Origin of the sequence: Eubacterium album (genome assembly GCF_025336545.1) — a bacterium.
Classification (GTDB): Bacteria; Bacillota; Clostridia; order Lachnospirales; family Lachnospiraceae; genus Eubacterium_U; species Eubacterium_U album.
Genome location: NZ_JAODBU010000008.1, coordinates 115,343 through 173,013 on the forward strand (window position 1 = coordinate 115,343; position 57,671 = coordinate 173,013).

58 protein-coding genes (1 of these 58 cut by a window edge) are annotated in these 57,671 nt (G+C 31.4%); 57 read left to right on the forward strand and 1 reads right to left on the reverse strand.

Going from position 1 to position 57,671, the window contains the following annotated elements; translation table 11 throughout:
• Nucleotides 1–28: 28 nt before the first annotated feature.
• The 12 genes from N5B56_RS09355 (at nt 29) to N5B56_RS09410 (ending at nt 12,112) form a co-directional block, all read left to right on the forward strand.
• Complete coding sequence (locus N5B56_RS09355; protein WP_022088370.1) at nt 29–1,174, forward strand: sodium ion-translocating decarboxylase subunit beta; 1,146 nt, start codon at nt 29–31, stop codon at nt 1,172–1,174.
• Nucleotides 1,175–1,194: 20 nt separating this feature from the next.
• Nucleotides 1,195–2,601 carry an oxaloacetate decarboxylase subunit alpha gene (locus tag N5B56_RS09360; RefSeq protein WP_260978796.1) on the forward strand — a complete coding sequence of 469 codons (1,407 nt, stop codon included), beginning with the start codon at nt 1,195–1,197 and terminating at the stop codon, nt 2,599–2,601.
• A gap of 60 nt (nt 2,602–2,661) precedes the next feature.
• Nucleotides 2,662–3,894 carry a BaiN/RdsA family NAD(P)/FAD-dependent oxidoreductase gene (locus tag N5B56_RS09365; protein ID WP_117909486.1) on the forward strand — a complete coding sequence of 411 codons (1,233 nt, stop codon included), beginning with the start codon at nt 2,662–2,664 and terminating at the stop codon, nt 3,892–3,894.
• A 71-nt stretch (nt 3,895–3,965) separates the two neighbouring features.
• A complete protein-coding gene (gene cmk, locus N5B56_RS09370; RefSeq protein ID WP_117909484.1) occupies nt 3,966–4,625 on the forward strand; it encodes a (d)CMP kinase in 660 nt (219 codons plus the stop codon).
• Between the two features lie 2 nt (nt 4,626–4,627).
• Nucleotides 4,628–5,473: a 4-hydroxy-3-methylbut-2-enyl diphosphate reductase gene (gene ispH / locus N5B56_RS09375; protein WP_260978797.1), complete on the forward strand. Its 846-nt coding sequence runs from the start codon at nt 4,628–4,630 to the stop codon at nt 5,471–5,473.
• Complete coding sequence (gene rpsA / locus N5B56_RS09380) at nt 5,461–6,558, forward strand: 30S ribosomal protein S1 (protein WP_117909480.1); 1,098 nt, start codon at nt 5,461–5,463, stop codon at nt 6,556–6,558. The genes ispH and rpsA overlap by 13 nt, the downstream gene beginning before the upstream one ends.
• Before the next feature lie 186 nt (nt 6,559–6,744).
• A complete protein-coding gene (rsmD, locus tag N5B56_RS09385) occupies nt 6,745–7,305 on the forward strand; it encodes a 16S rRNA (guanine(966)-N(2))-methyltransferase RsmD (RefSeq protein ID WP_117909478.1) in 561 nt (186 codons plus the stop codon).
• A 1-nt stretch (nt 7,306) separates the two neighbouring features.
• Nucleotides 7,307–7,801, forward strand: a complete 495-nt coding sequence (coaD, locus tag N5B56_RS09390; RefSeq protein WP_117909476.1) for a pantetheine-phosphate adenylyltransferase — start codon at nt 7,307–7,309, stop codon at nt 7,799–7,801.
• 1 nt (nt 7,802) lies between these two features.
• A complete protein-coding gene (locus tag N5B56_RS09395) occupies nt 7,803–8,405 on the forward strand; it encodes a hypothetical protein (protein ID WP_022088378.1) in 603 nt (200 codons plus the stop codon).
• A gap of 1,246 nt (nt 8,406–9,651) precedes the next feature.
• Nucleotides 9,652–10,449: an MBL fold metallo-hydrolase gene (locus N5B56_RS09400; RefSeq protein WP_118565120.1), complete on the forward strand. Its 798-nt coding sequence runs from the start codon at nt 9,652–9,654 to the stop codon at nt 10,447–10,449.
• Nucleotides 10,450–10,464: 15 nt separating this feature from the next.
• A complete protein-coding gene (locus tag N5B56_RS09405) occupies nt 10,465–10,737 on the forward strand; it encodes an ACT domain-containing protein (protein WP_022088381.1) in 273 nt (90 codons plus the stop codon).
• Between the two features lie 10 nt (nt 10,738–10,747).
• A complete protein-coding gene (locus N5B56_RS09410; protein WP_022088382.1) occupies nt 10,748–12,112 on the forward strand; it encodes a PFL family protein in 1,365 nt (454 codons plus the stop codon).
• 158 nt (nt 12,113–12,270) lie between these two features.
• Here N5B56_RS09410 and N5B56_RS09415 read toward each other — a convergent pair whose 3' ends face one another.
• The gene (locus tag N5B56_RS09415) at nt 12,271–13,509 is read right to left on the reverse strand and encodes a nucleotidyltransferase (protein WP_260978798.1); all 1,239 of its coding nucleotides are present in this window, start codon (nt 13,507–13,509) and stop codon (nt 12,271–12,273) included.
• A gap of 157 nt (nt 13,510–13,666) precedes the next feature.
• Between N5B56_RS09415 and pta the strand changes: the two genes are divergently transcribed.
• From pta to mutS, 45 genes are all read left to right on the forward strand, one after another.
• Entirely contained in the window at nt 13,667–14,662 is a 996-nt protein-coding gene (gene pta, locus N5B56_RS09420) for a phosphate acetyltransferase (protein WP_117909470.1), read from the forward strand.
• Between the two features lie 8 nt (nt 14,663–14,670).
• Nucleotides 14,671–15,864: an acetate/propionate family kinase gene (locus N5B56_RS09425; protein WP_260978799.1), complete on the forward strand. Its 1,194-nt coding sequence runs from the start codon at nt 14,671–14,673 to the stop codon at nt 15,862–15,864.
• 158 nt (nt 15,865–16,022) lie between these two features.
• Nucleotides 16,023–16,547, forward strand: a complete 525-nt coding sequence (locus tag N5B56_RS09430) for a YceD family protein (RefSeq protein WP_167553896.1) — start codon at nt 16,023–16,025, stop codon at nt 16,545–16,547.
• A 3-nt stretch (nt 16,548–16,550) separates the two neighbouring features.
• Nucleotides 16,551–16,730, forward strand: a complete 180-nt coding sequence (rpmF, locus tag N5B56_RS09435) for a 50S ribosomal protein L32 (protein ID WP_022088386.1) — start codon at nt 16,551–16,553, stop codon at nt 16,728–16,730.
• Nucleotides 16,731–16,890: 160 nt separating this feature from the next.
• On the forward strand, nt 16,891–17,904 hold the full coding sequence (plsX, locus tag N5B56_RS09440) for a phosphate acyltransferase PlsX (protein ID WP_260978800.1): 1,014 nt from the start codon (nt 16,891–16,893) through the stop codon (nt 17,902–17,904).
• A 2-nt stretch (nt 17,905–17,906) separates the two neighbouring features.
• Complete coding sequence (acpP, locus tag N5B56_RS09445; RefSeq protein WP_022088388.1) at nt 17,907–18,140, forward strand: acyl carrier protein; 234 nt, start codon at nt 17,907–17,909, stop codon at nt 18,138–18,140.
• A gap of 97 nt (nt 18,141–18,237) precedes the next feature.
• Nucleotides 18,238–18,924, forward strand: a complete 687-nt coding sequence (gene rnc / locus N5B56_RS09450) for a ribonuclease III (protein ID WP_022088389.1) — start codon at nt 18,238–18,240, stop codon at nt 18,922–18,924.
• Nucleotide 18,925: 1 nt separating this feature from the next.
• Complete coding sequence (smc, locus tag N5B56_RS09455; RefSeq protein ID WP_260978801.1) at nt 18,926–22,486, forward strand: chromosome segregation protein SMC; 3,561 nt, start codon at nt 18,926–18,928, stop codon at nt 22,484–22,486.
• Nucleotides 22,487–22,498: 12 nt separating this feature from the next.
• Nucleotides 22,499–23,422 carry a signal recognition particle-docking protein FtsY gene (ftsY, locus tag N5B56_RS09460; protein ID WP_260978802.1) on the forward strand — a complete coding sequence of 308 codons (924 nt, stop codon included), beginning with the start codon at nt 22,499–22,501 and terminating at the stop codon, nt 23,420–23,422.
• A gap of 104 nt (nt 23,423–23,526) precedes the next feature.
• Nucleotides 23,527–24,747 carry a threonine ammonia-lyase gene (ilvA, locus tag N5B56_RS09465; protein WP_117909460.1) on the forward strand — a complete coding sequence of 407 codons (1,221 nt, stop codon included), beginning with the start codon at nt 23,527–23,529 and terminating at the stop codon, nt 24,745–24,747.
• Between the two features lie 228 nt (nt 24,748–24,975).
• Nucleotides 24,976–25,299 (forward strand): YlxM family DNA-binding protein, encoded by a 324-nt coding sequence (gene ylxM, locus N5B56_RS09470; RefSeq protein ID WP_022088393.1) that lies wholly within the window; start codon nt 24,976–24,978, stop codon nt 25,297–25,299.
• Between the two features lie 16 nt (nt 25,300–25,315).
• The gene (gene ffh / locus N5B56_RS09475) at nt 25,316–26,668 is read left to right on the forward strand and encodes a signal recognition particle protein (RefSeq protein ID WP_118565113.1); all 1,353 of its coding nucleotides are present in this window, start codon (nt 25,316–25,318) and stop codon (nt 26,666–26,668) included.
• A gap of 96 nt (nt 26,669–26,764) precedes the next feature.
• Nucleotides 26,765–27,010, forward strand: a complete 246-nt coding sequence (rpsP, locus tag N5B56_RS09480) for a 30S ribosomal protein S16 (protein WP_022088395.1) — start codon at nt 26,765–26,767, stop codon at nt 27,008–27,010.
• An 18-nt stretch (nt 27,011–27,028) separates the two neighbouring features.
• On the forward strand, nt 27,029–27,256 hold the full coding sequence (locus N5B56_RS09485) for a KH domain-containing protein (protein WP_022088396.1): 228 nt from the start codon (nt 27,029–27,031) through the stop codon (nt 27,254–27,256).
• Nucleotides 27,257–27,394: 138 nt separating this feature from the next.
• Nucleotides 27,395–27,904: a ribosome maturation factor RimM gene (gene rimM, locus N5B56_RS09490; RefSeq protein ID WP_022088397.1), complete on the forward strand. Its 510-nt coding sequence runs from the start codon at nt 27,395–27,397 to the stop codon at nt 27,902–27,904.
• Nucleotides 27,904–28,650: a tRNA (guanosine(37)-N1)-methyltransferase TrmD gene (trmD, locus tag N5B56_RS09495; protein WP_117909454.1), complete on the forward strand. Its 747-nt coding sequence runs from the start codon at nt 27,904–27,906 to the stop codon at nt 28,648–28,650. Before rimM ends, trmD begins: the two co-directional genes overlap by 1 nt.
• Before the next feature lie 97 nt (nt 28,651–28,747).
• Entirely contained in the window at nt 28,748–29,095 is a 348-nt protein-coding gene (gene rplS / locus N5B56_RS09500) for a 50S ribosomal protein L19 (protein WP_022088399.1), read from the forward strand.
• 163 nt (nt 29,096–29,258) lie between these two features.
• The gene (gene ylqF, locus N5B56_RS09505) at nt 29,259–30,098 is read left to right on the forward strand and encodes a ribosome biogenesis GTPase YlqF (RefSeq protein ID WP_022088400.1); all 840 of its coding nucleotides are present in this window, start codon (nt 29,259–29,261) and stop codon (nt 30,096–30,098) included.
• A 10-nt stretch (nt 30,099–30,108) separates the two neighbouring features.
• Entirely contained in the window at nt 30,109–30,873 is a 765-nt protein-coding gene (gene rnhB / locus N5B56_RS09510) for a ribonuclease HII (RefSeq protein WP_260978803.1), read from the forward strand.
• A gap of 25 nt (nt 30,874–30,898) precedes the next feature.
• Nucleotides 30,899–31,249 (forward strand): YraN family protein, encoded by a 351-nt coding sequence (locus N5B56_RS09515; RefSeq protein WP_260978804.1) that lies wholly within the window; start codon nt 30,899–30,901, stop codon nt 31,247–31,249.
• A complete protein-coding gene (gene pgeF, locus N5B56_RS09520) occupies nt 31,249–32,088 on the forward strand; it encodes a peptidoglycan editing factor PgeF (RefSeq protein ID WP_022088403.1) in 840 nt (279 codons plus the stop codon). The genes N5B56_RS09515 and pgeF overlap by 1 nt, the downstream gene beginning before the upstream one ends.
• 59 nt (nt 32,089–32,147) lie before the next feature.
• Nucleotides 32,148–33,506 carry a DUF512 domain-containing protein gene (locus N5B56_RS09525; RefSeq protein ID WP_022088404.1) on the forward strand — a complete coding sequence of 453 codons (1,359 nt, stop codon included), beginning with the start codon at nt 32,148–32,150 and terminating at the stop codon, nt 33,504–33,506.
• A 39-nt stretch (nt 33,507–33,545) separates the two neighbouring features.
• Nucleotides 33,546–34,868, forward strand: coding sequence for a ribosome biogenesis GTPase Der (der, locus tag N5B56_RS09530; RefSeq protein ID WP_022088405.1), 1,323 nt, complete (start codon nt 33,546–33,548; stop codon nt 34,866–34,868).
• On the forward strand, nt 34,869–35,528 hold the full coding sequence (plsY, locus tag N5B56_RS09535) for a glycerol-3-phosphate 1-O-acyltransferase PlsY (protein ID WP_260978805.1): 660 nt from the start codon (nt 34,869–34,871) through the stop codon (nt 35,526–35,528). It begins immediately after the preceding gene.
• Between the two features lies 1 nt (nt 35,529).
• A complete protein-coding gene (locus N5B56_RS09540) occupies nt 35,530–36,540 on the forward strand; it encodes an NAD(P)H-dependent glycerol-3-phosphate dehydrogenase (RefSeq protein WP_260978806.1) in 1,011 nt (336 codons plus the stop codon).
• A gap of 6 nt (nt 36,541–36,546) precedes the next feature.
• Complete coding sequence (locus N5B56_RS09545) at nt 36,547–37,212, forward strand: GTP pyrophosphokinase (RefSeq protein ID WP_118565106.1); 666 nt, start codon at nt 36,547–36,549, stop codon at nt 37,210–37,212.
• 4 nt (nt 37,213–37,216) lie between these two features.
• Nucleotides 37,217–38,800 (forward strand): cardiolipin synthase, encoded by a 1,584-nt coding sequence (gene cls, locus N5B56_RS09550; protein WP_260978807.1) that lies wholly within the window; start codon nt 37,217–37,219, stop codon nt 38,798–38,800.
• Between the two features lie 24 nt (nt 38,801–38,824).
• Nucleotides 38,825–39,340, forward strand: a complete 516-nt coding sequence (locus N5B56_RS09555) for a cob(I)yrinic acid a,c-diamide adenosyltransferase (RefSeq protein WP_260978808.1) — start codon at nt 38,825–38,827, stop codon at nt 39,338–39,340.
• Nucleotides 39,341–39,395: 55 nt separating this feature from the next.
• Nucleotides 39,396–40,868, forward strand: a complete 1,473-nt coding sequence (gene spoIVA / locus N5B56_RS09560) for a stage IV sporulation protein A (protein ID WP_260978809.1) — start codon at nt 39,396–39,398, stop codon at nt 40,866–40,868.
• Between the two features lie 254 nt (nt 40,869–41,122).
• Nucleotides 41,123–43,762 (forward strand): alanine--tRNA ligase, encoded by a 2,640-nt coding sequence (gene alaS, locus N5B56_RS09565; RefSeq protein WP_260978810.1) that lies wholly within the window; start codon nt 41,123–41,125, stop codon nt 43,760–43,762.
• A gap of 135 nt (nt 43,763–43,897) precedes the next feature.
• On the forward strand, nt 43,898–44,074 hold the full coding sequence (rpsU, locus tag N5B56_RS09570; RefSeq protein ID WP_005362674.1) for a 30S ribosomal protein S21: 177 nt from the start codon (nt 43,898–43,900) through the stop codon (nt 44,072–44,074).
• 337 nt (nt 44,075–44,411) lie between these two features.
• A complete protein-coding gene (locus N5B56_RS09575; protein ID WP_260978811.1) occupies nt 44,412–45,593 on the forward strand; it encodes a sporulation protein YqfD in 1,182 nt (393 codons plus the stop codon).
• Nucleotides 45,580–46,569 (forward strand): PhoH family protein, encoded by a 990-nt coding sequence (locus N5B56_RS09580; RefSeq protein ID WP_118565101.1) that lies wholly within the window; start codon nt 45,580–45,582, stop codon nt 46,567–46,569. The genes N5B56_RS09575 and N5B56_RS09580 overlap by 14 nt, the downstream gene beginning before the upstream one ends.
• A complete protein-coding gene (ybeY, locus tag N5B56_RS09585) occupies nt 46,569–47,072 on the forward strand; it encodes an rRNA maturation RNase YbeY (RefSeq protein ID WP_117909431.1) in 504 nt (167 codons plus the stop codon). The genes N5B56_RS09580 and ybeY overlap by 1 nt, the downstream gene beginning before the upstream one ends.
• A gap of 2 nt (nt 47,073–47,074) precedes the next feature.
• Entirely contained in the window at nt 47,075–48,148 is a 1,074-nt protein-coding gene (locus N5B56_RS09590) for a DUF3048 domain-containing protein (RefSeq protein WP_260978812.1), read from the forward strand.
• An 11-nt stretch (nt 48,149–48,159) separates the two neighbouring features.
• Nucleotides 48,160–48,537, forward strand: a complete 378-nt coding sequence (locus tag N5B56_RS09595) for a cytidine deaminase (protein WP_022088418.1) — start codon at nt 48,160–48,162, stop codon at nt 48,535–48,537.
• Between the two features lie 13 nt (nt 48,538–48,550).
• Nucleotides 48,551–50,215, forward strand: coding sequence for a putative polysaccharide biosynthesis protein (locus N5B56_RS09600; RefSeq protein WP_118565098.1), 1,665 nt, complete (start codon nt 48,551–48,553; stop codon nt 50,213–50,215).
• A gap of 48 nt (nt 50,216–50,263) precedes the next feature.
• Nucleotides 50,264–50,587 (forward strand): hypothetical protein, encoded by a 324-nt coding sequence (locus tag N5B56_RS09605; RefSeq protein ID WP_022088420.1) that lies wholly within the window; start codon nt 50,264–50,266, stop codon nt 50,585–50,587.
• 12 nt (nt 50,588–50,599) lie between these two features.
• Nucleotides 50,600–51,799 carry a BaiN/RdsA family NAD(P)/FAD-dependent oxidoreductase gene (locus N5B56_RS09610; protein ID WP_260978813.1) on the forward strand — a complete coding sequence of 400 codons (1,200 nt, stop codon included), beginning with the start codon at nt 50,600–50,602 and terminating at the stop codon, nt 51,797–51,799.
• Nucleotides 51,786–53,363 (forward strand): NAD(P)/FAD-dependent oxidoreductase, encoded by a 1,578-nt coding sequence (locus N5B56_RS09615; RefSeq protein WP_260978814.1) that lies wholly within the window; start codon nt 51,786–51,788, stop codon nt 53,361–53,363. Before N5B56_RS09610 ends, N5B56_RS09615 begins: the two co-directional genes overlap by 14 nt.
• Nucleotides 53,364–53,510: 147 nt before the next feature.
• Nucleotides 53,511–54,698, forward strand: coding sequence for a hypothetical protein (locus N5B56_RS09620; RefSeq protein ID WP_117909420.1), 1,188 nt, complete (start codon nt 53,511–53,513; stop codon nt 54,696–54,698).
• Nucleotides 54,699–54,717: 19 nt separating this feature from the next.
• A complete protein-coding gene (locus tag N5B56_RS09625) occupies nt 54,718–54,924 on the forward strand; it encodes a DUF896 domain-containing protein (RefSeq protein WP_022089618.1) in 207 nt (68 codons plus the stop codon).
• Between the two features lies 1 nt (nt 54,925).
• Nucleotides 54,926–55,459 carry a 5-formyltetrahydrofolate cyclo-ligase gene (locus tag N5B56_RS09630; protein WP_117909418.1) on the forward strand — a complete coding sequence of 178 codons (534 nt, stop codon included), beginning with the start codon at nt 54,926–54,928 and terminating at the stop codon, nt 55,457–55,459.
• 10 nt (nt 55,460–55,469) lie between these two features.
• Nucleotides 55,470–56,876: a tRNA (N6-isopentenyl adenosine(37)-C2)-methylthiotransferase MiaB gene (gene miaB, locus N5B56_RS09635; protein ID WP_118565093.1), complete on the forward strand. Its 1,407-nt coding sequence runs from the start codon at nt 55,470–55,472 to the stop codon at nt 56,874–56,876.
• Nucleotide 56,877: 1 nt separating this feature from the next.
• On the forward strand, nt 56,878–57,671 hold the 5' portion of the coding sequence (mutS, locus tag N5B56_RS09640; protein ID WP_022089615.1) for a DNA mismatch repair protein MutS. It continues 1,849 nt past the right edge of the window; the window shows 794 of its 2,643 coding nt (coding positions 1–794); its start codon is at nt 56,878–56,880; the stop codon falls past the right edge of the window.

The window sequence follows — 57,671 nt, forward strand, 5'->3', positions numbered from 1 at the left end:
GCCTTTTAGTCAGACTTGGAGGTAACATATGAATGTTTTAGATACATTGGAAAATTTGCTTAACCAGACAGCATTTATGAGTTTGACACCAGGAAACTACATAATGATTTTGGTAGCTTGTGTTTTCCTTTATTTAGCAATTAAAAAAGGATATGAACCATTATTATTGGTTCCTATTGCTTTTGGTATGCTTTTAGTAAATATGTACCCTGATATCATGCTTCATCCTGAGGATTCAGCAAACGGAACCGGTGGATTACTTTATTACTTCTATATTTTGGATGAATGGAGTATTTTGCCATCGCTTATTTTCCTTGGAGTAGGTGCGATGACAGACTTTGGTCCGTTAATTGCAAATCCAAAGAGTTTCCTTTTAGGAGCGGCAGCACAGTTTGGTATTTATTCAGCATATTTCTTAGCAATATTTATGGGATTTGGTGGAAAGGCAGCCGCAGCTATTTCTATTATCGGTGGAGCTGACGGACCTACATCAATTTTCCTAGCAGGTAAACTTGGGCAGACAGCACTTATGGGACCAATCGCTGTAGCGGCTTATTCCTATATGGCGTTAGTTCCAATTATTCAGCCACCTATTATGAAGGCTTTAACAACTGAAAAGGAACGTAAAGTCAAAATGGAACAGTTACGTCCTGTTTCTAAACTTGAAAAAATATTATTCCCAATCGTTGTTACTATAGTAGTAGTAATGATTTTACCAACAACAGCACCTTTAGTAGGTATGTTAATGTTAGGAAACTTATTTAGAGAATCAGGTGTAGTAAAACAGTTACAGGAAACAGCATCAAATGCGTTAATGTATATTGTAGTTATTTTACTTGGTACTAGTGTTGGTGCCACAACAAGTGCAGAAGCATTCTTAAATATGAGTACAATTAAGATTGTAATATTAGGATTAGTTGCGTTTGCTGTTGGTACAGCTGCAGGTGTATTATTTGGTAAATTAATGTGCGTTGCAACACATGGAAAAGTTAATCCGTTAATTGGTTCAGCCGGAGTTTCAGCCGTTCCTATGGCAGCCAGAGTTTCTCAGAAAGTCGGCGCTGATGCGGATCCTACAAACTTCCTGTTAATGCATGCTATGGGACCTAATGTTGCAGGCGTTATTGGTACTGCAGTAGCTGCAGGTACATTTATGGCAATATTTGGTATTTAATATTTATGGAGGATAAAATAATGGCAGAAAAAAGACCGGTAAAAATTACGGAAACAATATTACGTGATGCTCATCAGTCATTAATCGCAACAAGAATGCCAACAGAAGAGATGCTTCCTATCATTGATACAATGGATAAGGTTGGATATTATTCAGTTGAGTGTTGGGGCGGTGCTACATTTGACGCATCACTTAGATTCTTAAAAGAAGATCCATGGGAAAGACTTAGAAAGTTAAGAGATGGATTTAAAAACACTAAATTACAGATGTTATTCAGAGGACAGAATATTTTAGGATACAGTCATTACTCAGATGATGTAGTTGAATATTTTGTTCAGAAATCTATTGCAAACGGTATTGATATAATTAGAATATTCGATTGCTTAAATGATCTTAGAAACCTTGAAACTGCAGTTAAAGCTGCAAATAAAGAAAAAGGTCATGCACAGATAGCTCTTTCTTATACATTAGGAGATGCGTATACTCTTGACTACTGGAAAGAAACAGCTAAAAGAATTGAAGATATGGGTGCAAACTCATTATGTATTAAGGATATGGCCGGACTTCTTACACCTTATAAGGCAACAGAATTAGTTCAGGCATTAAGAGAAGGAACAGATATTCCTATCGACCTTCATACACATTACACATCAGGTGTAGCTTCAATGACATACTTAAAGGCTGTAGAAGCAGGATGTGATATCATCGATACAGCTATTTCACCATTCTCAATGGGAACAGCTCAGCCTGCTACAGAAGTTATGGTTGAAACATTTAAGGGTACAGAATATGACACAGGATTAGATCAGAAATTATTAAAAGAAGTTGCTGATTACTTTAAGCCATATAGAGAAGAGTGCCTTGCAAACGGATTATTAAATCCAAAGGTAATGGGTGTTAATATTAACACATTAATTTATCAGGTACCTGGTGGTATGTTATCTAACTTAGTTTCACAGTTGGATGAAATGGGTGCTTCAGATAAATTTGATCAGGTGCTTGAAGAAGTTCCTAGAGTACGTAAAGACTTTGGTGAACCACCTCTTGTTACACCATCTAGCCAGATTGTAGGTACACAGGCTGTTCTTAATGTCGTTATGGGAGAAAGATACAAGATGATTAACCAGCAGGCAAAAGATCTTCTTGCAGGTAAATATGGTCAGACTGTAAAACCATTTGATAAAGAAGTACAGAAAAAGGCAATTGGTGATGAAGAACCAATTACATGCAGACCGGCTGATTTACTTGAGCCTTCACTTGATAAGTTCGAAAAAGAATGTGCTCAGTGGAAACAGCAGGATGAAGACGTATTAACATACGCTTTATTCCCACAGGTTGCAAAAGAATTCTTTGAATACAGAGAAGCTCAGCAGACAAAGGTTGATCTATCTGTAGCAGACAAAGAAAACGGAGCATATCCGGTATAAATATAATTTGTGCAGAAGAGAGGCAGTTATTCTGCCTCTCTTTATAAGTTAAGGAGACTTATGAGTAAAGTAATGATAATTGGTGGTGGCGCTGCCGGAATGATGGCTGCTATTGCTGCTGCATATAACGGAAATGATGTAACGTTATTTGAAAAAAATGAAAAATTAGGCAAAAAAATCTTTATAACCGGAAAAGGAAGATGTAATGTAACAAATGCATCAGACATAGAGAATCATTTTAAAAATATTATAAATAATTCGAAATTTTTATATAGTGCATACAGTACTTTTGATAGTGAAGCAGTAATGAATTTGATTGAAAGTGCCGGAATAAAACTTAAAATAGAAAGAGGAAACAGGGTTTTTCCTGAAAGCGATAAATCGTCAGATATTATATACGCATTGAACAAGTTAATGAAAGATGCAGGTGTAAAGATAAGATTAAACACTGAAGTTAAATCTGTCGAAAAAAATGACAATAAAATTAAAATTGAATTAAATAATAAAAAATATGAAATTGCAGACAAATGTATAATTGCTACCGGAGGCTTATCATATAAGACAACAGGAAGTACCGGAGATGGATATAAATTTGCAAAAAAATTTGGACATACTATTATAGAAACGCATCCGTCATTAGTTCCGTTTAATATAACTGAGGGTTATTGTAGGGAATTGCAGGGATTAGCTTTGAAAAATGTTAAAGTTTCAGTATATAATAATGATAAAATGTATTTCTCGGATCAGGGAGAAATGTTATTTACTCATTTTGGAGTAAGTGGACCACTTATTTTAAGTGCGAGTTGCTACATAGCAGATAAAATAAATCCTCAAAATTGTGAAATCGTAATTGATTTGAAACCGGCGCTAGATAACGACACATTAGACAAAAGAATATTAAAAGATTTTAAAGAGAACATTAATAGAAATTTGAATAATTCATTAGATAAACTGTTGCCTAAAAAATTGATTCCGATTATTATTGATAATGCAAATATCGATCCGTACAAAAAAGTACATGAAATTACAAAGGAAGAAAGAGAAAGACTGGTTAATGCAATAAAAGAGATGACTCTTCATGTAAATGGTCTTAGAGATTATAATGAGGCTATAATTACAAAAGGCGGTATATCCGTTAATGAAATTAATCCAAAAACAATGGAGTCAAAAAAAGAACCGGGAATATATTTTGTTGGTGAAGTTTTAGACTTAGATGCAATGACAGGCGGATACAATTTGCAAATTGCGTGGTCTACAGGATATTTAGCCGGAAATAGCATATGTGATTGGTAACGTGAATATAATATGGTATTTGCCATTTGAAATAAAGAAAAGAAAGGCGGCTTAAAGCCGGGTGAAGAAAGATGTACAATATAGCAATTGATGGACCAGCAGGAGCTGGAAAAAGCACAATAGCAAAAATAGTTGCTAAGGAATTAGGTTTTATTTATGTTGATACAGGGGCAATGTATAGAACAATAGCTTTGGCATGTTTTAGAGCAGGAATTAAAGCAGATGAATCTGAAAAAGTAATTGCAAAACTTGATGATATTGAAGTTACATTAGGATATGATAACGGAACACAGAAAGTATATTTGAATGGAGAAGATGTTAGTTTAGAAATAAGACGCGAAGAGATTGGCAATATGACATCTGCTATAGCAGTATATGAAAAAGTAAGAGAAAACATGGTTGAAATGCAGAGAGAGCTTGCTGCAAAAAATGATGTTGTTATGGATGGAAGAGATATTGGAACGGCAGTTTTACCGAATGCAGATTTAAAAATTTATCTTACTGCAAGTTCAAGAACAAGAGCAGAAAGACGATGCAAAGAACTTGTTGAAAAAGGTGTAAATTGTGATATTGATACAGTAGAAAAAGATATAATTGATAGAGACTATAGAGATATGCATAGAGAAATTTCCCCACTTACTCAGGCTGAGGATGCTGTTTTGGTAGACTCTTCAAACATGTCAATTGATGAAGTAGTGAAAGAAATTATTAAATTAAAAAATGAGAGGTAGCAATGAAAGTAACTGTTGCTAAAAATGCAGGATTTTGCTTTGGAGTAGAAAGAGCTGTAAACAGAGCATATGAAGAAGCAAGTAAGAGTGATAAACCTATATATACTTATGGCCCGATTATCCATAATGAACAGGTTGTTGAGGACTTGGAACAAAAAGGTATAAAAGTTGTGAATTCATTAGAAGAACTGTCAAAAAAAGAAATTGGGACAGTAATTATACGTTCACATGGAGTATCTAAAAATGTATATACGAAAATAGAAGAAATGGGAATGAATATTGTAGATGTTACATGTCCATTTGTTAAAAAAATTCATAAAATTGTTGAGGAAGAAAGCTCAAACGGCAAAATTATAGTTATTGTTGGAAATGATATACATCCTGAGGTAGAAGGCATAAAAGGATGGGTTAATGGAAAAAGTTATGTAGTTAATTCTGAAGAAGACATAAATAAATTAAATATTCCACTAGATAAAGAAATATGTATAGTTAGTCAGACGACATTTAATTACAATAAATTTCAATATTTAGTTGAAATTATAGAAAAAAAAGGTTATTATATAAATGTTGTGAATACAATATGTAATGCGACTCACTTAAGACAAGTTGAGGCCAGAAAGGTCTCTTCAAGTGTTGATGCCATGATTGTTATTGGCGGAAAGCACAGCTCGAACACACAGAAACTATATGAAATATGCAAAAATGAGTGCAAAAACACTTATTATATACAGACTGTAGAAGATCTGGACTTGTGTGAATTAAAAACAATAGAGTCTATAGGTATTACAGCGGGGGCTTCCACCCCAAACAATATAATAGAGGAGGTTCATACTATATGTCAGAAATGAGTTTTGAACAAATGTTGGAAGAATCATTAAAAACAATTCATACAGGAGAGATCGTTGAAGGTACTGTTATCAGCGTTAAAGAGGACGAAGCAGTTCTCAATATCGGATACAAGTCAGATGGAATTCTTACACGTAACGAGTATTCAAATAACCCAACAGACTTAACAACTGTAATTTCTGTAGGTGATGTAATGACAGTTAAAGTACTTAAGGTTAATGATGGTGAAGGTCAGGTTGCAGTTACTTATAAGAGACTTGCAGCTGAAAAAGTAAACAAGAAATTAGAAGAAGCTTTTGAAAATAAGGAAGTTCTTAAGGCTCCTGTAGTTCAGGTTTTAAGCGGTGGTTTAAATGTTGCTGTTGAAGAATCAAGAGTATTCATTCCTGCAAGCTTAGTATCTGATACTTTTGAAAGAGATTTAACAAAATATGAAGGACAGGAAATTGAATTTGTTATTATCGAGTTCAATCCTAAGAAGAGAAGAATTATTGGTGACAGAAAACAGCTTATCGTAGCTGAAAAGAAAGCAGCTAAAGATGCTTTATTCGCTAAGATTGAAGTTGGAATGACTGTTGAAGGTGTTGTAAAGAATGTAACTGATTTTGGTGCATTTGTTGATATAGGTGGAGCTGACGGCTTATTACATATCTCTGAAATGTCATGGGGACGTGTTGGTAATCCAAGAAAGCTTTTCAAAGTAGGCGATAAGGTTACAACATTCATTAAAGAAATTAATGGCGATAAGATTGCATTAAGTCTTAAATTTGAAAACACAAATCCATGGGCTAATGCTGAAGAAAAATATGCAGTAGGAGCAATTGTTACAGGTAAAGTTGCAAGAATGACAGACTTTGGTGCATTCGTTGAACTTGAACCAGGTGTAGATGCACTTCTTCATGTATCTCAGATTGCTAAGCAGCATGTTGAAAAACCATCTGATGTTTTAAAGATTGGTGAAGAAATCGAAGCTAAGATTGTTGACTTTGATGAAGAAAACAAGAAAATCAGCTTAAGCATTAAGGCTTTACTTCCAGATGATGATGAAGTTGTAGCTGATGAAGCAGAAGATACAGTTGAAGAATAATTTATAAATAATATATAAGAAAAAAGGGTAGGTTTTCCTACTCTTTTTTCTTTCTTACTCAGTTGTAGTAAATATGTAACAAATGCTTAACAAAATAAAAAGAAAAAATTATTTGCAAAAAGCTATGAACGGTATTATTATAATAGAGGTTTAAGAAAGATATAAGATTTTGGCTTTGGAGATGATATGAGAGTAATTGCGGGAAAAGCAAGAAGATTGCAATTGAAAACAATTGAAGGAATGAATACAAGACCAACACAGGATAGAACAAAAGAAACGATGTTTAATGTAATAAATAATTGCGTTCCGGGATGTTATTTCTTAGACTTGTTTAGTGGAAGTGGTGGAATTGGAATTGAAGCTGCAAGCAGAGGAGCGAAAAAATGTGTTTTGGTAGAAAATAACAGGCGGGCATACGATTGTATAATGTATAATTTAAAATATACAAAACTTGAAGATGTTTCGAAGGTTATGTTTACAACAGTAGAAAGTGCTATAAAACAATTAGATAATGTCGGTGAACATTTTGATATTGTATTTATGGATCCACCATATAATCATTTGTTTGAAAAAGATGTATTGAATTATCTTAAAGAGTCCAACTTAATTTCGAATGAAAGCATTATTATTGTAGAAGCTTCTAATGAAACAGAGTTTGATTATTTAGAAGACATGGGTTATAAAATAATTAAAGAAAAGGTGTATAAAACAAATAAACATGTTTTTATACAATTGTGTGGTGAATAGTATGGTAAGAGCAATTTATCCGGGAAGTTTTGATCCTGTTACATATGGACATTTAGACGTAATTAAAAGAGCATCTAAAATAGTAGACGAGTTAATTGTCGGAGTATTGAATAATAAATCAAAAACGCCGTTGTTTTCTGTAGAAAATCGTGTTAAAATGTTAAATGATGCTGTATCGGACTTGCCAAATGTTAAGGTTATGTCATTTGAGGGTCTGTTGGTTGACTTCGCAAAAAAAGTTGATGCACAACTAATCGTAAGAGGCTTACGTGCGGTTACAGATTTTGAATATGAACTTCAGATGTCGCAGACGAACAGTGTTTTAAATAATGAAGTAGATACAATATTTTTTACAACAAGTTTGGAGTATGCGTATCTTAGCTCGAGTACAGTTAAGGAAGCTGCATATTTCGGAGCAGATATTAGTAAATTTGTTCCACCAAATGTCGTAATAGAAGTAAAGAATAAATTAATGAAAAATAAAGGAGATAGATAAGATGAGCAAGATTGAACAAATCATTACAGAAATTGAAGAATATATTGATGGATGTAAATTTAAGCCATTGTCTTCATCAGTAATTATGGTTAACAAAGATGAAATAGATGAAATGTTAGCTGAATTAAGACTTAGAACACCTGATGAAATTAAAAAATATCAGAAGATAATTGCAAATAAAGATGCTATTTTAAATGACGCTAAAGAAAGAGCTGAAAATATGGTTGCTGAAGCAACAGCACATATTAATCAGTTAGTTAGCGAGCATGAAATTATGCAACAGGCATATAAAGAAGCTAATTCAATAATTGAAAGTGCTCAGAAACAGGCACAGGAAATGTTGGATTCTGCTACAAATGAAGCTAATTCTGTAAGAATGAATGCAATGCAGTACACAGATGATATCTTAAATAATGTTCAGGGAATTCTTACAACAGGCATGAATAATTTCCAGAATATTCAGGATACAATGATGAATGCATTAAATGGTTCATTAGATGTTGTTGTTGAAAGCAGAAGAGAATTAAGTGGTGAAGAACCTGAACCACAGGCTCCTGAAGTTGCAGATGACGTTGATGATTATACAGTTGATTTAGATAAATAATATAATAAAAATGTAAAAAAACAGGCAATGTTTTCGCTATCAAAGCGATAATTTGCCTGCTTTTTAATAAGTAAAAATTCTTTAAGACAAGGAAGAGAGAAAACTAAGATTTTTATGATTAATATAAAAATTTATTTGAATCTATAAATTACATTGTTAAATAAATACTATCTGTTAAAAATAAAGTGCTTAAATTGATTTATAGTAAACTTATTATGAAATTAAAAATGGTTTTGTAATTGAAATATATATAAAACAATATGCAAAATATTAAAAGTGATTCAATTTTTCCGATAATATAATATTTTATGTATGATTTACTAGGAAGAAAAGATATGGATTGAATAAAAATGCATATTCCACCTGTAATAGAAAAAATACATAAGGTAAATAATTTGTGTATAGTTGAAAGCGATAATTGACTTACATATTTTGAACCGGATATTATTTCCATAAACGAAGTAATAATATTTAATGGTATATTATCGTTGCTTATAAAAATAGAAAGCCATGCATTTATAGTTGTGAATATGATTATGTACATTCCAATTTTAATTAAAGATGAAACCGTGTTGTTTAGCACTGAAATGGATGAATTATTGTCAGTATTACATATGTTGACTTGTTGTTTGCTAAAAAATAAATGAGAATTAATTATACCTGTAATTATAGGCGGCAAAAAAATAAACATTATAACTATTGAATTTTTAAAATAAGAATCGAGGCAAAGATATGATACGTAGTTAATTACATAAGAAATGCTTGGGTTATTACAGAATGTTAATAGTTTTTTTGCCTCGTCTTCGGAAATTAGATTGTTTTTTAATCCTTCGAATATTGTTTTACACCCTAAAGGATATCCACTTAAAAATCCACATATTATAATAAATGAACTAAATTGGCTTGCCTTAAAAATGTGTTTTAATATTGGATAAAAGAATTTGGAAATAATATTACATAGTTTTTTTTTTATAAGAATGTTGATGATTAAAATAAACGGCAGCAACGAAGGAATCATTGAGTATAATACAAGATTGATGCCTGTTTTCACGCCTAAGATAGTTTCTTTTGGAAGTAGAATGATAAATAAGATACAAAGCAGACAACAAATTAATTCAAAATATTTTACAAAGCTTTTTTTCATTTTTTTATTTATTATATAGCTTAATGGAATGAAATAGAACTTGAAATATATATAAAAATACAATAGAATGTACAAAGAAGATTTCAAAAGAAGAGGATTGCTATGAAATTTAGTTCTATAGCCAGTGGCAGCAAGGGAAATTGTCTTTTGTATGAAAATAACGATGTAAAGTTACTTGTAGATGCTGGGATAAGTAAAAAAAGAATTGAAGAAGGTATGAGTGAATACGGAAGCAGTTTAGAAGAAGTGAATGGTATACTTATAACACATGAACATTCTGACCATATTTCCGGATTAGGCGTTGTATCGAGAAAATATCATATTCCAATATATGCTACAAAAGGAACCATATCAAAGATACTTGAAGACAGTAAGGTTGGAACGATTGATAGGAATTTGTTTAATGAAATTGAAGAAAATAAAGATTTTTATATGGGAAGTACATTAGTTACTCCATTTTCGATATCGCATGATGCGGCACAACCGGTTGCATACAGATTTGATTCTGATGGGAAATCAATGGCTGTGGCGACAGATATGGGGATGTATGATGATTACATAATTGGTAATTTAAAAGGACTTGATGCAGTATTAATTGAATCAAATCATGATATTAATATGTTACAGATAGGTCCTTATCCATATGCACTTAAAAGACGTATATGGGGAAATAAAGGTCATTTATCAAATGAGACATGCGGCAATTTGTTAAATGAAATTATATCTGACAGACTTAAGAAAGTAATTCTTGGTCATTTAAGTAAAGAAAATAATTTGCCTGAATTGGCATATGAAACAATCAGAAATGAAATAAATATGGCTGATGGTAATTATTGTGCTGATGATATCAGTATACAGGTGGCAAGTAGAACTGAACCTTCTTGCCATATTGAATTTTAATTTAGGAGGCATAAAATGAAAAAAACTATTATTACTGTTGTGGGAAAAGATACAGTAGGTATTATTGCAAAGGTATGTACATATTTAGCAGATAATTCTGTAAATATTCTTGACATTTCACAGACAATTGTACAGGATTATTTTAATATGATGATGATTGTAGATTGTAATAATGCCAGCCAGCCTGCAGATAAACTTGCAGATGATCTTGAAAAAATAGGTGATGATATTGGCGTTTCAATAAAGATGCAGCACGAAGACATTTTTAATAGTATGCATAGAATTTAATGGAGGAATCATGATTAATTTATTTGAAGTAAAAGAAACTAACAAAATGATTGAAAATTACAATCTTGATGTAAGAACAATCACTATGGGAATCAGTTTGTTAGATTGTATTAGTGATGATTTAGAGACATTAAATAATAATATATATAACAAAATTAAAAAATATACATCAGATTTAGTAAAAACAGGTGATGACATTGCAAAGGAATTTGGAATTCCTATTGTAAATAAAAGAATTTCAGTTACTCCTATTTCATTGATTGGTGGTAGCGCATGTAAAACTCCTGATGATTTTGTTACAATTGCAAAAACACTTGATAAAGTAGCAAAGGAAGTTGGAGTTAACTTTTTAGGTGGATATTCAGCTTTGGTATCTAAAGGTATGACACCGGCAGAAGAAAATTTGATTCGTTCAATTCCTAAAGCACTAGCAGAGACAGAAAGGGTATGCAGTTCAGTTAATGTTGGCTCTACAAAAACAGGAATTAATATGGATGCTGTCAGACTTATGGGTGAAATTGTTCTTGAAACTGCAGAATATACAAAAGAACAGGATTCTCTTGGTTGTGCAAAATTAGTTGTATTTTGTAATGCACCGGATGATAATCCATTTATGGCTGGAGCATTTCATGGTGTTACAGAAGCTGATGCCATTATTAATGTCGGTGTAAGTGGACCTGGTGTAGTAAGACATGCATTAAAGAAAGTTCGTGGAGCAGACTTTGAAGTATTATGCGATACAATTAAAAAGACTGCTTTTAAAGTAACAAGAGTGGGTCAGTTAGTTGCAGAAGAAGCTTCTAAGAGACTCAATGTACCATTTGGTATTGTTGATTTGTCTTTAGCCCCTACACCTGCGATTGGTGATAGTGTAGCTGATATATTAGAAGAAATTGGATTGCAAAGAGCCGGAGCTCCGGGAACAACTGCAGCATTAGCATTATTAAATGATCAGGTTAAAAAAGGTGGCGTTATGGCATCTTCATATGTCGGTGGTTTAAGTGGTGCGTTTATCCCTGTAAGTGAAGACCAGGGAATGATTGACGCAGTAAAAGAAGGAGCACTTTCAATAGAAAAATTAGAGGCTATGACATGCGTATGTTCAGTTGGTTTAGATATGATTGCAATACCCGGGGATACAAAGTCAACTACAATTGCCGGAATTATCGCTGATGAATCAGCAATCGGAATGATTAATCAGAAAACGACAGCTGTAAGAGTTATTCCTGTAATTGGAAAGGGTGTTGGTGAAATGGTAGAATTTGGTGGATTATTAGGATATGCACCTATTATGCCGGTTAGCCAGTTCTCTTGTGATGCTTTTGTAAACAGAACAGGAAGAATTCCAGCACCAATTCATAGTTTTAAAAACTAAATTAATTCTAATATATTGCGTTAGCGTTATTATATTATAAAAAAACTTCCCTAAATATCGTTATTTGATGTTTAGGGAAGTTTTTTATACCGTTTCATAAAAATATAAAGGTTCTAAACTTTGCTCTAATTAAAGCCTAGAACTATGTTTTTTAGAAACTAAATAATTATAATTTTATAATTAAATTCTGTTGGCATATATTTTCCGGATTTATTCATATAAACTAATCTGTAAATTGAATCACAATAAAGCCAATTATCTAAAAGCTTTTTTATATCTCCTGTTGATGTTTTGTAATAGATTGATAATTTTGAAATTATATCGACATTACTGTTTTCTTTGATATGTTTAAGTATATCTGAAGAGGATTTCTTAAATCCTAATAATCGACCAACCGGTAAATAGCCAATTTTTTTATAAAAATCTATATCTTCTGAATGAATATTAAGCATAATATGCATTAATGTCCTTGATATTCTTGAGTAAGTATAGTTCTTACTTTGTAATTTTTCTATAAATGATTCAAAACTGTAAAAGTTTGCTCTTTCATTTAGTATTCTGTTTGATAAATCTGTATTTATATCGTTGAATTTATCAAATGAATCATTATTTAAGAGTGTAAGTCCTAACATACTCGAAAAATCATTTAATTTAATCAAAGAGTTTTGCTCTTTTTCATTTAGTAAAGATGAAAATGCAGCCTTTGAAAGGTGATTTGCAATAGAGTCTAAAGCTACATCATTTGTAAAAGCTTCTCTGATTCCACTCGCTGAAGCAAATGAGCTGTTAAGTGATGTTGAATTGTAACCTGAGCCTTCTCTGTTAATTCCAACAGGCACTATTGGAGAATTTAACTCGATTAAAGCCTTTATATATTCAATTGCTAATATATTGTTAGGTTTTGATAAAACGTCTGCTATGTTCGAATTGACATCGATTGACATTAGATAATCAGTTAATGCTTTTTGTCTTGCAACAGGGTAATTATTTCCACTTTTTAAATGCAAAGCTAAAGATGCTTTGTATTCATCCGGTTCATCATGTAATATTGATGCAATCGACTTTAGTAAGTCAAGATTGTTGTCTTCACATCCAAAGCATAAATAATTGATACAATTTAAATTATGGAGAAAATATACACTCGCTTTAGCGAAAGTTTCAGCACTAGCAGTAGAAAATACAGGGGGTAATTCAAAAACACAGTCACAACCATTTTCTAATGCATGTAAAGTGCGGTCGTATTTGTTTATTATTGCAGGACAGCCACGTTGAACGAAATTTCCGCTCATTATTACAATTACACGATCAGCTTCGGTAAATTCTTTTGCTTTTTTTATTAAATATGCGTGCCCATTGTGAAATGGATTAAATTCAGCAATTATGCCTATAGTTTTCATATAATTTATTCCTTCTAACTTAATTTATTAAATATTTTATCACTGTTTTATTTAATATGTAAACTGTTAAATAAATTATACTAAAAATTGAATGTTCTGTTGTGAAAATTAGCCATATACGTTATAATGTTAGAAGTTTACAAAAAGGAGAAAATAGATGGATTTTATTGAGTCAGTGAAAGAAAAAGCAAAAAATAATAAAAAGACAATTATTTTGCCAGAAGGTATGGACAAAAGAACGTATAAGGCTGCAGAGCAGATATTAAAAGAGGGGTTTGCAGATTTAATTATTTTAGCAACACCGGAAGAAGTTGAAGAAAACAGTGACGGTGCTGACGTATCAAAAGCAACTATTATTAATCCGAGAACTTGCGAAAAAACACCCGAATATGTAGAAGGGTTTTTTCAGTTGAGAAAAGCAAAAGGAATGACAAGAGAACAGGCATTGGGTATTTTGACATCTGATTATATGTTCTTTGCGTGTATGATGTTAAAATGCGGAGATGGAGATGGCGTTGTTTCAGGAGCATGCCATTCCTCAGCTAATACATTAAGACCTGCTTTACAGATTATAAAAAGTAAACCTGGCACAAAATTAGTGTCAGCTTTCTTTGTTATGTGCGTGCCTAATAAAGAATTAGGAGCAAATGGTGTATTTGTAATGGGTGATTGTGGTTTGAATCAGAATCCAACATCAGCAGAATTAGCAGATATAGCAGCAAGCAGTGCTGAGTCATTTGAATATTTAGTAGGTGAAAAGGCAAGAGTTGCAATGCTTTCTCATTCAACATATGGAAGTGCAGCTCACCCTGATGTTGATAAGGTTGTAGAAGCTACAAAGATTGCAAAGAAAGAATATCCTCAATTTTTAATAGATGGAGAATTGCAGACTGATGCAGCTGTAGTACCTGAAGTAGCAGCGTTGAAAGCACCGGATAGTGAAGTCGCCGGAAGAGCAAATGTTTTAGTATTCCCTGATTTAGATGCAGGAAATATTGGATATAAATTAGTTCAGAGATTAGGACAGGCAGAAGCTTATGGACCATTGTGCCAGGGTATAGCAAAACCTATAAATGACCTTTCAAGAGGCTGTAGTGCAAAAGATATTGTAGGTGTTGTTGCAATCACGGCGGTTCAGGCAGGACAGGAATAGGAGGAATAATGAACGTTTTAGTAATTAATTGTGGCAGTTCATCATTAAAGTTTCAATTAATTGATTCTGTAAGTGAGAAAGTGTTAGCAAAAGGATTGTGTGAAAGAATTGGTATTGATGGAAGTAAGATTGAATATGAACCATACAATGGTGAAGAACAGGAAAAAGAAGTTTCAATGCCAACACATAATGAAGCTATTAAAATTGTTATAGATTCATTACTTAATAAAGAAACAGGAGTTATTAAAGATTTAAGTGAAGTTGGAGCAGTTGGTCATAGAGTTGTACATGGTGGAGAATATTTTTCAAAATCAACTATTGTCACGGATGAAGTTATTAAGAAGATTGAAGAATGTAATGATTTGGCACCTCTTCATAACCCGGCTAATATAATAGGAATCAAAGCTTGTATTAATGCAATGCCTGATACACCTAATGTTGTCGTGTTTGATACAGCATTTCATCAGACAATGCCTCCTAAAGCTTATTTGTATCCTATTCCATATGAATATTATAAAAAATATAAGATAAGAAGATATGGATTCCATGGAACATCTCATAGTTATGTTTCAAAGAAAGTCGCTCAGATTATGGATACGCCATATGATAAATTAAAGACTATTGTCTGTCATTTAGGAAATGGTGCAAGTATATGCGCAGTTGAAAATGGTAAATCTATAGATACAAGTATGGGTCTTACTCCGTTAGCAGGAGTTGCTATGGGAACACGTTCAGGAGATATTGACCCAAGCATCGTTGAAGTTATTTCAGAAAAAGAAAACATGAATGTTAAAGAAGTACTTAATGTTTTAAATAAAAAATCAGGTGTTTTAGGTTTATCAGAAGTATCAAGTGATTTTAGAGATATAACAAAGGCTATTGAAGAAGGAAATGAAGTAGCAAAGAATGCATTAGAAGTATTTGCAAATACAGTAGTTAGATTTGTTGGCGCTTATGTAGCTGAAATGAATGGTGTTGATGCTATTGCATTTACGGCAGGCGTAGGTGAAAATAATCAGGCTGTAAGAAAGATGGTTTGCGAACAATTAGGATATTTAGGTGTGTCTCTTGACGAAAAGGCTAATGAAAAGAGAAGAGAAGAAATTATGATTTCAACTCCTGATTCAAAAGTAAAAGTATTTGTAATTCCAACAAATGAAGAATTAGCAATAGCAAGAGAAACTCTAGAACTTTTATCATAAGACAGATAATAGCTGATTGTTTTTGAGTGAAAATTTTTGTGAAACTATGATAAACATATTTGGTAAACAAATCACAAAATAATTAAATAAAAAAAGTGTTTGACAAAAATATACCATATATGTATAATTGTAAAGGTGTCTTTAGGGAGAAACAAGTTATGTTAATTGATTTGATAGAGATATTACAGAAAGAAGAAGGAACTAAAAAAGTTCAGACTAAAGTTGAAAGGGAGAAATTTCTAGCTGCTAAGTTTGAATATAAGATAACTGACAGTGATGTAAAGTTTGTATTTACAAACGCCGGAAAGAAACATATCAATGTTAAATGCACTGGGAATGTTATTATAGAAGCACCTTGTTTCAGATGTCTTGAACCGGTCACATTTACAATAAATATTGATTCAACCAAAGATATGGATATGAATAAAACAGCAGAAGAGAAGATTGCCGATTTAGATGAGGAAAATTATCTTGAAGGAACAGTCTTTGATACTGAGGTTTTTGTATTCAATGAGATTCTGGTTAACTTACCGATGAAGGTTCTCTGCAAAGAAGATTGTAAGGGAATTTGCAATAGATGCGGCGCTAATCTCAATAAAGGATTCTGCGACTGCGATACTGCGGTACCAGATCCGAGAATGTCGAAAATATTAGATGTATTTAATCAGTTTAAGGAGGTGTAAACCATGTCTATCTGTCCAAAGAATAAATCTTCTAAAGGAAGAAGAGATAAGAGAAGAGCTAACTGGAAAATGTCAGTTCCTGGTCTTGTAAAGTGTAGCAAATGTGGAGCTTTAATGATGCCTCACAGAGTTTGCAAGGCATGTGGATCATACAACAAGAAAGAAATCGTTTCAGTTGACTAATTAGGATGGTCCGTGTTTATGCACGAGAAAGCGTTAAAATAAGGCTTTGCGGATATTTATATCTGCGAAGCCTTATTTTTATGTTGTCTTATTCAAGTTTGCTTGATTTTAAAACATAATTTTAGTATAGTTATTTTATGTGCTTAAGGAGGAAATAATTATGTCACAGACAATAGTTGCATTAGATTGTATGGGCGGAGATAACGCACCTGGTGAAATTATAAAAGGCGGTATTGAAGCGTTAAAAGAAAATAAAGATGTTTTTCTTAAAATGGTAGGAAGACAGGAAGATGTTAACAGAGAACTTGAGAAATATGATTATGACAAGACTAGAGTTGAAGTTGTAAATGCTACAGAAGTTATTGAAACAGGAGAACCTCCGGTAGTAGCTATTAGAACGAAAAAAGATTCCTCTCTTGTTAAATGTATGTATATGGTAAAACATGGAGAATGCGATGCTCTTGTATCAGCAGGAAGTACCGGAGCCACTTTAGTTGGAGGACATGTAATTGTAGGTCGAATTAAGGGAGTTGAAAGACCACCTCTTGCACCTCTTATTCCAACGGAAAAAGGCGGAGCACTTTTGATTGACTGTGGGGCTAATGTTGATGCTAAGCCTTCTAACCTAGTTCAGTTTGCACAGATGGGTTCTATATATATGGAAAATATTTGCAAGGTTAAAAATCCAAAAGTAGGTTTAGTAAATATTGGTGCTGAAGAAGAAAAAGGAAATAACCTTGCTAAAGAAACGTATCAGTTGTTAAGTAATCTTGAAGGTATTAATTTTATTGGCAATATTGAAGCAAGAGAAATTCCTGAAGGAAAAGCTGATGTAGTTGTATGTGATGCATTTGTTGGAAATGTTATTTTAAAAATGTATGAAGGTGTTGGTGGAGTTCTTTTAAAGAAAGTTAAAGGAACTTTAATGACAAGTTTGAAAACTAAAATCGGTGCATTACTTATAAAAAAAGAATTGAAAGAAACTATGAAAACATTTCAGATGGATCAGTATGGTGGAGCACCTTTACTTGGATTGAAAGGATTAGTTGTTAAGACTCATGGAAATTCAAAGGCCATAGAAGTGAAAAACTCTATCATTCAGTGCATTTCTTTTAAAGAAATGAATATAAATGATAAAATATCAAAAAAATTAGCAGTTAAAAAGGAGAATTAAAAATGGAAATCGAAAGACTTTATAAAGCAGTAGCAAGTGTATTGGATATTGATGAAAGCACAATCACACCGGAATCAAAATTTGCAGATGATTTAGGTGCAGATTCTTTAGATGTTTTAGAAATAATTATGAGCATTGAAGATGAATTTAATATTAAGATTCCAACTAACGGAGCTGAAAATATTGTTACAGTCGGAGATGCTTTTGAAGCAATAAAAAAGGTTATGAATAAATAATATTTGACTATGAAAATTATTTAAGTACATTAGAAAAGGTGCAATATCACTCTAAAATGATATTACCCTTTTCTTTTGTGTGTAAAAAGGAGTTAATATGAATTCAGATTATGAAAAATTAGAAAGTGTAATCGGATATGAATTTGATAATAAAAAGTTATTAGTTAATGCTTTAACTCATACATCATATGCTAATGAGCATAAAAATAGAAAAGTTAAAGACAATGAAAGACTTGAGTTTCTTGGTGATGCTGTTTTAGAACTTGTATCTAGTGAGTTTTTATTTTTGAATTATGAAATGCCGGAAGGAAAAATGACACGACTTAGAGCAAGTCTTGTATGTGAAGGCACTCTTGCAAGAGATGCTAAAGAAATTAATCTTGGAGATTTTTTATATCTTGGAAAAGGTGAAGATGAATCAGGAGGAAGAAATCGTGATTCAGTAACATCAGACGCATTAGAAGCACTAATAGGAGCTATATTTTTAGATGGTGGTTTTGACAAAGCTAAAGAGTTTGTGCTTAAATTTGTGCTAAATGACATTGAAAATAAAAAATTGTTTTTTGATAGTAAGACAATTTTGCAGGAAAGAGTAGATATGATTAAGGCTGGCAAAGTGTCATATAAAATAATAGACGAAATAGGCCCTGATCATGATAAGAGTTATACTGCACAGGTATTGCTTGGAGAACAAGTTATAGGTGAGGGCATAGGAAGAACAAAGAAGGCTGCAGAACAACAGGCAGCATATGTCGCGCTTAAATCTATGGATAAGAGGAAATAATATGTACTTAAAAAGTATTGAAATACATGGTTTTAAATCATTTGCAAATAAAATTAAATTTGAATTTCATAATGGTATAACTGGAATTGTTGGACCAAATGGCTCAGGAAAAAGTAATGTTGCTGATGCTGTGAGATGGGTTCTTGGTGAACAGAAGGTAAAACAGCTTCGTGGATCTAAGATGGAAGATGTAATATTTGCCGGAACTGAAAACAGAAAACCGTTAGGATTCGCTTATGTAGCAATTACATTGGATAATTCTGACCATAAATTAGATGTTGATTATGAAGAAGTAACTGTTTCAAGAAGATTATTCAGATCCGGTGAAAGTGAATATATGATTAATGGAACTCAGGTTAGACTTAAAGATGTAAATGAACTTTTTTATGATACAGGTATTGGTAAGGAAGGTTATTCTATTATTGGGCAGGGTCAGATTGATCAGATCTTAAGTGGAAAACCTGAAGAAAGAAGAGAATTATTCGATGAAGCAGCCGGTATTGTTAAATTTAAAAGAAGAAAGAATCAGGCTTTAAAGAAATTAGACGATGAGAATCAGAATCTTGTCAGAGTTCAGGATATATTAGCAGAACTTGAACGCCAGGTTGGTCCATTAGAGAAACAATGCGAAAAGGCTAAAAAATATTTACTTTTTAAAGATGATTTAAAGAAATATGATGTAAATATGTTTTTAGTCGAAATGGAAGATATTAAAAACAGATTGTCTGATTTAGACAAAAAACTTGAAATAGCAACATCGGACATGAATTCCTCAAATGAAGAATTTGAAAATATAAAGAAGCAGTATACTAAGTTAGAAGCAGATTTGGAAGAAATAAACAATTCAATTGAAGCCAAAAAAACAATGTCAACAGATACTGTTCTTAAAATTGAAAAATTAGAAGGAAGAATTCTTGTTCTTAAAGAACAGATTAATTCAGCTAAAAACAACGAAGAGTTTATTGCAACAAGAGTAAATGCTATTTCTTCAGATATAGCCAAAAAGGAAAAGGATTTGACTGAATTATGTAAAGAAAAAGACGATAATGAAAATGTAATTCAGGAAACTATTAAATCGCAGTCAGAAATAACGACTGATATTTCTGTTATTAAAGAAGAAATTGAGAATTTTGATAAAGAAATTGCAGAGCATAAAGCCGAGATTATCGAAATATTAAATTCTAAGTCAATGATTAAATCAAAATTGCAAAGATGTGATACATTGCTTGAACAGATTAATATAAGAAAATCTCAACTTAATCAAAAACTTATAGAATTTCAAAGCGAAAAGGAAAATCAGGAAAGCAAAATAGAAGAACTTAAAGCTGAGTTAGATAAAGTAAACGATTTAATCGATGAATTAAACAAAACTGTTTCAGAATATAGAAATGACTTAAATGATTTAAGAGTAGAAAATTCTAAAATAACAAAGTCAATATCTGAAAACCAGGAAAGATATCATAAGTCAAAATCAAATCTCGAAGCTTTAAAAAACATTACTGAAAGATATGAAGGCTATGGAAATAGTATCAAAAAAGTAATGGAATTAAAGGAAAACAAGAAAGGTATTATTGGTGTTGTTGCTGACATTATTAAAGTTGAAAAGAAATATGAAGTTGCAATTGAAACAGCTTTAGGTGGAAATATTCAGAATATAGTAACTGATACAGAAACAACAGCTAAGGAAATAATTGAATATTTAAAGAAAAATAAATATGGTCGAGCTACATTTTTACCTTTGAGTAGTATGACTAAAAAAACGGGCTTTAATAATGAAGATGTATTTTCTGATAAAGGTGTTTTAGGTCTTGCATGTGATTTAGTTGAAATAAAAAAAGAATACGAAGGCGTAACTAAATATTTGTTAGGAAAAGTCGTAGTTGTAGACACGATTGATAACGCAATTGCACTAGAACGTAAATATAGATATTCTTTAAGAATTGTAACTTTAGAAGGTGAATATTTAAATATTGGTGGTTCTATTTCGGGTGGTGCATTCAAAAATAACAGCAATCTGTTAGGAAGAAGAAGAGAAATAGAAGAACTTGAGAATAAATTAAAAGACCTTAAGAATGAAAAAGAAAATCTTGATAAGAATTTAATAGAAAATAGAAGTAAAACAAGTGTTTTAAATGATGAACTTGATAAAATTAATAAGGCACTTCAGGAACAGAACATTGCAAAAAATACATTGGAGTTGAATTTAAAACAAGCTAAAGACAGAAAGAATAACATTGATACAGAATATCAGGAATATACTGCTGAAAGTGGAAATATTGCATCTGAAATCGGAAATATCAATAATAATAGTTTAGAACTTAACAAAGAACTTACTAATGTTGAAGATAGAAATTCCGAATTAGAAGAACTTATTAAACAAAAAAGTAATAATATGGATTCTATAAATGCAAAGCTTGTTGAAAAAACGTCGTTGTTAGAAGAGATTAATATTGAAATTTCAAGTTTAAAGCAAAAGCATGAATTTTTATGCGAAAAGATTCAAAATAGCAATAATCAGATTTCAGATTTAAAGAATGAGTTGGAACAGATTAAAAACAATTCAAGTGAAAACAACAATGAGATTTCAGCTAGAATTGAAACTATTGATGGCATAACAAAGGAAATCGAAGAAGGACGTAAACTTATTGAAAAGCTTAATTTAGAAATTGAAGACCTTAAAAATGCTAAGGAAAAGCAGAATAAAGATCATAAAGAATTTTTCGATAAGAGAGAAGAACTTTCTTCAAGAATAACACAATTAGATAAAGAAATTTACAGACTTAACAGCCAAAAAGAAAATTTACAGGAAAAGAATGAGACAAAAATTAATTATATGTGGAACGAGTATGAAATCACATATAGAAATGCTGTTGAACTTAGAGATGAAAGTCTAAATGATAAAGCCGAACTTAGAAATAGCATTGCCAATTTAAAACGTCAGATTAAAGAGTTAGGAGACGTAAATGTAAATGCTATTGAAGAGTTTAAGGAAATAAACGAAAGATATCAGTTTATGAAAGAACAGCATGAAGACTTAATGCGTGCAAAAGAAAATCTTTTGAAAATTATTGACGAATTAGAAGTTGGTATGCGAAAACAGTTTAAAGAAAAATTTGCTGAAATTCAGGTTGAATTTGATAAGGTATTTAAGGAATTATTTGGCGGTGGCGCAGGAGTTATTGAACTTACTGAAGCAGATGATATTCTTGATGCAGGAATTAATATTATTTCACAGCCGCCTGGAAAGAAACTTCAAAATATGATGCAGCTTTCAGGTGGAGAAAAAGCACTTACGGCAATTTGTCTTTTGTTTGCAATTCAGAATTTAAAGCCATCTCCATTCTGTCTTCTTGACGAAATTGAAGCTGCATTAGATGGCTCAAATGTAATTAGATTTGCGGAATATTTGCATAAACTTACAGAAAATACACAGTTTATTGTTGTTACACACAGACGAGGAACAATGGGATGTGCTGATAGATTATATGGTATTACAATGCAGGAAAAAGGTGTATCAGCCTTAGTTTCAGTAGATTTATTGGAAGGAAATTTGGATAAATAAAGGAGTTTGTAAATGGAAGAAAAGAAAGGCTTTTTTGGGAAACTTGTATCAGGGCTTACAAAAACAAGAAATTCTATAGTATCAGGATTAGATTCAATATTCAGTGGATTTTCACATATTGATGACGATTTCTATGAAGAATTAGAAGAAATTTTAATTATGAGTGACATTGGTGTTAATACAACAATGGAAATAATAGAGAAACTTAAAGAACAGGTAAAAGAGTTAAAAATAAAAGAACCTGAAGATTGCAAGGAGTTGCTGATTAAAAACATTGAAGAACAGATGGATTTAGGAGAAAATGCATATGATTTTGAAAATGAAAAATCAGTAGTTATGGTAATCGGTGTAAATGGTGTAGGAAAAACTACATCTATCGGAAAACTTGCGGCACAGCTAAAAGGAAATGGCAAAAAGGTTGTTATGGCGGCTGCTGATACTTTTAGAGCTGCTGCAGCTGATCAGCTAAAAGAGTGGGCCAGACGTTCAAATGTAGATATTGTAGCGGGAAATGAAGGCTCAGATCCGGGTGCTGTTTTGTTTGATGCAATTGCATCTGCTAAAAATAAAAATGCTGATATACTACTTTGTGATACTGCGGGAAGACTTCATAATAAGAAGAATCTTATGGAAGAACTTAAAAAATTAGACAGAATTATTGAAAAGGAATATTCAGAATGTATAAGAGAAAATCTTATCGTTCTTGATGCTACAACAGGACAAAATGCTTTAGTACAGGCTAAAACATTTATGGAAGCAACAGATATAACAGGTGTTGTTCTTACAAAAATGGATGGAACGGCAAAAGGTGGAATTGCAATAGCAATTCAGGCTGAATTAGGAATTCCTGTTAAATATATTGGTGTAGGTGAAGGCATAGATGACTTACAGAAATTTAATTCTCATGATTTTGTGTCAGCGTTATTTACAAAGTAAACTTGATTTTTGTATTATATTTGAAAAAAATATTTTATAATATGGAAAGTTGATGTATTATTACAAAGAAAAAATTATTATAATTAGAATAGGAAGTGAAGATAATGAGCGAAGGATTAACTTTAAAGAAATTTGAAGAAGCTTCAGAAATAGTTAATAAAGTAACATTAAATACAAATCTTATATATAGTGATTACTTTTCAGAACAGACAGGCAATAAGGTATATATTAAACCAGAAAATATGCAGTTTACAGGTGCATATAAAGTAAGAGGAGCTTATTATAAGACAAGCACATTAACTCCAGAAGAAAGAGCTAAAGGTTTAATTACTGCATCAGCAGGAAACCATGCACAGGGGGTTGCATATGCTGCCAAATTATATGGCGTAAAAGCAACAATCGTTATGCCAACTGTTACTCCTCTTATGAAGGTAAACAGAACAAAAAGTTATGGTGCAGATGTAATATTATATGGCGATGTTTATGATGATGCATGTAAGTATGCACTTGAGTTAGCAGAAAAGGAAGGATATACATTTATTCATCCATTTGATGATTTAGATGTAGCTACAGGTCAGGGAACAATTGCCATGGAAATTATAAAAGAACTTCCAACTGTAGATTATATTTTGGTTCCAATCGGTGGTGGCGGACTTGCAACAGGTGTAAGCACATTAGCTAAATTACTTAATCCAAATATTAAAGTAATTGGTGTAGAACCAGCAGAAGCTGCGTGTATGAAAGCTTCACTTAGTGCAGGAAAAGTTGTTACATTAGACAGTGCTAATACTATTGCAGATGGTACAGCGGTTAAAACTCCGGGTAGCAACATATTCCCATATATCCAGAAGAATATTGATGATATCATAACAATTGAAGATGATGAATTAATAGATGCGTTTCTTGATATGGTTGAAAATCATAAACTTGTTGCTGAAAATTCAGGATTGCTTACAATTGCAGCTCTTAAGCATTTAAAATGCAAAGATAAGAAGATTGTTTCTATTATCAGTGGTGGTAATATGGATATTATTACAATGTCATCTATATTACAGCACGGTTTAATTCAGAGAGGAAGAGTATTCACAGTATCTGTATTACTTCCTGATAAGCCGGGTGAATTAGGTAAAGTTGCAAACACTATCGCAGATGTACAGGGAAATGTAATTAAGCTTGAACATAATCAGTTTGTATCTGTTAATAGAAATGCTGCCGTTGAACTTAGAGTTACTCTTGAATGTTTCGGTCACGAACATAAAAAACGGATTATTGCAGCTCTCGAAAAGAAAGGCTATAAGCCAAAAGAAGTAAGACCAAATTTATAAATAACTAATATTATTTATATAGATTTATTTTACACAATGAACAGATAGTGATTAAAATACAAAAAGGATTCATAAATTATTTTAAAATGCAAAATATAAATTCAAAATAAAACACAAGGGTGTCAAGAAAAAATACTTGACACCCTTTGCTTTGTATTGTATTATACTCTAAGTGTGATTTTGATATATTTTATTTTCAATTTTAGATAGATGCACTTAGAGGTAAATATGAAAGATATTTTAAGAAGTTCTCTTTTATATGATTTCTACGGAGAACTGTTGACTAAACATCAGCAGGAGATATATGAAGAAGTTGTTTTAAACGACTATAGTCTTGGAGAAATAGCTGAGGAGAGAAATATTTCCAGACAAGGCGTACATGACTTGATAAAGAGATGTGATAAGACTTTGAATGAATATGAAGAAAAGTTACATCTTGTAAGCAGATTTGAAAAGACTAAAGAACAGGTTGAACGTATTTGTCAATTGGCAGATGAGAATAATATGCAAGACATAGAGAATATTGCCAGACAGATTTTAGAGAATTATTAATATAGGAGGTAAGGGCTTGGCATTTGAAAGCTTATCCGATAAATTACAAAACATATTTAAAGGCTTACGTGGTAAGGGTAGACTGACAGAAGATGATGTTAAGGCTGCTCTTAAAGAAGTTAAGATGGCTTTGCTTGAAGCTGACGTTAGTTTTAAAGTTGTAAAACAATTCATTAAAACAGTTACAGAAAGGGCTATAGGGCAGGATGTTCTTAACAGTTTGACACCGGGCCAGATGGTAATAAAGATAGTTAATGAAGAACTTACTAATCTTATGGGTTCTGAAACAACGAAACTTAAACTTTTGCCTGACAATGAAATAACAGTCATTATGATGATGGGTCTTCAGGGGGCAGGTAAAACAACAACAACTGCTAAGATTGCAGGAAAACTTAAAGGTAGTGGAAAAAAACCTTTATTAGTTGCCTGTGATGTTTACAGACCGGCAGCTGTTGAACAGTTGCAGATTAATGGTGATAAACAGGGTGTTCCGGTATTTGCCATGGGAACGAATCATAAACCTGTAGATATTGCCAGAGCAGCAATTGAACATGCTAAAAAGAATAACAATAATGTTGTTATTTTAGATACAGCAGGTCGTTTACATGTTGATGAGGACATGATGAACGAACTTATTGAAATTAGAGATAATATTGACATTACACAGACAGTACTTGTTGTTGATGCAATGACAGGTCAGGATGCAGTGAATGTAGCAACCCAGTTTAATGAAAAGATTGGAATTGATGGAATTATCATTACTAAGTTAGATGGTGATACAAGAGGTGGTGCAGCGTTATCAATTAAGGCTGTAACAGGAAAACCTATATTATATGTTGGTATGGGTGAAAAGCTTTCTGATTTAGAACAATTTTATCCAGATAGAATGGCTTCAAGAATTCTCGGTATGGGTGATGTCCTTTCATTAATTGAAAAGGCTGAACAGGCAATTGACCAGGAAAAAGCAAAGGATATGGAACAGCGTCTTAGAAAAGCGCAATTTACCTTTGATGATTATCTTGAATACATGGGTCAGATTAAAAATATGGGTGGTTTATCAGAAATGCTTAGTCTTATTCCGGGATTAGGCGGTCAGATAAAAGAAGATATGCTTCCAGATGATAAACAACTTGGACGTATTGAAGCAATTATTTATTCCATGACAAAGGAAGAAAGAGGTAATCCAGATATTCTTAATCCGTCAAGGAAACAAAGAATTGCTAAAGGTGCAGGTGTAGATATAAGTGAAGTAAACAAATTGGTAAAACAATTTGACCAAGCAAAAAAAATGATGAAGAACATGCCGGGCATGATGGGTGGCGGCAAGAAGAAACGAAGAGGCGGTTTTAAGATGCCTTTCGGTTTCTAGATTTAAATTTAGACAATATTGATATTAACGAAGACATTGGTTTTCTTAATATATATAAATAATAATTATAATTAATTTTTTACGGAGGAAAGTAAAATGGCAGTAAAGATCAGATTAAAGAGAATGGGTAAGAAGAAAGCTCCTTTCTACAGAATTGTAGTGGCAGATTCAAGATCACCAAGAGATGGTAGATTTATTGAAGAAATCGGAACATATGATCCAAACAGAGATCCTAGCGTATTTGATTTCAACGAAGAAGCAGCTAAGAAATGGTTATCAAACGGAGCTCAGCCTACAGAAACAGTAGGAAAATTACTTAAGATTGCCGGTATTGAAAAATAATAGTCAGGAGGTCTAACTATGAAAGAATTAGTAGAGACAATTGCAAAAGCACTTGTAGATTCTCCGGACGAAGTAGTTGTTACTGAAAAAGAAACAGATAAAACTATTGTTTTAGAATTGAAGGTTGCAACTGATGATGTTGGAAAGATTATCGGAAAACAGGGAAAGATTGCTAAAGCAATTCGTTCTGTTGTTAAAGCTGCATCTTCAAAATGCGACAAAAAAGTTATAGTGGACATTATATAGTAACCACAAGTGCAACGGGACTGAATTCAGTCCCGTTAATCATTTAAAAAGTTAATTTAATTATCATTAAAAATTTAAAAATATAACTAAGATCTAACATTAAATAACATTTAATAGATACTGTTTGAAAGGAAATATATGGAAAAATATTTTAGGGTAGGAGTTATTGCAAATACACATGGTATACGTGGTGAAGTAAAGGTATATCCTACAACAGATGATATTAATAGATTTAAAAAATTAAAAAAATGCATCTTAGATACAGGGAAAGAATATATAGATTTAAACGTAGAATCAGTAAAATTTTTCAAAAATATGGTTATTCTTAAATTTAAAGAGTATAACAATATAAATGATATTGAATGCTATAAAGGAAAAGATATTTTAGTTTCCAGAGATAATGCAGTTAAACTTGAAAAAGGCGAATATTATATAGCAGATATATTAGGGGCAAAAGTTATTCTTGAAGATGGTAGCGAATTTGGTGTTTTAGAAGATGTTATGCAGACAGGTGCTAATGACGTTTATGTTGTTAAAACATTAGACAACAAAGAAGTATTACTTCCTAAGATTGATGAATGCGTCAAGAAACTAGACATAGAAAACAAAATTGTTACTGTGCATATCATGAAAGGATTGCTAGACTAATGAATTATCATGTATTAACACTTTTTCCGGAAATGATTACAAATGGAGTAAATACAAGCATTACAGGAAGAGCAATTGACAAGAAGTTAATAAATTTAAATGCAATAAATATAAGAGATTTTTCCGGAAATAAACATGGTCAGGTTGATGATTATCCATATGGCGGAGGAGCAGGAATGCTTATGCAACCCGGACCTGTATATAGAAGTTATGAATCCGTTGTGGAAAAAATAGGATATAAGCCAAGGGTTATTTATTTAACTCCACAAGGAGAGACGTTTAACCAAAGCATGGCAGAAGATTTTGCCAAAGAAAAAGATTTGGTATTTTTATGTGGACATTACGAAGGTATAGATGAACGTGTTTTAGAAATGATAGTTACAGATAATGTTTCTATTGGCGATTACGTCCTTACAGGAGGCGAACTCCCGGCGATGGTAATGATAGATACCATTTCAAGACTTATTCCAGGTGTCTTGAATAATAACGTATCTGCTGAATTCGAATCGTTTAATGATAATTTATTGGAGTATCCGCAATATACACGTCCTGATACTTTTATGGATAAAAAAGTACCACCAATTCTCTTATCGGGAGATCATGCTAAAGTAGATAAATGGAGAAGAGAGCAGTCGATAATCAGAACTATTAAGAGACGTCCTGATTTGATGGAAAAAGCTAATTTAACAAAAGAAGATATAAAATTTATCGAAAAATTAGAAAATGAAAAAAATGCTTGCAAATGATATAGTCTTATGGTATTATTACAAATGCTGTAAAAAGGAGATGTTCCGCTGTTGCTTTGATAGCATTAAGAATGTCTAATGAAATAAGGAGGCAGTTATGAACGATATTATCAGAGAAATTGAGGCAGCTCAGTTAAAAGAAAACGTAGCAGATTTTAATGTTGGTGATACAGTTAAAGTATACGCTAAGATTAAAGAAGGAAACCGTGAAAGAATTCAGGTTTTCGAAGGTTTAGTAATTAAGAAACAGGGTGGAAGCACAAGAGCAACATTTACTGTAAGAAAGAATTCAAACGGTATCGGTGTTGAAAAGACTTGGCCATTACACACACCTACAATCGACAAAATCGAAGTAGTTAGAAAAGGTAAAGTTAGAAGAGCTAAACTTAACTACATCAGAAGCAGAGTTGGTAAGGCAGCTAAGGTTAAAGAATTAGTTAAATAATTATTATACCATAAAAAGGAGCGAGTATTTAACTCACTCCTTTTTTTAAACTTGAAGATTAGATATATTTAAATGTTTAAATATACGATATCATTTTAAAGTAAGTAATTAGTAATGATTTTATGAAATACAATAACGTTTTATGTATAATTAAGGAGGAAATATGGATTATCAGTGGTATCCGGGACATATGACAAAAGCAAAACGTCAGATGCAGGAAGATATAAAATTAATTGATTTAGTGATTGAACTTGTAGATGCAAGAGTACCTTTAAGTAGTAGAAATCCGGACATCGATGATTTAGGAAAAAATAAAGCTCGCTTGATTTTACTTAATAAATCGGACTTGGCTGATGATGATCAAAATGAAAAATGGATTGAATACTTTAAAGAAAAAGGTTATCATGCACTAAAAATAAATTCTAAAAACAAATCGGGGATTAAAGAGATAAATAATGTAGTTAATGAGGCGTGTAAAGAAAAAATTGAAAGAGACCGTAAACGAGGAATTAAAAACAGACCTGTAAGAGCTATGGTTGTTGGTATCCCAAACGTAGGAAAATCTACATTTATTAATGCATATGCCGGAAGAAATTGTGCAAAAACAGGAAATAAACCGGGCGTTACAAAAGGAAAACAGTGGATTAAATTAAGTAAAACATTGGAATTATTAGATACACCGGGTATTTTGTGGCCTAAATTTGAAGATCAGGCTATAGGGCTTAAATTAGCGTTAATCGGTTCCATAAATGATAATATTCTTGATGTAAGCGATATGGCATATGAATTTGTAAAAATATTAAATAATAGTTATGAAAATGCTATACCTAACAGATTTGGTGTAGAAAAGAATGATGATCCATTAAAGATGTTAGAAGGAATAGCAGAAGTAAGAGGATGCAAATTAAAAGGAAATGTTTTAGACTTAGAAAAAGCATCTTCAATTTTACTTGAAGAATTTAGAAGTGGAAAATTAGGAAAAATTACATTAGACAGACTGTAAGGAATATAAAATGGGACAAAAAAGTATAAGTGATATAAATAATATATTAAAAAACTTAAGTGTCAAAGAATTAAATTCTTTTATAATGGAATTTAACGTTGACGAAAGACAAGGTGTAAAAAAACTTGTAGCAAAAGCTCAAAAAATGCTTGAAAAGTATGAACTTGAATTGCAACGTACCTACAAGATGGGTGAATTTGAAAGAAAATACAGCGATTATGAATTTATCTGCGGTATAGATGAAGTTGGTCGTGGACCATTAGCCGGTCCTGTAGTTGCAGGAGCTGTAATATTGCCTAAAGATTGTGATATATTATATTTGAATGATTCAAAACAACTTTCAGCAAAGAAACGAGAAGAACTTTATGATGAAATAATGGAAAAAGCTGTAGCTGCAAAAACTGCAATGGTTAGTCCTGCTCAAATAGATGAAATCAATATTTTACAGGCGACATATGAAGCTATGCGTACTGCAATAAGTCAGCTAGAAGTTAAACCAACACTTCTTTTAAATGATGCCGTAAATATTCCGGGTGTAGATATTAAGCAGATTGGAATTATTAAAGGTGATGCTAAAAGCAAATCTATCGCAGCTGCAAGTATAATTGCGAAAGTAACCAGAGATGCAATGATGGTAGAATATGATAAATTATATCCTGAATATGATTTTGCTTCAAATAAAGGATATGGTTCAGCCAAACATATTGAGGCAATTAAAAAGTTTGGCCCTTGTCCTATTCATAGAGAAACATTTATTACTAATTTTGTAAAGTGATTAACTTACCGAATAAGGAGAGATATTGAACAAGAGAATTATTGGAGGGTATAAAAAAGATATAGCTACAGAATATTTGATTGAACATGGCTATAAGATAATTGATAGAAATTTTTCCTGCAAAAGTGGAGAGATAGACATAGTTGCAAAAGATAAAGAATATTTATGTTTTATCGAGGTGAAATATCGGGAGAATAATAAATATGGCGATGCTTTAGAAGCGATAAATTATAAAAAACAACAGAAGTTATTTAAATGTGCTAATATATATATAATGGCTAATAAGTTAGTCGAAAATCTAAATTATCGCTTTGATGTTGTAGCAATTAAAGGTGAAAATATAGAATTAATTAAGAATGCATTTGGAGCAATGTAATGATTATATTAAATAAAAAGAACAGAACAACAACAAGTATAAAATTTGGAAACGGAATTCCTTATATCAGTTTTAATGCATTAGAACAGACAGGAATGGTTGTCAATGCATTTTCTACAAGACAGGGTGGTGTAAGTGTAGGCTGCCTTGAATCCATGAATCTAGGATTTAACAGGGGAGATTTAGATGAAAATGTATTAAAAAATCATAAAATATTTGCTAAGGCTGTCGGATTTCCATATGAAAATATAGTTACGACAAATCAGACACACACTACTAATGTAAGAGTTGTTACAAAAGAAGATTGTGGTAAAGGCATTACAAAGGACAGGGACTATTCTGATGTAGACGGTTTAATAACAAATGTTCCGGGAATTGTTTTGACAACATATTACGCTGATTGTGTTCCTCTTTATATACTTGATCCGGTTAATAAAGCAATTGGCTTGTCGCATTCAGGATGGAAAGGAACAGTAAAGCGCATAGGTGATAATACATTGAAATTAATGAATGAAAATTATGGTACAAACCCAAAAGATGTAATTTGCTGTATTGGTCCGTCAATATGTCAGGATTGTTATGAGATAAGCGAAGACGTTGCAAATGAATTTATAAACGAATTTGGTAAAAATAATAAAATATTATATAATAAAGGGAATGGAAAATATCAGTTAAATTTATGGGAAAGTGTAAAACAGGTATTTCTTGATGCGGGTGTTGAATATGACAATATCTACACTACAGATATTTGCACATGCTGCAATAAAGATGAATTGTTTTCTCATAGGGGGCATCATGGAAAAAGAGGAAACTTAGCTGCATTTTTAATGCTTAAATAATATCAGCTTAATCATGTTTCCTTCATATAACTATTATTTGTACTAAAATGGAGAATCATATGAATAACAGGCATTTAATAAAGAGTGTGACTCCGGGTTCTATTGCAGAAGAAATGGAAATAGAAGCAGGGGATTACCTATTAGAAGTAAATGGTACAACAATAGTTGATATATTTGATTATCAGCTTTTGTGTATGGACGAATTTATAGATGTTGTAATAGAAAAAAGTAATGGCGAACAGTGGGAATTAGAAATTGAAAAAGATGAAAATGAAGAGTTAGGTTTAGAATTTGAAAACGGCCTTATGGATGAATATAGGTCATGCTGTAATAAATGTATGTTTTGTTTTATTGATCAGATGCCACCCGGTATGAGAGAGACTTTATATTTTAAAGACGATGACTCGAGACTTTCATTTTTACAGGGAAATTATATAACTTTAACTAATATGAATGAAAATGATGTTGACCGTATAATAAGATATAATCTATCTCCAATTAATATATCTGTACACACTACAAATCCTAAACTTAGATGTAAAATGCTAAATAACAGATTTGCCGGTGATAAACTTAAATATATAGATAGATTAAACGCAGCTGACGTTGAAATGAACGGACAAGTTGTATTATGCAAAAATGTAAATGATAAAGAAGAACTAGAAAGAACGATTAGTGATTTAGAGAAATATATTCCAAATATGAGAAGTGTTTCCATTGTTCCTTCAGGTCTTACAAAATTTAGAGACGGTTTATATCCTTTAGAATTATTTGAGAAAGAAGATGCTTGTGCTGTAATAGATACTATTGAAAAATGGCAGAAGCATTTTTATGAAAAATATGGGATACACTTTATACATGCAAGTGATGAATGGTATATTTTAGCAGAAAGAGAAATGCCTGAAGAAGAGAGGTATGATGGATATTTACAACTGGAAAATGGTGTAGGAATGATTAGAAGCTTTATAGAAGAGGTGAAGGATTACCTTGATTCTATTGAAGGTGATGATAGAGTTATAAATGTATCTACAATAAGTGGAGTGTTAGCATATGATACTATAAAGTCAAGTTGTGACAAGATAAATAAAAAATTCCCAAATGTAAATGTACACGTATATAAAATAATTAATGACTATTTTGGACATTCAATTACAGTTACAGGACTTCTTACAGGACAGGATATATGTTCTCAACTTTCGGGAAAAGAATTAGGGGATAACTTACTTTTGCCTACAAATACATTGAAAGCTGATGAAAATATATTTTTAGATGACATGACATTAGAGGAATTTGAAAAGAATTTACAAATAAATACAATTATTGTAAAATCTAGTGGAATGGATTTTGTGAAAACCATTATAAACGAAAATGAAGATAATAATCCAAAAATAAGTACAAATTCTAAATATGAATTGTAGAGTACTTGAAATTAAACAGATACAAATAGGAGATTAGATATGAGTAAACCAATAGTTGCCATTGTAGGAAGACCTAATGTAGGAAAATCTACGCTCTTTAATGCATTGGCAGGAGAAATGATTTCTATAGTAAAAGACACTCCGGGTGTCACAAGAGATAGAATTTACGCAGATGTAGAATGGCTTAACCATAATTTTACATTGATTGATACAGGCGGAATTGAGCCGGACAGTAGAGATATTATTTTATCACAGATGAGAGAACAGGCTCAGATAGCAATCGATACTGCTGATGTAATTATATTTATAACAGATGTACGTCAGGGACTTGTCGATTCAGATACAAAAGTAGCTGACATGCTTAGAAGAAGTCATAAGCCGGTAATCTTAGCTGTTAACAAGGTGGATAATTTTGATAAATTTATGCCTGATGTATATGAATTTTATAATTTAGGAATTGGTGATCCACAGCCTATATCAGCATCATCAAGACTTGGAATTGGTGACTTGCTTGACCGTGTAGTTGAACACTTTGACGGACTCGAATTAGAAGAGGAAGAAGATGAAAGACCAAGAATTGCAGTTGTAGGTAAGCCAAATGTAGGAAAATCATCTTTGGTAAACAAACTTACAGGAAATAATCGTGTGATTGTATCAAATATAGCCGGCACAACAAGAGACGCAATTGATACTGAAATTACATGGAATGGTAAGGAGTACGTATTTATTGATACTGCAGGTTTGAGACGTAAAAAGAAAATAAAAGAAGAAATTGAAAGATATAGTATTATAAGAACTGTAACAGCCGTTGAAAGAGCGAATGTAGTTGTTGTAATGATTGATGCAACAGAAGGTATTACAGAACAGGATGCTAAAATTGCGGGAATCGCTCATGAAAATGGCAAAGGTGTAATTATTGCCGTTAATAAATGGGATGCAATTGAAAAAAATGATAAAACAATATATCAGTTTACTGCAAAAATACGAGATGTACTTGCGTATATGCCATATGCTGAAATAATGTTCATTTCTGCCCAAACGGGTCAGAGACTTCCCAAATTATTTGATATGATTGATACAGTTTTAGAAAATCAGTCAATGCGTGTTGGAACAGGTGTATTGAACGAAATAATGACAGAAGCAGTTGCTTTACAGCAGCCACCATCAGACAAGGGTAAACGATTGAAATTATACTATATAACACAGGTAGCAGTTAAACCGCCAACTTTTGTTATATTTGTAAATGATAAAGAACTGATGCATTTTTCATATACAAGATATATTGAAAATAAAATAAGAGAAAGTTTTGGATTCAAAGGAACTCCTTTAAGATTTATTATAAGGGAACGAAAGGAAAGTTAAATGATTGCTCAGAGAATTATTTGCATAGTTTTAGGATATTTTTTCGGCCTTATAGAAATGGGATACATTTTAGGCAAGATAAAAAATATTGATATTAGAGATTTTGGAAGTGGAAATTCAGGAACAACAAATACAATGCGTGTTCTTGGTAAAAAAGCAGGATTAATCACATTTTTTGTTGATGCATTAAAAGCAGTATTTTGTGGTTTGCTTGTTTATGCTTTGTTTCATAAATCATGTGAAAATATTATGTTTGTTTTATTGCTTTATTCTGGATTTGGTGTTATTTTAGGACATAATTTTCCGTTTTACATGAAATTTAAAGGTGGAAAAGGAATTGCGGCGTCAGCAGGAATGATTACATCTTTAGCTATATATGATTGGAAATTTGTTGTTCTTGGATTTTTTGTGTTTTTTATATCTTTATATATAACAAAGTATGTATCATTTTCATCGTTAATGCTTATGGGCTCATTGTTAATAGAAATGATTGTATGGGGTCAGCTTGGAATGGTACATAATCTTAATCCGGAATGCAGAATTGAAGCGTACATTATTACAGGTCTTATGACAGCACTTGCTTTTGTAAGACATAAAGACAATATAAAAAGATTAGCCAATGGTACAGAACGAAAAATTGGCGAAAAGAAGGAGGCATAATATGTCAAAGATTACAGTATTAGGTGGTGGTGGATGGGCTATAGCATTAGCTATGGTTCTTAATGATAATGGTCATAATGTCACAATATGGTCAGCAGTAAACAGAGAAGTCGAAGCACTTAAAACTCATAGAGAAAATAAAATAAGTCTTCCGGGAGTAATCATTCCAGAAACAGTTGAAATTACAAATGATTTAAAAAGTGCTGTTAATGGAGCAGAAATTATTGTTATGGCAGTTGCATCTTCATTTGTAAGAAGTACTTCAAAACTTTTAAAGGATTTGATTCCAAATGGTCAGATTATTGTAGATGTTGCTAAGGGAATTGAAGATGATACGTTTAATACAATGACGGAAATAATTGAAGATGAATTACCAAATTGTGATGCAGTTGCATTATCAGGACCAAGTCATGCCGAAGAAGTAGGTCGTAAAATTCCAACAGCCGTTGTAGTAGGAGCAACAACTAAAGAAACAGCTGTTAAGGTTCAGGATGCTTTTTCAAATCATTACTTCAGGGTGTATGTAAGCCCTGACAGAAAGAGCATTGAGCTTGGTGGCGCTTTAAAAAATGTTATTGCATTAGCTGCCGGAATTTCAGATGGCTTAGGATTTGGTGATAATACAAAGGCACTTCTTATTACAAGAGGAATGAAGGAAATTAGTCTTTTAGGAACTGCAATGGGTGGCCACACAAGAACATTTAACGGATTATCAGGAATTGGTGATTTGATTGTTACATGTGATAGTAAACATTCAAGAAACAGACGTGCAGGAGTATTAATTGGACAGGGATATTCTTTAGAAGAAGCTGTTAAGGAAGTAAATATGGTTGTTGAAGGTGCTGTATCTGCAAAAGCTGCACTTAATCTTTCAAAAAAATATCATGTTGATATGCCACTTACAGAAGCTGTTAATGACGTATTATTTAATGGAAAAAAGCCTTTAGATGCAGTTAATGAGTTGATGAACAGAGATAATACAAGTGAGCATGTAGATTTATTGTGGAAGTAAAGAAATATGGATGATTTAAAAAAAATACAAAATAAATTTATAGGTCAGATTGGAAATTTTGACATTAATCCTACAGAATTTAAAATGCTCATGACATATTATGAATGTGCTATTTTAGAAGTAAAGACAAAATTAGATGTTTTAAATAAAGAATTTTCTGCAAATACTATGAGAAATCCTATAGCATCAATTAAAACCAGAATTAAATCTCCTGATAGTATATATGAAAAGTTAGATAGAAAAAATTTGGATAAAACATTAGAAAGTGTACAGAACAATTTAGATGATGTTGCGGGAATTAGAATTATATGTTCTTTTTTAGATGATATATATAGCGTTGCAGACATGCTTACAAGTCAGGATGATGTTAAAGAATTAACCAGAAAAGATTACATAAAAAATCCAAAGAAAAATGGTTATAGAAGTTTGCATCTGGTTATAGAAATTCCTATTTTCTTATCTAATGAAAAGAAGGGTGTAAAAGTTGAGGTACAAATAAGAACAATTGCTATGGATTTCTGGGCTAGTTTAGAACATCAGATACACTATAAGAAATTTGAAAATTCTAATGTGGAATCAATTAAGCAATTAACGGATTGCGCAGATACAATTTACGAAACAGATATAAGAATGTTAAATATCAGACAAAATTTGTTAGACAACGAGGATTAAATTTATGGAAAGTAGAGCAAAAGAAACTGCAAAGAAAACAGCAAAGAAAGGTAAAAATGGGATTGTTAAGCTTATATTCAGCCGTATATTTATTTTTGCCCTGCTTATTTTTTTGCAACTTCTTGTATTGTTCTACTTTTTTTGGCATGTAAATGAGCAATTTAAGATATTTTATGATTTTATAAGAATTATCACTGTTTTTCTGGTTCTTTATATTGTTAATGAAAAAAAATCAGATCCAACCATGAAAATGATATGGTCAATTGTAATTCTTATAATTCCAATTTTTGGTGCACTTTTATATTTGTTTGTAAAATTTCAACCTACATCTGTGCTGTTAAGAAAAAGATTAGAAGTAATTAACCACAGGTCGGATAATTATTTAGAATATAAAACAGACATTAAAGATAAATTGCAAAAAGATGATCCGCTTATAGAAAATTTAGGAGAATACATCTATAAATATTCAGGATGTCCACCATATGAGAATTCAAAAATTACATATTTTGCTTCAGGAGAAGAAAAATATGATTATTTGATAAAAAAACTAAAAGAGGCAAAATCATTTATATTTTTAGAGTATTTTATAATTGAAGAAGGTGAAGTCTGGAATTCTGTTCTTGAAATAATAAAACAAAAAGTTAAAGAAGGGGTTGAAGTCCGTGTAATATATGACGGAATGTGTTCTCTAACCAAACTTCCAATGGGTTATTTTAAGGAACTTAGAGAATATGGAATAAAAGCTAAATCTTTTAATCCAATGAGACCGTTTCTTTCAACGCATCAAAATAACAGAGATCACAGAAAAAATCTTGTAATAGATGGAACAATTGCTTTTACCGGAGGAATTAATCTTGCCGATGAATATATGAATTTAAAAGAGCGATTTGGTTATTGGAAAGATACAGCTGTTATGATAGAAGGAGAAGCTGCTAAAAGTTTTACGTTATTATTTTTGCAAATGTGGAATGTAGATGAAGAAATTATTGGCGATTATAATAAATATTTAGATGTAGACTGTCCTTCGTTGCCGGATACATCAGGCTATATTATTGGATATGGAGATGAGCCGTTTGATGATGAAAAAGTTGGAGAACAGGTATATTTAAGTCTAATAAATACAGCAAAAAAATATGTTCATATAATAACACCTTATCTTGTAATTGATAATGTGATGATGGAGGCTTTGACATTTGCTGCAAAAAGAGGTGTTGATGTAAAAATTATCATGCCGGGAATTCCAGATAAAGCATATGCGTATTGTCTTGCAAGAACCTATTATGAAGAATTAATTAAAAATGGAGTTGAAATATATGAATTCACTCCGGGATTTACACATGCAAAACAATTTGTAGTTGATGATGACAAAGCGACTGTTGGAACAATTAATTTAGATTACAGAAGTTTATATCTTCATTTTGAATGTGGATGTTTAATGTATAAAAACAAGGAAATATCATTAATAGAAGATGATTTCGAAAAAACATTACAGAAATCTAAAAAAATCACATTAGAAGACTGTAGAAATCGGTCGGCATTATATAAATTATGTGGTTCAATATTAAAAATGATTGCTCCGTTAATGTAATGTTGTATTAAAAGGAGGATGAATATGCTTCATATTAAGTGTGGCGATGGTGTAGGAAAGACAACATCTGCTGTCGGTCAGGCTGTTAGAATGTTAGGCTATAATAAAAAAGTAATATTTGTTCAATTTATGAAAGATGGTCTTTCCGGAGAAATAAACTTTTTAAAAAATAACAGCAATATTTATGTTTTGCATCCAACAGGTCCAATAAAATTTATATGGAATATGACAGATTCTGAAAAGAGCAATTTAAAGGATATCCATACAAATTTAATAAAAGAAACAGAAAAAATTTTAAAATCAGAGCATATATCAATGGTAATATTTGATGAATTTAACTCTGCAAATGAATTGAATTTGTTGGATAAAGATTATGCATATAAGCTTATTTGCGGATATAAAGATAAAACTGAAATAATATTGACAGGAAGAAACCCCGAAGAAAAATATGTAGAAATTTCAGACTATATATCGGAAATTAATTGTATAAAACACCCATTTGAAAGTGGTGTAAATGCCCGTAAAGGTATAGAATATTAAGAATATATAAAACCTCTTTGCATATAATTATAAAAAATGTAAAGGGGTTATTTTTATGGATTTTAGTATTTATAAAGACATTAAAAACCGTACAAACGGTGAAATTTATATTGGTGTTGTCGGGCCTGTCAGAACAGGAAAATCAACATTTATAAAGAATTTCATGAATTTAGCAATTATTCCAAACATAAAAGATGAAAATGATATTAAAAGAGCTCAGGATGAACTGCCACAATCAGCAGCCGGAAAAACAATTATGACCACAGAGCCTAAATTTATTCCAAATAAGGCTGTTAATATTAATTTGAAAAATGATATAAATGCCAGCGTAAGACTTATAGATTGTGTAGGTTATATGGTTGATGGTGCAACCGGATATTTAGAAGAAGATAAAGAGAGAATGGTAAAAACTCCATGGTTGACACAGGAAATTCCTTTTTCTAAAGCAGCGGAACTTGGAACTCAAAAGGTTATTTCAGAACATTCAACTATAGGGATTGTCATAACTACAGATGGAAGCTTTACAGATATTCAGGCTGAAAATTACATGAAAGCAACAGATATGGCAATTAAGGAATTGGAAAAAATAAATAAACCTTTTGTTATAGTTGTAAATTCAATGGAACCTGAATCAGAGAAGTGTAAAAGTGTCGTAAAAAAATTAGAAAGCAATTACAGGTCAGCTGTCATTTCGCTTAATTGTCTTCAGTTAAGCGAAAAAGATATAAATGAAATTCTAAGCAAAATTTTGTTTGAATTTCCAATAGCAAAGATTAATTTTATGTGCCCTAAGTGGGTAAATGTTTTAGAAGATGACAACGAAATTAAGAATGCGGTTTTAGAATTGTCAAGAAACATACTCATGGTTCTTAATAAAATAAAAGATATCAATTCTTTGCCAAATACTAAAGAAAACCCGTACATAAAATCAATCACGATTAATAATGTTAATTTGTCTGACGGAGAGGTAACAATAACCTATGCTATATATGATAAATATTACTATATGACATTAAGTGAAATGACTAATACACAAATCAATAATGAACTTGAACTGGTTAGTTTTGTAAAGGAACTTGCTGAAAAAAAAGATAAATTTGAAAAAGTAAATTATGCAATAGATGAAGTTAAAACTAAAGGATATGGAATAGTAGTGCCTACAAAAGATGAAATAACACTTGAGAATCCGCAATTGATAAGAAGTGGTGGAAAGTTTGGAGTTAAAATTAAAGCTAATGCTCCATCAATGCATTTTGTCAAAGCAAATATAGTAACTGAAATTTCTCCTATAATAGGAAGTGAAGAACAGGCAAATGATTTAATTGATTATATAAACGGACAAAAGACAGATGAAAATGCAAATATATGGGACACTAATATTTTTGGTAAAACAATTGAACAAATTGTTAAAGATGGGATAGTTGCAAAAATCAGTGGAATGAGTGATGAAACTCAGGGTAGAATGCAAAATACTATAGAAAAAATCACTAACGACCAAAGCAAAGGGGTTATTTGTATTCTGTTGTAAAGCTAAAATCAAGTAGCATTCGTCTATATGTTTAAATAAAGATAGATATCTGCATTCGATTGTCTATTAGAAAAATTAAATATATTTACTTAAGAATATGATAGCGAGCATTAACAAATAGATGCGTAAGTATGCAAACTAAATCAACCTATAATGCAAATTAAATCAATCTATAATCTTGAAAAACAATAGTCCTTATGCTAGAATTATTTATTGAGTTTTAGCATAAGGATTAATATTTGGAGGATAAATAAATGCAAAAATACGGATTAAACGAATTAAGAAAAATGTATTTAGATTTTTTTGCATCTAAAGACCATTTGGTATTGGGTAGCTTTTCTTTAGTTCCCCACAATGATAACAGCTTATTGTTGATTAATGCAGGTATGGCACCTCTTAAGCCATATTTTACAGGTCAGGAAATTCCACCTAAGACAAGAGTAGCTACATGTCAGAAATGTATCAGAACAGGTGATATTGAAAATATAGGTAAAACAGCAAGACATGGTACATTCTTTGAAATGCTTGGTAACTTCTCATTTGGAGATTATTTCAAGACAGAAGCAATTCATTGGTCATGGGAATTTTTGACAGAAGTTGTTGGATTGGAAGCAGACAGACTTTATCCTTCAGTTTATCTTGAAGATGACGAAGCATTTGATATATGGAACAAAGAAATGGGTATTCCTGCTGATAGAATATTTAAGTTTGGTAAGGAAGACAATTTCTGGGAGCATGGTGCAGGACCTTGCGGACCATGTTCAGAAATTTATTATGACCGTGGTGAAAAATATGGTTGTGGTAAGCCGGATTGCACAGTAGGTTGTGAGTGCGACAGATACATTGAAATTTGGAACAACGTATTTACACAGTTTGAAAATGACGGAAAAGGAAATTACACAACTCTTAAGCAGAAAAATATTGATACAGGTATGGGTCTTGAAAGACTTGCAACTGTTGTTCAGGATGTAGATTCAATTTTTGATGTTGATACAATCAGAGCTTTAAGAGATAAAGTTTGTGAATTTTCAGGAAAAGAATATAAAAAAGAATATGCATGGGATGTTTCAATTAGAATTATAACAGACCATATACGTTCAGCTACATTTATGATTTCTGACGGAATTATGCCTTCTAACGAAGGAAGAGGTTATGTTCTTAGAAGATTAATCAGACGTGCTGCAAGACATGGACGTTTACTTGGAATTGATGGAAAATTCCTTGCAAAATTAAGTGAAACTGTTATTGAAAGTTCAAAAGACGGTTATCCTGAATTAGAAGAAAAGAAAAATATGATTTTTAAAGTTCTTACTGAAGAAGAAAACAAATTCAATAAGACAATAGATCAGGGACTTGGAATCCTTACTGATATGCAAAAAGAAATGGATAATGCAGGTTCAAAGACTCTTTCAGGAAAAAATGCATTTAAATTATATGACACATATGGATTCCCTCTTGATTTGACAAAGGAAATCCTTGAAGAAAAAGGATTTAATGTTGATGAAGACGGATTTAAAGCATGCATGGAAGAACAGAAAGAAAAAGCTAGAAAAGCCAGAAAGAAAACAAATTACATGGGTGCAGATGCTACAATTTACGAGCAGATGGATAAAAATATCACATCTAAATTTGTAGGATATGACAAATTAGAAAATGAATCAGTAATTTCAACAATTGCAACTGAAGATGAAATTGTAGAAGCAATCACTGATGGTGATATGGGAACAATCGTTGTTGATGAAACTGTTTTCTACGCTACAATGGGTGGACAGGCAGGAGATATTGGTGTAATTACAAACGGTGACAGTGAATTTGAAGTAAAAGATACAATTAAGCTTTTAGGTGGAAAGATTGGTCATATAGGACAGGTTACTAAGGGAATGTTCTCTGTTGGAGATAATGTTACACTTAAGGTTAATAAGCATAATAGAGAAGATACAGGCAAAAACCATAGTGCAACACATTTATTACAGAAAGCTTTAAAGATTGTATTAGGAGATCATATTGAACAGGCAGGCTCATTAGTTACTGCAGATAGACTTAGATTTGACTTTACTCATTTCCAGGCTATGACTCCTGAAGAAATTGAGAAAGTTGAAGATATTGTAAACAATGAAATCGCTGAAAATCTTCCTGTAATTACTAAAGAAATGTCATTAGAAGATGCTAAGAAGACAGGAGCTATGGCATTGTTTGGCGAAAAATATGGTGAAACGGTTCGAGTTGTTTCAATGGGTGATTTTTCAGTTGAATTATGTGGTGGTACTCATGTAGCAAATACAGGCGTTATTTCAGCATTTAAGATTATTTCAGAATCAGGTATTGCTGCCGGAGTAAGACGTATTGAAGCTTTAACATCAACAGGTCTTATGAAACATTATGAATCAATTGAAGAAGAAATGAATCTTGCAGCTAAGGTTGCTAAAACTGAACCTATAGCACTTGTAAAGAAAATTGAAGCTATGCAGGAAGAAATAAAAGCTCTTATGAGTGAAAACGAAAAACTCAAGAGCAAAATTGCTAATGCATCTGTTGGAAATGCTGATGACCAGATTGTTGACGTAAATGGAGTTAAGTTATTAGCGATAAAAGTCGCAGACGTTGATATGAATGGTTTGAGAAATTTAGGCGATCAGATGAAAGAAAAGACAAACGATGGAGTTGTTGTTATCGTATCAACTTTAGGCGATAAAGTTAATGTTATTGCAATGGCTGGTGATGATGCAATCAGTAAAGGTGCACATGCCGGAAATATCATTAAGGAAGTAGCTAAATGTGTTGGCGGTGGCGGCGGCGGTCGTCCTAATATGGCACAGGCCGGAGGAAAGAATCCTGCAGGTGCAGATGACGCGTTAGCAAAGGCTAAAGAAGTTCTTGAAAGCCAGGTTAAATAATAAGCAAAAAATCTTCAATATACTATAAAAAGTGGTTGACGATGTGGAAATATATGTTATAATATTTTTTGTGTGTTATGAAACACAATACCTACAGTTTTAGGAATATCGTAACTGGAGGGAGGTAAGGAAAGAATGTCAAGCGTTATCGTTAAAGAAAACGAATCAATCGACAGTGCTTTACGTAGATTCAAGAGAAATTGCGCAAAGGCTGGTATTCAGCAGGAGATTCGTAAAAGAGAACATTACGAAAAACCAAGCGTTAAGCGTAAGAAGAAATCAGAAGCTGCTAGAAAGCGCAAGTATAATTAATTATAAAAAACCGGAGTTTATGCTCCGGTTTTTTTATGTATTATATTTTAAACAATTCATATACTTAATAATAATAGCTATATGTGGAGAAAAGCTATAGATAAATATAAAATTTGTGATGCCGGCCAAATACCTACAGATGTAGTTTTTAAAGAATCTATTGTCGATATTTTAGGGAAAAGGTGTGCTTATATAGAAAATTATATTTCAATAATTGAATTATCAGATACAAACATAATAGTTAAGTGCAAACATTACTATATATTTATAAAGGGTAACAGATTAAATATCGAATATTATAATAATAAAATCTGTATGAAAATAATAGGAGATCTTAATGAAATATCATTTTGTAGAAATTTGCATTAATAGTTACGATATAAAAAGATTATTGAAATTTAACGAATTAGAGTATAGAGAGATTAAGATTTCAAATAACGAAGCTACTTTTCTTATAAACAAAAAATATTTAGCAAGGCTAACAGAAAAATGCGAGAAATACAATATTGAAATTAAAAATGTTTCCGAAATTGGAAATATAAATAAAATAAAAAAAATTAAATACATAAAAATATTTGGTATTTCGTTAGCATCATTTTTATTGATTGTAGTTATATTATCTATGTTTATCTGGAACATTACAATAGATGGCAATGTAATGCATACTTCCAATGAATTATATAATTTTATAAGAAAACAAAACGTATATGTAGGAGAATATAAAGGAAAAATTGATTGCGATGAAATAGAAAAAAAGATTCGTAATAAATATTCTGATATAACATGGGTTTGTGCAGAAATTAAAGGGACAAATCTCATAATTCATGTAAATGAAAATTATAATCGAACGATAAAGGAACAGGAAAATTCTCCGTATAATATTATTGCAAATTGTGATGCACAAATAGATAGCATAATAACAAGAACAGGTGTCGGCAATGTAAAGAAAGGTGACAAAGTTAAAAAAGGTGATTTGCTAATTTCAGGAGAAGTAGATACATATAACGAATTTGAAGAAATTATAGCTAAGAAATATGTTAAGGCTGACGGTGAAATTTATGCCAAAGTTAAATATGAATTTAATAAAAAATATAAAATAAAAGAAAAAGTAAAAAAATATGGAAAGAAATATTCATATTTTAACGTTTCGTTTGGTGATATGGCAATATTAAATGGCGAAGGCAAAAATAAAGACATTGTGATTGAAAAAAATAAACTTCATTTTTTGAAAAATTATTATCTGCCTGTTACATTTACAAAAATTACAAATATTCCTTTTAAATATGTTGAAGTAAAAAGAAATAAAACTCAAATAAAAACACTAATAGATAATGATTTTACATATTATTTAATGACTTTAGAACAAAAAGGGTATAAAATTCTAGAAAAAAATGTTAAAATGGAGATTGTCGGTGACACATATATAGGAAAAGGACAGGTGACAGTTGTTCAACCTTTTGGGTCACTTGAAGAGTTAAGTATATCAGAGGAAGGAACTACAGTTAATGAGCGTGATTGAGAGTATTATAGATATTCCTGCTGAGCATGAAAAAAAGATTTATGGAAATTTTGATGAAAATATAAAGAAAATAGAAAGAACACTTCATGTCACCATTATATCTAGAGATTCACAAATAAAAATTATTGGTGGTGAAGTTGCTGCCAAAAGGGCAAAAAAAGTATTTGAACAGCTTTTTAAATTATCTTTACGTGGCAATGAAATAACAGAGCAAAATGTTGATTATGCGTTATCATTATCTTTTGAGGATAACGAACAGGCGATTGTCGAATTAGATGATGATATGATATGCAGAACTGCGGCAGGAAAGCCTGTTAAGCCTAAAACATTAGGTCAGAAGCATTATGTAGATGAAATACGTAAGAAGATGATTGTATTTGGAATTGGCCCGGCAGGAACAGGTAAAACATATCTTGCAATGGCAATGGCAATAACTGCTTTAAAAAATGATGAGGTAAACAGAATCATTTTGACAAGACCGGCTATTGAAGCAGGAGAAAATCTTGGATTTTTACCAGGCGATTTACAAAGCAAGGTTGATCCATATTTACGTCCTTTATATGATGCGTTATATCAGATAATGGGGGCAGAAAGTTTTATGCATAATTCTGAAAAGGGAATTATAGAAGTTGCTCCTTTAGCTTATATGCGTGGACGTACATTAGATAATGCATTTATTATCTTAGATGAAGCGCAGAACACTACGCCTGCACAGATGAAGATGTTTTTAACAAGAATCGGCTTTGGATCAAAGGTAATCGTGACTGGTGATTTAACTCAAAAAGATTTACCTAGAGACGCTGTTTCAGGATTAGATGTTGCGTTAAAGGTTTTAAGTAAAGTTGAGGATATAAGTTTTGTTAACTTGACAAACAAAGACGTTGTAAGACATCCTCTTGTTCAGAAAATCGTTAAAGCATATGAAGAATATGATGAAAAAATGGCAAAAAAGAAACAACAAAGGGAAAAGAAATAATGAATATTTATATTGAAAATGAATATGACAAAGAAATGAAGGAACGACTTGATTATGAAAAACTTATAGAAGAGGTTGTTAATGAAGCCGTGGATTATGTGAAATGTCCATATGAGTGTGAAGTTAATGTAACTATTGTAACTAATGAAAGAATTCATGAGATAAATAACGAGTTTAGAGGAATTGATAAAGAAACTGACGTATTATCATTTCCGATGATTGATTATGATAAGCCGGGTGATTTTACAGGATTTGATGAGATTGATGATTATTTTGATTTAGATACCGGAGAATTAATTTTAGGTGATATTGTTATTTCATATGACCGTGTAATAAGTCAGGCACATGAATTTAATCATTCAGTTAGAAGAGAATTTGCTTTTCTTGTTGCCCATAGTATGCTTCATCTGTTTGGATATGACCATATGGAGGAAGATGAAAGGGTGGAAATGGAAAGAAAGCAAAATGATATTTTAATAAATTTAGGAATTACGAGGGAGTAAACATGCAAAAAAAGATACTAACAGCATTAACATTAATCATAGTAGCCATGATTTTAGTAACAGGATGCAAAGGAAAGAAAACTGAAAAAGAAGAAAAAACAACTGTTGAAGAAACAACAATTGAAGAAACAACTGTCGACAATTCACATATCGGACAGGTAAGAAGTAAATTAACCGGTGAATATGTAGATGAAAAAATTGGTAATAGAAGACCTGTTGCCGTAATGTACAATAACATTATAAATGCAATTCCTCATTCAGGACTTAGCAATGCAAGTGTATGCTATGAAGCACCTGTTGAAGGATGCATAACACGTATAATGGGTATTTTTGAAAATTACGATGATCTTAAAAAGATTGGTTCAATAAGAAGCTGCAGAATTTATTATTGTTATTTTGCATTGGAATGGGATGCTATCTATGTTCATTTTGGACAGTCTAAATATGCACTTGATTTTCTAAAAAGCGATAAGATTGATAATGTAGGTTCATATCAGTCTGTTGCAAATAGCATTTTCTTTAGAACAACAGATAGAGTTGCACCACATAACTGTTTTATTGATGGTGCAGGAATTAAAAAGGGAATTAAAGAATTAGGCTATAGAAAGAATTACAAGAAAGATTACAATTCACATTTCCAATTTGCTGATGAGGGAACTAAAGTAGATTTAGCAAGCGAAAAGATTGCCAATAAAGTAGAACTTGGTTACCAGATAAATAAACCTTGGTTTGAATATGATGCAGCTACAGGATTATATAAGAGATTCCAATATGGAAAAGCACACATTGATGATCAGAATAATGAACAGCTGTCTTGTTCTAATATAATTATTCAGTATGTTAACGCTACTCTTTATCCTGATAATAAGAGTTTGGATATGACTTTAACAGGCTCAGGAAAAGGTTGGTATATTACAAACGGTAAGGCTGAAAAAATTACTTGGAATAAATCAGACAAGCTTGGAAGAACTACATATTTAGATAAATCAGGAAATGAAATTGTTTTAAATGATGGTAAAACATGGATTTGCATGGTTCAGAATGAATATTCTGATAATGTAAAAATTTCAAAATAAGAGTGAGTATTATGAGTAATGATGAGTTGATATCAAAAGCATATGAGGCAATGAAAAATTCATACGCACCTTACAGTAAATTTAATGTAGGAGCAGTTGCCTTATGTGGTGAAAAAATTTACATAGGATGTAATATTGAAAATGCATCTTTCGGCGCAACTATATGTGCTGAAAGATGTGCTATTTTCAAAGCTGTATCAGATGGATGTACAAAAATTGACAAAATAGTAATTGTATGTTCTACGCACGATTTTGCGTATCCATGCGGAATATGCAGACAGGTTATGACAGAATTTATGGATGAAAATGGAATAATTGTTGTAACTAATGATAAGGAAATAAGAGAATACAAACTTTCTGACTTGATGCCGGAAAGTTTTCGTATGTAATTAGGAGATTTCAATGTCAAAGAAAAAAATAAAAAACAGCTTTCTTCTACAAGGAAGTATTTTAGCTGTAGCAGGTTTATTAGTAAGAGTTATAGGTTTAATATATCGTGTTCCTTTAACTAATATTTTAGGTGAAAAAGGCATGGGATGTTATGGCACGGCTTATGATGTGTATAATATTTTAATTTTATTATCATCACAAAGTATGCCTATTGCAGTCTCAAAGCTTGTTTCTGAAAAATTAGGAAGAAATGAAAATAATAATGCTCACAGAATTTTTAAAGGAGCATTAATATACGGGCTTGTAATTGGTGTTATATGTGGATTAATTGCATTTTTTGGCGGAGAATGGCTTGCTTCAACATTTTATCATGCTCCATCAGCCGGAAGAGCATTAAAGGTATTAGCTCCTACATTAACAATAGCATGCATTTTAGGAGTTTTCCGTGGTTATATGCAGGGACTTGGAGATATGGTGCCAACTGCGATTTCTCAGATTTTTGAACAGATTGTAAATGCTTTTGTAAGTGTGTTTGCAGCATACGAATTATTAAATTATGGATACTCTGTTTCTACAATGTTATCAGAAAGTAAAGCAGAAGCAAATGCAATATCATATGGTGCTGCAGGTGGAACTTTAGGTACATGCCTTGGTGCGGCTACAGCTCTTTTAGTCCTGATTATTATCTACTTAAAAAGAAAGTCGGATATATTAGCTGACATTTCAAAGCAGGATAAAGGCGCATTGGATTCATTTAGTAGAATAACAAAAATGATTATATTTACAATTACACCAATGCTTATAAGTACAACAATTTATAACATTAGCAACTTGTTGGATAATCCGATTTTCCAGAATATTATGGAGTTGAAATTTGGCTTAAAAGAAGATGCAAGATTAGCATTGTGGGGTGTATACAGCTCACAGTATAGAGTACTTACTACTATGCCAATAGCTATTGCATCTGCATTAGCGGCAGCAATTGTACCGTCAATGATTCGTTCATATGCTGCCGGTGATAAACTAATTGTAAATAATAAAATAGATTCAGCAATTAAATTTTCAATGATAATTGCCCTGCCTTGTGGCTTTGGATTATCAGTATTAGGTGGACCAATCAACAAAATGCTATTTCCTAATTTGAGTAATGATATGATTGTTTACATGATGATGTTTAGTGTATTTACAGTTACGGCATTTTCTTTATCAACAATCAGTAATTCAATATTACAGGGAATTGATAAATTGAATGTTCCTATTAAGAATTCAGCAATTTCATTAGGTATTCATTTAGTTATTTTGCCTTTATTACTTGTTGTATTTAAATTAGGAATATACGCTGTTGTAATAGGTGATTTCACATTTGCAATGACAGTATGTGTATTAAATTCATATTCAATAAAAAATTATACAGGCTATACACAGGAAATAAAAAATACATTTGTTAAACCTATTATTTCATCGGTAATTATGTCTATATGTTGTTATTTAGTTTATTTATTATTCCATAAATTAATCGGAAGTAATACAATATCAACGTTAATCGCTATATGTGTAGCTATTGCAGTATATGGAATTATGGTTATTAAAACGAAAATTGTTACAGAAAATGAATTAGAATCTGTTCCAAAAGGAACTATGATTATTAAAATATGTAAAAAAATTCATCTGCTGTAGTATATAAAAATATAAAACGGTAAAAAATATATGCAAAGGAGTTTATTTATGAACAAGCGTGCATATATTTTTTGTTTAGTTGCAGCTGTAATTGTTGCAACATTTGTAATTGGATATAATATTGGAACAGATAAACAATCAAAGAAGAATAATTCTCAGACTAATGCTAAAGTAATAGAAAAAGAAGGCTATTGGTTGCAATCAGTGGAAGGATACATTGTAGTATTTGAAAATGATAGAGCAACTGTTGTTGCATCCACAGAAATACCAGTGTCCAGTTTGTCAAAAAAAGAGCAGGATGTTTTAGCTGAAGGTTTTTACTTTGATACAGCAGAAGAATTATTTAAATTTCTTGAGGCTAATACCAGTTGAGGAATATTTACAATGAAAATATGTATAATCGGTGCCGGAGCGGCAGGAATGATGGCTGCAATAAATGTAGCAAATGAAAATAATGAGGTTTTTATTTTAGAACACACATCAAAAATAGGTTCTAAAATAAGAATCTCCGGTAATGGAAAATGCAATTTGACTAATGAATCAGTTTCAAAAGAAAAATATAATAATCAGAACTTTGCAGATGTAGTGTTAAACGAATTTTCTGTCGATGATACAAAACAATTTTTCTATAATTGCGGTTTAATGTTAAAAGATAAAAATGGATATTATTATCCTATGAGTGAGCAGGCAGCATCTGTTATTGATGTATTGCAAAGTGAATTGTATAAAAGAAATGTAAAATTAATTACTGATTTTCATATTACAAGAATGCATAGAAAAGATGATAAATTTATAATTAAGGGTAATAATAAAGAAATTATAGCCGACAAGCTTATAATTGCAACTGGTGGAAAGTCTGCTGCAAAAACCGGTTCTGATGGAAGTGGATACAGTTATGCAAAAATGTTTGGCCACAATATAATTAAACAGGTTCCCGGATTAACAGGAATTGTATGCAAAAATAAAATCTGTAAATCTTTTGCGGGCGTAAGAACTAAAGCAACTGTAACAGCTTTTATAGAAGGAGCATCAGTATATAAGGAAACCGGAGAAGTGCAATTTACTGATTATGGTTTATCAGGAATTCCTATATTTAATTGCTGTAATTATATTTCCAGAGTTATAAATTTAGGAAAAGATGTTGAAATAACAGTTGACTTTTTACCTGATATTAAGAGTGAAGATATTGAAAAATTTATTATTACACAAAAAGATAACGGAAAAAGTGTATTATATGCTTTAAAAGGAATGTTACCGTCAAAAATAGCTAATGGTATTTATGAAATAGTAGTTAATAATTGTAAAAAAGATTCTGAATATTTTATTTCAAATATAATAAATTTTATAAAAAAATTTGAATTTAAAGCAATAGATACGAGAGATTACGAGCAGGCTCAGGTTACGTGTGGAGGAGTTGATTTATCAGAAATAAATCCTAAAACAATGGAATCTGAACTTGTAAAAAACTTGTATTTTGCAGGTGAAGTGGTCGATATTAACGGTTTATGTGGCGGTTATAATTTACAATTTGCATGGTCAAGCGGTGCAATTGCAGGAAAGAGTTGTTTATATGATAAAAATTAAAGTCAATCAAATTAAGATGAATATTAAGCATAGTATAGATGATGTTGTTAAGGAAGCGCTTAAAAAAGCTCATACACAAAAAAACAACCTTGTGTCATATAAAATTATAAAAAAATCAATTGATGCAAGAAAATCACCAATATATATATATGCTGTTCAATTAGAGTTAAATAAATACAATTTAAAAAAATTACCTAAAGATGTTTCAATTGTAAAAAAAGAAGAAAAATACATATACAATGTTACGGGTAATAAAAAAATAGAAAATCCACCTGTTGTTGTAGGATTTGGCCCGGCCGGAATGTTTTGTGGCTATCTTTTAGCGAAAGCAGGTTATAATCCTATAATAATTGAAAGAGGCAAGGATGTTGACAGTAGAATTATAGATGTTGAAGAATTTTGGAAAACCGGTAAATTAAATACAGAGTCAAATGTTCAATTTGGAGAAGGTGGCGCGGGAACTTTTTCTGATGGAAAATTAAACACAGGAATTAAAGATAAGAACGGTCGTCAGAATTTTGTCCTGGAAACATTTGTAAAATGTGGTGCACCCGAAAATATCATGTATGATTCAAAACCTCACATAGGAACAGATATTCTTCAAATTGTTGTAAAAAACTTAAGGAAAGAAATAGAATCACTTGGTGGAAAAATATTGTTTGAAAGTAAGCTTACTAACATCGAAAAAGAAGGTGGTTTTTATAATTTAGAAATCAATAATTCAGAAAAAATTCAGAGTCAAATATGTATTTTGGCTATAGGTCATAGTGCAAGAGATACTTTCGAAATGCTATATAACAAATCATTTCCAATGGAACAAAAACCATTTGCAATAGGTGTTCGTGTTGAGCATTTACAGGATATGATAAATAAATCACAATATGGAGTTGATGATTGTGAAGGTTTGCCTGCTGCACCATATAAATTAACATACAATACAAAGAGCAAAAGAGGCGTATATTCTTTTTGTATGTGTCCTGGAGGATGTGTGGTTAATGCTTCTTCTGAAGATAAACGTTTAGCTGTCAATGGTATGAGTTATAGCGCTCGAGATGGTAAAAATGCAAACAGTGCGATAGTTACAACTATTACTCCAAATGATTTTGAAAGTAAACATCCATTAGCAGGAATGTATTTACAACGTGAATTAGAAGAAAAAGCATTTAATGAAGGAAAAGGTGCAATTCCTGTTCAACTATATGGTGACTTTGTAAATAACAAAATCAGTCATGAATTTGGAAATGTTATTTCTGACATAAAAGGAAAATATTCTTTTGCGAATATAAAAAATGTATTACCTAAATATATTTGCGATTCAATAGAAGAGGCAATGCCGTATTTTGGCAAGAAAATACAGGGATTTGATAATAAAGATACTGTATTTGCGGCGATTGAAAGCAGAACGTCATCACCTGTAAGAATTATAAGAGAAGACGATTTTCAATCAGTATTTAAAGGTGTTTATCCTTGTGGTGAAGGGGCAGGTTATGCCGGAGGCATTACAAGTGCAGCTATTGATGGAATAAAGGTGTTTGAATCGATTATTTCTGAATTCAGACCATAGCATTATTATTTGAACAATTATATTTAGATTAAAGGTTTGCAATTTTAAGTTATACATATCTAAAAATGAAAATATAGACCTTTTTTCAATTTTGTAGTATGATTTAATTTGTAAAAATTTCGTTATATAAACGCGTGAGGAGTCATAATGAACATTAGATTTTTAGCCCAATCAGAATATTTTAATGGAATTCATTTAAAAGATGATATAATTCTTGAAAAAGAATTTGAAGATAGTAAGTTTAGCAATATTAAAAAAGTACACTATTTCGTGTATCATTTAGAAGATAATATAAGAAAAGAAATTCTTCCAAGAAGCGAAAAACTACAGGTTTTTAATATTACAGACTGTCAGTTTCAGTCAGATTATATTTATTTTACTGAATTCGATGATCAATATGATGGAAATTACAATTTAAATATAATTAAATATAATTATATTGATGATACATATTTAAAAATAATTACTTTAAAGGATAATTTAAATCTATATCCTGATAAAAAACAAATAAAAATATATATATTAAATGAATCTAATTTAATAATACAAAGGGCAATTCCAAGAGGAAATTATAAAGATAATTATGCCGGATTTTTTGATTTTTCATCTATTTTATTTAATTTTGTAGATAATAAGCAATATAAAATCAACGATGAAAATTTAATTAACAATGGAATTGAATTTATGATTCCATATAACGAAAATTCATGTATTATGAAAACAGGATACTCTTTATTTGATGAGAATAAGCATGATTTACTCGAAAAAGAAGAAGCAGCTGTTGAAACTTTAATGGTAATAAACATTCAGCAATTTATATCGGATTTATTACTTGAACAGACACATATGGTTATCCCGTCAATAGCCCAGGCATACTATGATACTACATTAGTATTTGCTGAGGTTCAGAATAATTATTTGTTATATTCTACATTCGATTTTAATAAGGATGAAGAAACGATTTGCTTTTATAATCTTGAAAGCAAAGAAGAATATACATGTATTAACAAAACAAAAACCGGAAGTTCAACAAGAGCAAATGCTATATTAATTAACGGAACACCATATGTTAAAATTGACAAAGATTCTAAAAGCCAATTTCTTAATTTAGAGACTAACGAGGTTGATGCAGTTTACAGTAATAAAGAAAAGATAGTTTTCATTAATAATAATCTCATTGCAAGTGTCAATGAGAAAAAGCCTTTATTTGGCAAAGAATATGAATATGTTGCAATTCAGAAATTCCCTTCGACAGAAGTATTGCTTGAAGAAAAAGGGTATTTTATTGGTGCAATCGCGGCAAATAGTGATACTACATATATATTTCTAAAATAAAATAAAAGGAAAAGAAAAAATGGACCAGAAGAAAATAAAGAGAATAAATGAATTGGCAAGAAAATCTAAAGCAGAAGGATTAACTGACAGTGAAAAGAAAGAACAGGAACAGTTGCGTACAGAATATAGAATGGCTGTTATTGGTAATTTAAAAGGTGAATTAAAAAATGTAAAAATTAAAAATCCTGATGGAACAATTGTGGATTTAAAACCTAAAGGACATTAAAATGGATTTAAACATTCTTAGAAAAGAAATAAAGCAAAAAAGATTATCTCTTGATTACCAAAAATTTGAACTTTATAATTTGGAAATCAATAATACAATAATAAATAGCAAAATTTATAATAGCAGTAAAGTTGTTTACTGCTATTGTAGTGTAAATAATGAAGTTGATATGACATTGCTTATGAGTGACTGCTTAAATAAAGGTAAAATTCTTGCACTTCCAAAAGTAATTGGAAACGACATGACATTTTATACAATTACTGATTTTAATCAGTTAAAAAAAGGCTATATGAAAATACCTGAACCTGTCACAGATAATATTGCACCTAAACCGGATATTGTTATAGTTCCGGGACTTGCATTTACTAAAGAAGGAAAGCGAATTGGATATGGCGCAGGCTTTTATGACAGATATTTAAAAAATATAGATACATATAAAATCGGTGTAGGGTTTAATTTCCAAATTGTGGATGAACTTAAGCAGCATGAAAATGATATCAATTTAGATACCATAATAACAAATCAGATAGTTTAGGAGAAATAAAGTGAATTTTGTAAATGAAACAGAAAAGCAGGCTTATTACATAGCTAAATGTAAAGAAATAATTTCTAATAGAGAAAAAGAATTAGGAAGAAAATTAAAGGCATGTGTAGCAACATTTGGATGTCAGATGAATTTCAAAGATTCAGAGAAACTTATAGGTATTCTTAATGAAATCGGATATGAAGAAACAGAAGATGAACATGCTGATTTAGTACTTTATAATACATGTACTGTACGTGAAAATGCTAATTTAAAAATATACGGAAGATTAGGATATTTATCAAAATTAAAAAAAGAAAACAGCAATATGATTATAGGTTTATGCGGATGCATGATGCAGGAAGAACATGTTGTTGAAAAAATCAAAAAGAGTTATAAATTTGTTGACTTAATCTTTGGTACACATAACATTTTTAAGTTAGCAGAATTATTATATGAAAGACTTTCAGGTCAAAAATCTGTAATTGATATATGGCAGGGTACAACAGAAATAGTAGAAGATTTACCTAGTGAAAGAAAATACAGTTTTAAATCCGGAGTTAATATAATGTATGGATGTAACAATTTTTGTAGTTACTGTATTGTACCATATGTTAGAGGAAGGGAAAGAAGCAGAAAACCTGAAGATATAATTAATGAAATCAAGAAATTAGTTAGTGAAGGTGTAGTTGAAATAATGTTGTTAGGTCAAAATGTTAATTCATATGGTAAGACATTAGAAAATCCAATGACATTTGCACAGCTTTTACAGGAAATTGAAAAAATAGACGGTCTAAAGAGAGTTAGATTTATGACGAGTCATCCAAAGGATTTGTCTGATGAATTAATTGATGTAATGGCTCATTCTAAAAAAATTTGCAAGCAGATGCATTTGCCATTACAGTCAGGAAGCGACCGTTTATTAAAAATAATGAACAGGCATTATGACAAACAGCATTATCTTGAAATCGTAGATAAATTAAGAAAAGCAATTCCTGATATTGGAATTTCAACAGATATCATTGTTGGTTTTCCCGGTGAGACAGAAGAAGATTTTAATGAAACACTAGATGTTGTTAAGAAAGTTCAATATGACAGTGCATTTACATTTATTTATTCAAAGCGTTCGGGAACACCTGCTGCAGAAATGGAAAATCAGGTTCCACAGGATGTAGTTAAAGATAGATTTGACAGACTTTTAAAAGTTGTAAATGAAATATCATCAAAGAAAACTGCCAAATATGAAGGAACAACACAATTAGTTATGGCAGAAGAAGTAAACAGCCATGACCCTGAATTAATTACAGGACGATTAAGCAACAACACGGTAGTTCATTTTAAGGGAACTAAGGATTTAATTGGTCAGGAATTAAAAGTTAAATTACTAAAAGCCAAAGGATTTTATTATTTTGGAGAAATAGAGGCATAATATGAGTATTACACCAATGATGCAACAATACTTAGAAACTAAAAAACAATATAAGGATTGCATTATTTTTTACCGTTTAGGTGACTTTTATGAAATGTTTTTTGAAGATGCTATTACAGCATCAAAAGAACTTGAAATCACTTTAACAGGAAAAAACTGCGGCTTAGAAGAAAGGGCGCCAATGTGTGGTGTCCCTTATCACGCTGTAGATTCTTATTTAAACAAACTTGTAACAAAAGGATATAAGGTTGCGATTGTTGAGCAGGTCGAGGATCCTGCAACAGCAAAAGGAATTGTAAAAAGAGAAGTTGTCCGAATTGTTACTCCCGGAACAAATCTAAACACATCTGCATTAGATGAAACTAAAAATAATTATTTAATGTCTATTGTATGTGTGGAAAATTGTTTTGGAATAGCTATTGTAGATATTACAACAGGAGATTTTTTTGTCACTGAAGTTGAAAACAACAGGGCATTACTTGATGAAATCTATAAATTCATGCCAAGTGAAATAATATGCAATGATGCATTTTTACTTACAGGAATTGATATTGACGATTTAAAAAACAGATTAAATATCACATTATTCCAGTTAGAATCATGGTATTTTGATGATGATATGTGTAAAAAAGCATTAACTGATCATTTCAAGGTTTATGATTTATCAGCATTAGGAATTGATAATTATGATGTTGGGACAAATGCTGCCGGTGCTCTAATGCAGTATTTAACAGAAACGCAAAAAAACTCACTATCTCATTTAACTCAGATAATTCCTTATTCAACGAATAAATT

Coding starts and splice junctions, on each gene's coding strand:
- N5B56_RS09355 (WP_022088370.1), top strand. CDS start 29: ATGAATGTTTTAGATACATTGGAAAATTTGCTTAACCAGACAGCATTT.
- N5B56_RS09360 (WP_260978796.1), top strand. CDS start 1,195: ATGGCAGAAAAAAGACCGGTAAAAATTACGGAAACAATATTACGTGAT.
- N5B56_RS09365 (WP_117909486.1), top strand. CDS start 2,662: ATGAGTAAAGTAATGATAATTGGTGGTGGCGCTGCCGGAATGATGGCT.
- cmk (WP_117909484.1), top strand. CDS start 3,966: ATGTACAATATAGCAATTGATGGACCAGCAGGAGCTGGAAAAAGCACA.
- ispH (WP_260978797.1), top strand. CDS start 4,628: ATGAAAGTAACTGTTGCTAAAAATGCAGGATTTTGCTTTGGAGTAGAA.
- rpsA (WP_117909480.1), top strand. CDS start 5,461: ATGTCAGAAATGAGTTTTGAACAAATGTTGGAAGAATCATTAAAAACA.
- rsmD (WP_117909478.1), top strand. CDS start 6,745: ATGAGAGTAATTGCGGGAAAAGCAAGAAGATTGCAATTGAAAACAATT.
- coaD (WP_117909476.1), top strand. CDS start 7,307: ATGGTAAGAGCAATTTATCCGGGAAGTTTTGATCCTGTTACATATGGA.
- N5B56_RS09395 (WP_022088378.1), top strand. CDS start 7,803: ATGAGCAAGATTGAACAAATCATTACAGAAATTGAAGAATATATTGAT.
- N5B56_RS09400 (WP_118565120.1), top strand. CDS start 9,652: ATGAAATTTAGTTCTATAGCCAGTGGCAGCAAGGGAAATTGTCTTTTG.
- N5B56_RS09405 (WP_022088381.1), top strand. CDS start 10,465: ATGAAAAAAACTATTATTACTGTTGTGGGAAAAGATACAGTAGGTATT.
- N5B56_RS09410 (WP_022088382.1), top strand. CDS start 10,748: ATGATTAATTTATTTGAAGTAAAAGAAACTAACAAAATGATTGAAAAT.
- N5B56_RS09415 (WP_260978798.1), bottom strand. CDS start 13,509: ATGAAAACTATAGGCATAATTGCTGAATTTAATCCATTTCACAATGGG.
- pta (WP_117909470.1), top strand. CDS start 13,667: ATGGATTTTATTGAGTCAGTGAAAGAAAAAGCAAAAAATAATAAAAAG.
- N5B56_RS09425 (WP_260978799.1), top strand. CDS start 14,671: ATGAACGTTTTAGTAATTAATTGTGGCAGTTCATCATTAAAGTTTCAA.
- N5B56_RS09430 (WP_167553896.1), top strand. CDS start 16,023: ATGTTAATTGATTTGATAGAGATATTACAGAAAGAAGAAGGAACTAAA.
- rpmF (WP_022088386.1), top strand. CDS start 16,551: ATGTCTATCTGTCCAAAGAATAAATCTTCTAAAGGAAGAAGAGATAAG.
- plsX (WP_260978800.1), top strand. CDS start 16,891: ATGTCACAGACAATAGTTGCATTAGATTGTATGGGCGGAGATAACGCA.
- acpP (WP_022088388.1), top strand. CDS start 17,907: ATGGAAATCGAAAGACTTTATAAAGCAGTAGCAAGTGTATTGGATATT.
- rnc (WP_022088389.1), top strand. CDS start 18,238: ATGAATTCAGATTATGAAAAATTAGAAAGTGTAATCGGATATGAATTT.
- smc (WP_260978801.1), top strand. CDS start 18,926: ATGTACTTAAAAAGTATTGAAATACATGGTTTTAAATCATTTGCAAAT.
- ftsY (WP_260978802.1), top strand. CDS start 22,499: ATGGAAGAAAAGAAAGGCTTTTTTGGGAAACTTGTATCAGGGCTTACA.
- ilvA (WP_117909460.1), top strand. CDS start 23,527: ATGAGCGAAGGATTAACTTTAAAGAAATTTGAAGAAGCTTCAGAAATA.
- ylxM (WP_022088393.1), top strand. CDS start 24,976: ATGAAAGATATTTTAAGAAGTTCTCTTTTATATGATTTCTACGGAGAA.
- rpsP (WP_022088395.1), top strand. CDS start 26,765: ATGGCAGTAAAGATCAGATTAAAGAGAATGGGTAAGAAGAAAGCTCCT.
- N5B56_RS09485 (WP_022088396.1), top strand. CDS start 27,029: ATGAAAGAATTAGTAGAGACAATTGCAAAAGCACTTGTAGATTCTCCG.
- rimM (WP_022088397.1), top strand. CDS start 27,395: ATGGAAAAATATTTTAGGGTAGGAGTTATTGCAAATACACATGGTATA.
- trmD (WP_117909454.1), top strand. CDS start 27,904: ATGAATTATCATGTATTAACACTTTTTCCGGAAATGATTACAAATGGA.
- rplS (WP_022088399.1), top strand. CDS start 28,748: ATGAACGATATTATCAGAGAAATTGAGGCAGCTCAGTTAAAAGAAAAC.
- ylqF (WP_022088400.1), top strand. CDS start 29,259: ATGGATTATCAGTGGTATCCGGGACATATGACAAAAGCAAAACGTCAG.
- rnhB (WP_260978803.1), top strand. CDS start 30,109: ATGGGACAAAAAAGTATAAGTGATATAAATAATATATTAAAAAACTTA.
- pgeF (WP_022088403.1), top strand. CDS start 31,249: ATGATTATATTAAATAAAAAGAACAGAACAACAACAAGTATAAAATTT.
- N5B56_RS09525 (WP_022088404.1), top strand. CDS start 32,148: ATGAATAACAGGCATTTAATAAAGAGTGTGACTCCGGGTTCTATTGCA.
- der (WP_022088405.1), top strand. CDS start 33,546: ATGAGTAAACCAATAGTTGCCATTGTAGGAAGACCTAATGTAGGAAAA.
- plsY (WP_260978805.1), top strand. CDS start 34,869: ATGATTGCTCAGAGAATTATTTGCATAGTTTTAGGATATTTTTTCGGC.
- N5B56_RS09540 (WP_260978806.1), top strand. CDS start 35,530: ATGTCAAAGATTACAGTATTAGGTGGTGGTGGATGGGCTATAGCATTA.
- N5B56_RS09545 (WP_118565106.1), top strand. CDS start 36,547: ATGGATGATTTAAAAAAAATACAAAATAAATTTATAGGTCAGATTGGA.
- cls (WP_260978807.1), top strand. CDS start 37,217: ATGGAAAGTAGAGCAAAAGAAACTGCAAAGAAAACAGCAAAGAAAGGT.
- N5B56_RS09555 (WP_260978808.1), top strand. CDS start 38,825: ATGCTTCATATTAAGTGTGGCGATGGTGTAGGAAAGACAACATCTGCT.
- spoIVA (WP_260978809.1), top strand. CDS start 39,396: ATGGATTTTAGTATTTATAAAGACATTAAAAACCGTACAAACGGTGAA.
- alaS (WP_260978810.1), top strand. CDS start 41,123: ATGCAAAAATACGGATTAAACGAATTAAGAAAAATGTATTTAGATTTT.
- rpsU (WP_005362674.1), top strand. CDS start 43,898: ATGTCAAGCGTTATCGTTAAAGAAAACGAATCAATCGACAGTGCTTTA.
- N5B56_RS09575 (WP_260978811.1), top strand. CDS start 44,412: ATGAAATATCATTTTGTAGAAATTTGCATTAATAGTTACGATATAAAA.
- N5B56_RS09580 (WP_118565101.1), top strand. CDS start 45,580: ATGAGCGTGATTGAGAGTATTATAGATATTCCTGCTGAGCATGAAAAA.
- ybeY (WP_117909431.1), top strand. CDS start 46,569: ATGAATATTTATATTGAAAATGAATATGACAAAGAAATGAAGGAACGA.
- N5B56_RS09590 (WP_260978812.1), top strand. CDS start 47,075: ATGCAAAAAAAGATACTAACAGCATTAACATTAATCATAGTAGCCATG.
- N5B56_RS09595 (WP_022088418.1), top strand. CDS start 48,160: ATGAGTAATGATGAGTTGATATCAAAAGCATATGAGGCAATGAAAAAT.
- N5B56_RS09600 (WP_118565098.1), top strand. CDS start 48,551: ATGTCAAAGAAAAAAATAAAAAACAGCTTTCTTCTACAAGGAAGTATT.
- N5B56_RS09605 (WP_022088420.1), top strand. CDS start 50,264: ATGAACAAGCGTGCATATATTTTTTGTTTAGTTGCAGCTGTAATTGTT.
- N5B56_RS09610 (WP_260978813.1), top strand. CDS start 50,600: ATGAAAATATGTATAATCGGTGCCGGAGCGGCAGGAATGATGGCTGCA.
- N5B56_RS09615 (WP_260978814.1), top strand. CDS start 51,786: ATGATAAAAATTAAAGTCAATCAAATTAAGATGAATATTAAGCATAGT.
- N5B56_RS09620 (WP_117909420.1), top strand. CDS start 53,511: ATGAACATTAGATTTTTAGCCCAATCAGAATATTTTAATGGAATTCAT.
- N5B56_RS09625 (WP_022089618.1), top strand. CDS start 54,718: ATGGACCAGAAGAAAATAAAGAGAATAAATGAATTGGCAAGAAAATCT.
- N5B56_RS09630 (WP_117909418.1), top strand. CDS start 54,926: ATGGATTTAAACATTCTTAGAAAAGAAATAAAGCAAAAAAGATTATCT.